This is a genomic window from Aeromonas sp. FDAARGOS 1419 (assembly GCF_019047045.1).
In the GTDB taxonomy this organism is placed as follows: domain Bacteria; phylum Pseudomonadota; class Gammaproteobacteria; order Enterobacterales; family Aeromonadaceae; genus Aeromonas; species Aeromonas veronii.
In genome coordinates this window covers 1778083-1834052 of the sequence record NZ_CP077209.1, presented here as the reverse complement: position 1 = coordinate 1834052, position 55970 = coordinate 1778083, and the positions used below count along the sequence as shown (strand labels likewise).

The following is a 55970-nucleotide window of genomic DNA, read 5'->3' as shown; positions in this document are numbered from 1 at the left end:
GACGGACATCAAGTCCCAGAGCCAGCCAGCTGAGCTGGCCATGGTTGAGCGTGCCACCAACGGCAACTTCTATGGCTATATCGTCGGGGTGAAAGAGGATGGCCGCGAGCTCACCTCTGATCTGCATCCTGCCCTGCAGCGGGTGCTGGCGCGAGCCAATGCCCTCTCCGAACAGGCCAACGATCTGCAAAAAGGGGACATCGGCAGCATCAACTATCAACTGGAGCGGCTGCGCCTGAAAGAGCGCAAGGCCGAGCTGGATGACAAGCTGACCGATCAGCTCAAAGCCGAACTGGCCAGCGAGCGTCAGGCCCTCAACGATCGCTATCAGGTGCTGGAAAAAGAGCTCTTCTCCCTGCGTAGCCAAGCGGACCGCGACGCCATCACCGTCAAGGATATGCGTGGCGAGCTGGTGACCATGCCGATGTCCAAGGTACTGGACGTGGTATGGCCCAACGACATGAGCCTGCTGGCCAAGGTGGGTCACTGGTTCCACCAGATCGGCAAGTTCGTCTCTGACGATCCCCGTGAAGCCAACACCGAGGGCGGGGTGTTCCCGGCTATCTTCGGCACGGTGTTCATGGTGTTCCTGATGGCGATCATCGTGACCCCGCTGGGGGTGGTGGCGGCAGTCTACCTGCACGAATACGCGGGTAAGAACAGTCTGACCAAGATCATTCGCATTGCGGTGATCAACCTGGCGGGCGTGCCCTCCATCGTCTACGGCGTGTTTGGTCTGGGCTTCTTCGTTTACACCCTGGGGGGCAGCATCGACCGCCTCTTCTACCCGGAAGCGCTGCCGAGCCCAACCTTTGGTTCACCCGGCGTGATCTGGTCGGCGCTGACCCTGGCCATCCTGACCCTGCCGGTGGTGATTGTCTCCACCGAAGAGGGGCTGGCGCGGATCCCGAGCACCATCCGTCAGGGCTCGCTGGCACTGGGCGCGACCCAGGCCGAAACCCTCTGGCGCATCGTGCTGCCGATGGCGAGTCCGGCCATCATGACCGGCCTTATTCTGGCGATTGCCCGTGCAGCCGGTGAAGTGGCGCCGCTGATGCTGGTGGGGGTGGTAAAACTGGCACCGACCCTGCCGATGGATGGCAACTTCCCGTATCTGCATGTGGAGCGCAAGTTCATGCACCTGGGCTTCCACATCTATGACGTCGGCTTCCAGAGCCCCAACGTTGAGGCTGCCCGCCCGCTGGTCTACGCCACCTCCTTCCTGCTGGTGACGGTGATCGTGGGTCTGAACCTGACCGCTATCGGTATTCGTAACCACTTGCGCGAGAAATTCCGGTCGCTGGAGCATTAATCCGGCGCCTCTTGAGTGATACAAGAGTGAGATAACAGAGGGGCGGCCGAGCGCGAGCCGCCATCTCTCTGCACCAATACGTGAGGGGCGCCGGCAGCTGTCCGGCCACTCCAGATAGATTTTGAGGTAACAGATGATCAACGTAACGACCACGTCTACCCAGCACACCGCGCTGGACCTGCTCAACCTGACCCCGGAGCAGACCGCGCTGGAGGTGAAGGATCTCAACCTGTACTACGGCAGCAAGCAGGCGTTGTTCAACGTCAACATGAAGATCCCCAAAGGGCAGGTGACCGCCTTTATCGGCCCGTCAGGCTGTGGTAAATCGACCCTGCTGCGCTGCATCAACCGGATGAACGATCTGGTGGAGATCTGCCGCATCGAGGGGGAAATTCAGCTGCACGGCCACAACATCTATGACAAGAGCGTCGATGTTTCTGCCCTGCGCCGTCAGGTGGGCATGGTGTTCCAGCGTCCGAACCCGTTTCCCAAGTCCATCTACGAGAACGTGGTCTATGGTCTGCGCCTGCAGGGGATCAATGATCGCCGTACCCTGGATGAGGCCGCCGAGCGCTCTCTGCGCGGTGCGGCCCTGTGGGACGAGGTGAAGGATCGTCTGCATGACAACGCCTTCGGTCTCTCCGGTGGTCAGCAGCAGCGTCTGGTGATTGCCCGTGCCATCGCCATCGAGCCGGAAGTGTTGCTGCTCGATGAGCCGACCTCGGCACTCGACCCCATCTCCACCCTCACCATCGAGGAGCTGATCAACGAGCTCAAGAGCCAGTTCACCGTGGTGATCGTGACCCACAACATGCAACAGGCCGCGCGTGTGTCGGATCAGACCGCCTTCATGTATATGGGCGAGCTTATCGAGTACTCGGATACCAACACCATTTTCACCACCCCGGCCAAGAAAAAGACCGAAGATTACATTACCGGTCGTTACGGCTAAGGAGAGGAGCGAATGAACCACTACAAACAGATTGGCAGTCGGTTCAACGGCTAAGGCATAATCGGAGCAATCAAGGATTATTTGTATGGACAATATGAACCTCAATAAACACATCTCCGGTCAGTTCAATGCCGAGCTAGAGAGCGTGCGCAACCAGGTGCTGGTTATGGGCGGTCTGGTGGAGCAGCAGCTCACCGACGCCATTGCGGCGATACATGATCAGGATCTCGATGCGGCTCGCAAGATCGTGGCCAACGACCACAAGGTCAACGCGATGGAAGTGGCGATCGACGAGGAGTGCACCCGCATCATCGCCAAGCGTCAGCCGACAGCCTCCGACCTGCGACTGGTGATGGCCATCATCAAGACCATCACTGATCTGGAGCGCATTGGCGACGTGGCCGACAAGATCGCCCGCATGCTGACCGACAACGCCAACAAGCCGCAGCCGCCGCTGGTGTCGCTGGAGAACATGGGCCGTCGTACCATCAAGATGCTGCACGATGTGCTCGACGCTTTCGCCCGCATGGATCTGGATGCGGCGCTGGCGGTCTACAAGGAAGATGACAAGGTAGACCGCGAGTACGAGTCCATCATCCGCGAGCTGATGACCTATATGATGGAAGATCCCCGCACCATCCCCCAGGTGCTCAACGTCCTGTGGGCGGCGCGAGCCATCGAGCGGGTTGGCGATCGCTGCCAGCACATCTGCGAGTACATCGTCTACTACGTGAAAGGCAAGGATGTGCGCCACACCAAGGCGGACGATCTGGGCACCTTGCTGGGCAAGGGCTAACCGGAAGTGAATAAAAAGGCGCGTGAAGCGCCTTTTTTGTTGCATAACTGGTCGGAGTAAGATAAAGCCCCCAACTGGCTGTTTTCTGATAGAATACTCCCCCTGTGTGAGTCCCGGATGGGCTCACGGTCCGGTCTCCCGGGCCCAGTTTGCCGTCTTGTGCTAAGGCGGGTGTAGCAATAGGTTAATCATGAGTTTTGCCGATAGTTTGTTCTTTTTAATGCTGCTGGTTGGCGGCAGTGTGTTCTTCTCCCTCTCCGAGATCTCTCTCGCCGCGTCTCGCAAGATCAAATTGCAGGTGATGGCGGATGAAGGTAATCGCCAGGCCGAAAAGGTGCTGGCCCTGCAGGCCCAGCCGGGCAACTTTTTCACCGTGGTGCAGATTGGCCTCAATACCGTTGCCATTCTGGGCGGTATCCTGGGTGAGTCTGCCCTCAACCCCGCCATCAAGGGGATTGTCTCCCAGTTCTACCAGGGCCCCTGGCTTGGCGAGATCAGCTCCGGTGCCTCCTTCGTGTTCGTCACCGGCATGTTTATCCTGATCGCCGACCTGATGCCCAAGCGTCTGGCCATGACCATGCCCGAGCAGATTGCCGTGGTGGTGGTGCGCCCGATGCTCTTCTTCGTCACTGTGTTGATGCCGCTGGTGTGGGTTTTCAACGGGCTGGCCAACTCCCTGTTCCGTCTGATGCGCGTCTCCACCGTGCGCAACGACGAGATCACCTCCGACGATATCTATGCGGTGATGGATGCCGGTGCCGAGGCGGGGGTTATCCAGCGCGAGGAGCATCAGCTCATCGAGAACGTGTTCGAGTTGCAGTCCCTTGGTGTCACCTCTGCCATGACGGCCCGCGAGAGCCTCATCTACTTCACCCTGCAAGAGAGTGAAGAGAGCATCAAGGCGAAGATCGCCGAACATCCCCACAACAAGTTTCTGGTCTGTGACCACAACCTCGACAGCATCAAGGGCTTTGTCGATGCCAAAGAGCTGCTGATCCGCGTTATCGGCGGCCAGAGCATCGACCTGATCGGTGGCAACCTGGTGCAGAACGTCATCATCATCCCCGATACCCTGAACCTCTATGAGGCGATGGAGTACTTCAAGAATCATCGTGGCGACTTTGCCGTGGTGATGAACGAGTACGCGCTGGTGGTGGGGATTGTCACCATGAACGACCTGATGAGTACCGTCATGGGCGAGTGGGCCACCCACGTGGTGGAAGAGCAGATCGTCCAGCGCGACGAGAACTCCTGGCTGGTGGACGGGGTTACCCCCATCTCCGACGTGATGCGCGCCTTCGATATCGAAGAGTTCCCCGAGAACCAGAACTACGAGACCATCGCTGGCTTTATCATGTATATGCTGCGCAAGATCCCCAAGCGCACTGACTCGGTCAAATACGCCGGTTACAAGTTCGAAGTGGTGGATATCGACAGTTACAAGATTGATCAGCTGCTGGTTACCCGGGTCGAACCGGCTGTGGCCGAGAAGCCAGCTCAGGAATCGTAAAAGGAGCGACATAAGAGTCATGAAGATGCAGTCTCATTCCCGTGCGCTGGCCTGTGTCGCGCTCGCCCTGGCACTAGGTGCCTGTAGCCAGAGTGCGCCGCGCAAAGCCACAGTAGCAGCCAAGCCGGTAGCCCCCAAGCCTGCCGTGGTCGTGCCGCAGCCGGATCCCGATGCGGTGGTACAAAGTGGCATGGCCGAGCCGAGCCCGGTCTTTGACGAGCAGTATCACGGCCCGGATCAGGGGTCGCTGGAGTCGGTGACCGCCCTGTTTGCCCGTGGCTACATCGAGTCCGCCATGCGCGAGACCATGCTGGCGGCGGTGCACAACGACTATCCGCTGCTCGGCATGCGGGATGTGCGGTTGACCGATCCGGTCTCCAAATTCCTCACCTCCGAGCATGCGGCCACCACGGCCCATGACTACCTCTATGCGGGTGTGCAGCGTCGCCTCGGTCGTCCGCTCAGCCCTGCCCAGTGGGAGCAGATCTGGCGCGGCTTGCCGCAGCAGGGGCGGGTCTCCGACTGGGTCAAGCAGATCAAGCGAGTGCTGGCCGGGCGTTAAACTGCCAGCGGATCAAGATTGTGATGAGGCCACCTTCGGGTGGCCTCTTGCATTTCTGCGTTTGCCTCGCCGTTTGCACGCTGATTTCTGCTGATACTGATTGCCGCCCGTGGCACTTTGTTTTATCTTGTTTTGGCCATCTAAACATTCATATGTCTTTATGGCTGTATAATAAAAGGGCTTCCCAGGATGAAGCAGGACGATCTGCAGCGATTCGAGGCGAAACCGCAGATCAACAAAACAAACAGATAAATACGCAAATAAACAACGCACATAACAAAGAGACACGACAGATGGAAACCAGGGAATTGTGGGTGCTGGATGGGGGCATGGGGCGCGAGCTGGCACGGCGAGGAGCACCGTTTCGTCAACCCGAGTGGTCGGCGCTGGCCTTGATGGAGGCGCCAGAGACGGTGCGTGACGTGCATCAGGCCTATGTGGCGAGCGGGGCCAGGGTCATTACTACCAACAGCTATGCACTGGTGCCGTTTCATATCGGCGATGAGCGTTTCTTTGCCGAAGGGGAGGGGTTGGCGGCGCTGGCCGGTCAGCTGGCCCGCGAAGTGGCTGACGAGCAGAAAGGCGCCGTGCAGGTGGCGGGTTCTCTGCCACCGCTGTTTGGCTCCTACCGTGCCGACCTGTTCAAGGCGGACCGGGTGAGCGAGCTGGCGACGCCGCTTATCCGGGCGCTATCCCCTTATGTGGATATCTGGTTGGCCGAGACCATGAGCCTGATTGCCGAGCCACTGGCCCTGAAAGCGCTGCTGCCGAAAGATGGCAAGCCGTTCTGGGTTTCCTTCACGCTGGAAGATGAGGCGCCGGGCAACGAGCCGCGATTGCGCTCCGGCGAGCGAGTCGCCGATGCGGTGACCGCGCTGGTGGCGGCTGGAGTCGGTGCCATCCTGTTCAACTGCTGTCAGCCCGAGGTGATCGAGGGGGCTCTCGAGGTTGCCCGCACCCGATTGCAGGCGCTGGGCCGCGCAGACATTCGCCTCGGTGCCTATGCCAACGCCTTCCCGCCGCAGCCTAAAGAGGCCACCGCCAACGATGGGCTGGACGAGATCCGCGCCGATTTGGGGCCGCTGGATTATCTCGGCTGGGCCGAGCGCTGGCGCGCGGCCGGGGCAAACCTTATCGGCGGTTGCTGCGGTATCGGTCCCGAGCATATTCAGGCGCTGAGCAGCCGGTTGCGCTAAGGAGCTTCCATGAAAGAGAGCAAGATTGGGCTCTGGTCCCTCACCGCGCTGGTGTTCAGTTCCATGGTGGGGGCGGGGATTTTTAGCCTGCCCCAGAACATGGCCGAGGTGGCAGGCGCCCGCGCCGTGCTGATCGGCTGGGGCGTGACGGGGGGGGGTATCCTGGCGCTCGCCATGAGTTTTCTCTATCTGTCGCGGTTAAGGCCGGATCTCGACGGCGGTATCTACAGCTACGCCCGCGCCGGTTTTGGCGATCTGGTGGGATTCTTCTCCGCCTGGGGTTATTGGCTCTGCGCCACCATCGGCGTGGTGGGTTATCTGGTGATCGCCTTTGCGGCGCTGGGCAGCTTCGTCGATACGCCGGAGCAGGTCTGGTTTGGTGAGGGAAACACGCTGGCAGCGTTTGTCGGTGAGTCCTGCATCCTCTGGGCTGTGCACCTGCTGGTGGCTCGTGGCGTGCAGCAGGCGGCGCTATTCAATCTGGTGGCGACCCTGGCCAAGAGCCTGCCGCTGCTGCTGTTTATCCTGTTTGCCTGCTATTGGTTCGATCCGGTCACCTTCGCGGCGGATCTGCAGGGCAGCACTCTGGCGGTGCCGGTCTCCGAGCAGGTGCGCAACACCATGCTGATCACCCTCTGGGTCTTTACCGGCATCGAGGGGGCTGCGGTGCTGTCGGCCCGCGCTCGAAACCGGCAGGATGTGGGCACTGCCACCGTGCTTGGGGTGGTGCTGGCGCTGCTGCTCTATGTGCTTATCTCGGTGCTGGCGCTGGGGATATTGAGTCGGCCCGAGCTGGCGGCGCTACCCAACCCCTCCATGGCAGGGCTGATGGCCCAGATGACCGGCTCCTGGGGCAAGCTGCTCATCAGCGTCGGCCTGATTGTCTCGGTGCTTGCCTCCTACGTGAGCTGGACCCTCTTCTCGGCGGAGGTGCCGTTCAGCGCAGCCCGCCACGGTGCGTTTCCCGCCATCTTCCGGCGCCAGAACCGCAATGGGACGCCTATCGCATCGCTTTGGCTCACCAGCCTGACGGTGCAGACTTGCCTGCTGCTGGTGTGGCTGCTCGGCAAGGGCTACACCAGCCTGCTGCTTATCTCCACCTCGATGATTTTGGTGCCTTACCTGCTGATCGGGCTGTTTCTGCTCAAGCTCTCGTTCAGCAAGAAGGGTGAGGGCGGGCAGGGCCGCGGTCTGATGCGGGCGGTAGCACTGGTGTCGAGCGTTTACGGCTTCTGGCTGCTCTATGCTGCCGGGGTGGAGTATCTAGTGCTGTCGCTTCTGCTCTACGGGCCGGGCTTGCTGCTGTTTCTCTACAGCCGCCGTCAGCTGGGCGCAGATCTTTGCCTGAGTGGTCACGAGCGGCTGTTGGCCGGAGTGACCTTGCTGAGCCTGATCCCCGCCGTCTGGTCGTTTGCCCATCTCTGATATCGAAGATGTGACTGACCATAAAAGAGAGCGCCACAGTGGCGCTCTTTTTGTTATCAGGGACTGGTTATCAGGGGCTTGCTATCCGGGAGTTGCTGTTCGGGGCGAAGGCCTAGCGGCTGGCAGGCCCGGCCGGTTTGCCAAACAGCACCGCGAGTTTTTGTCGCCAGGGCTGGCCACGGGCGTCACGCAGCATGTCGCGCCACTCATGGAAGGTGAGGGTGAGGGGGTTGAAGCTGTGGATCGGCTTGGTGATGCCGAAGCGGCATGGCTCGGCCGGGTCTTCCTCGACAAAGGTGCCAAACAGCCGATCCCAGATGATCAGCACCCCGGCGAAGTTGCGGTCTATGTACTTGGCGTTGCTGGCGTGGTGCACCCTGTGGTGGGAGGGGGTGTTGAAGATCCACTCCAGCCAGCCGAGTTTGCCCACCACCTGGGTGTGGACGAAGAACTGGAAACCGAGGCTCAGCAGCACGGTGGCGACCACCGCCTCGGGCGGGAAGCCGATGACAATCATCGGGATCCAGAACAGCCACATGCCGGAGATTGGATACATCAGGCTCTGGCGAAAGGCGGTAGAGAGATTGAGCCGCTCCGAGCTGTGGTGCACCACGTGGGAGGCCCATAGCCAGCGCACATGGTGGCTGGTGAAGTGGAACAGCCAGTAACAGAGATCCTGTAGCAGGAAGAGCAGCAATACGCTCCAGAAGGTGAGCTCGATATCGAACAGTCGCCAGCCCCAGAGGGTGTCATACAGATAAGCAATGGCGATGGCCGCCAGCGCATCGCCCCCTTGGTGCATCAGGGCCAGGGCGGCGTTGGCGAACAGATCCCGCCACTGGTAAGTGGCGGTGGGAAAGGCCGCGCCATGTTTGCGCAGGTAGAGCATCTCCCAGCCGATAAAGGCCAGAAAAATCGGGGAGAGATAGAGCAGAAGCAGTTGCACATCCATATGCGGCCATCCATTCAGAGCAATTGCTCTCCAGCATAAAGGATGGTTTTAATATTTCATTAACATTTTTCAGCCAACGAAGAGATGGCATGAAATATGGCGCGCCAGCAGAGGAAGGCGCAGTGGATGGCTATGCTTGATGCAGGCTTTTTCAGGAGGTGCTGGCTTATGCGCGTCTGGTGTTGCTTGTTGTTGGGGTTGTGCATGATGGCGCACGCCAAGACCCGGGTCGAGATCCTGGCGGATGCCGCCTATCCCCCCTACTCCTGGCAGGAAGGGGAGGAGGTCAGGGGGATCTATGCTGACATCATCCGCGAGGTGACCTCTGCCATGCCTGACTATGAGGTGGTGCTCAAGCCCATGCCGTGGCGGCGCGGTCTGAGCATGGTGGAACAGGGGGCCGCCTTCGCCATCTTTCCACCCTACTACATGCCCGATACCCGCCCTTATATGTGGCCCTACTCCCAGCCGATGCTGAATGAAGAGCTGGTGGTGATGTGCGGCGCCAGTGTGGCGGCTAATACCCCGCAGGCCAGATTTCCGCTCGACTATCATGGTTTACGCTTTGGCATGAACGCCGGTTTTGCCGTCGGCGGCGATGCCTTTTGGCTGGCGGTAAAAGAGAAGCAGATCGACGTGGAGGAGGTGAAAAGCAATCGGGAGAACCTGCTCAAGATTGTTCGCGGCCGGGTCGATTGCACCATCAATGATCGCCTCTCCCTGCTCTATGAGTTGCTCAACATGATAAAGGCCGATCAGCTGGCGGTGGCCGATATGTCCCTGCTCAAACAGGGGCCGGTGCTCAGCAAGGAGCAGGGGTTTCTCGGCTACAGCCGCAAGGGGGAGTATCCCTACAAACAGGCCTTTATCGACCAGTTTGACAAGGAGCTCTATCAGCTCAAAAAACGTGACGGGGTGAAAGTGATCGTGGAGCGCTATCTGGGAAAGTCCCCGCGCTGAGCCGATGAGAGGGGCACTCGGGTTCAGCTGGGTTAAGCCTGCTCAGCGTGGCGCACAAGAAGAGGGACCTTGCGGTCCCTCTTCGTTTATCCAGCAGAGCGTGTTGGCTACAGCACCTGACTGAGGAACTGGCGCAGGCGTGGGGAGGGGGGATTGTCGAAGAAGTCGGCCGGTTTTTCATCTACCAGCAGTTCGCCACTCTCCATAAAGAGCACCCGATCCGCCACCTCGCGGGCAAAGCCCATCTCGTGGGTCACCACCACCATGGTCATTCCTTCGCGGGCCAGTCCCTTCATCACATCCAGCACTTCCCCCACCATTTCGGGGTCGAGCGCACTGGTGGGCTCGTCAAACAGCATGATGCGTGGCTGCATGGCGAGCGCCCGGGCGATGGCCACCCGCTGTTGCTGACCGCCGGAGAGTTGGGAGGGATAGCTGGCCGCTTTCACCGACAGCCCCACTTTCAGCAGCAGGGCCTTGGCTCTGTCTTCGGCCTCTTTGCGCGACAGGCCGCGCACCTTCTGCGGAGCGAGGCAGATATTATCCAGCACCGTCAGGTGGGGGAAGAGGTTGAAGGACTGGAACACCATGCCCACCTCTTCCCGCAGCTTGTTGACATCGCCGGGCTCGGTCAGGCTGATTCCATCGACCACGATATTGCCGTCGTTGATGGTCTCCAGCTGGTTGAGGGTGCGCAGGAAGGTGGACTTGCCCGAGCCACTGGGGCCGACGATCACCACCACTTCCCCTTCGGCCACCTCGGTGCTGACATTTTTCAGGGCATGCACTTCGCTGCCGTAGAACTTCTCGACACCGGTCGCTTTGATGATTGGATCAGTTGCTGCGCGCATATTTCGCCTCCAGAAAACGAACCGGGAAGGCGAAGGGGGTGCCAGTGATGGCTGCACTTCTCGATGCCTGTAGCACCTTGATGATGGGATCAGTTGCTGCGTGCATATTTCACCTCGAGACGGCGTACCAGGAAAGAGAGGGTGCCGGTCAGCACCAGATAGAGCAGGGCCACGGTAAACCACACTTCGAACGGGCTGAAGGTGGAGCTCACCACCTCGCGCCCCGCCTTGGTCAGATCGGTGATGGAGATGACCGAGACCAGCGAGGAGTCCTTGATCAGGTTGATGAACTGGCCTGCCAGCGGTGGCAGCACCCGCTTGAACGCCTGCGGCAGGATGACATAGCGCATGGTCTGGGCGGAGGTCATTCCCAGGCTGCGGCCCGCCTCCATCTGCCCCTTGTGAATGGAGCTGATGCCGGCGCGGACGATCTCCGCCACATAGGCACCGGTAAAGACCGCCAGCGCGGCGACCCCGGCGGTGAAGCGATCGAGGTTCAGCACGGTGCCGATAAAGAAGTAGACGATGAAGATCTGTACCAGCAGCGGCGTGCCGCGGATGAGCTCAACGTAGGTGACCGCCAGATTGCGCAGGGCGGGATTGGGGGAGAGACGCGCCAGCCCGGCCAGGGTACCGAGCAGGATGGCGAAGATGCCCGCCACCAGCGAGAGCTTGACGGTGACCCAGACGCCCCAGGCGATGGGGCCTGCGGTCCAGCTCAGTTGGGTGTCGAGGGTATCGCCACGAAAAACGGTATCCCCTTCGGCGACTTGTACGCCGGTACTGGCGATGGCTTGCCGCACATTGGGATCGAGATCGTCTTGCAGGAACAGCTTGCCCTTCTCGGCCTCGCTGGTGCCCGCCATCACGGTGCCGTCAAATTCGGCGAGATTCTTCTGCTCCGCCTGATAGGCGATGTATTGGGGAATGCGTTCCCAGCGCCAGGTGTAATCCACTGACTGGACAGCCTTGTAGATGCCGAATACGGCAACCAGCAGCATCAGCAGGAAAACCCCATGCCAGAGTAGCTGATTGGGCTGTTTTTCCATCTGTCTTGTCGGTTTGGGTGTGTGCACAGTCACAACCTCTTCTCGTTATTGTGTGGGGAGCTGCGTGGTGCAGGGGCGGCATGTGCCGCCCCCTGGAGGTTATTTGAGCTGATTCAGCCAGGCGTTGGATTCGAACCACTTCTTGTAGAGACGGTCGTAGCTGCCATCGCCCTTGATCTGGCGCAGGTAGTTGTTGAACCAGTTGAGGGTGTCCTGATCCCCTTTGCGGATGGCCCAGGCCAGCGGCTCGAAGGTGAACGGCTTGTCGAGGTGTACCACGGCGCCCTTGTTCTGGGAGGCGAAAATAGCGTTGTAGGGCAGGTCATAGACGAACGCATCGACCTTGCCGTTGATCACTTCCAGCTTGGCGTCATCCTGAGTTTCAAACTGCAGCAGGGTGGCTTTGGGGATCAGGCGCTTGACTGCCTGCTCGCCGGTGGTGCCGAGCTTGACCGCGATCTTGTATTTCGGGTCGTTGAGGTCGGTGAAGGATTTGATTTCGCCCGCCTTCTCTTTGCGCAGGACGATGGTCTGGCCGACCACGATGTAGGGATCGGCAAAGTTGACCCGCAGGTTGCGCTGGGGAGTGACGGTCATGCCGCCCATGATGACGTCGAACTTGTTGGTCAGCAGCGCCGGAATGATGCCATCCCAGGCGGTGTTGACGAATTCGACCTTCACGCCCATTTCTTTGGCGACCATCTTGGCGAGATCCACATCAAAGCCGATGTATTGGCCCTGCTTGTTGGTCATCTCGAAGGGTTGATAGCCTGCATCGAAGCCGACTCGCAGCACGCCGCGTTCGAGTACGGCATCCAGGGTGGAGGTGGGGGCAGGGGTCGGGGCCGCCGTGGCGATCCCGCAAAACAGCAGGGTAGAAAGAATCAGTTTTTTGATCATAAGTGACGTCTCTGTCGGTGGTGTGTTCGGCCTTGAACCTGATCCCGTGCGACTCCGTGGCACAAGAGACTGCTGCATCCGGCAACAGGCAAGACAGGATGAATGTCTTGAGCGGGACAAAAGCCCCATATGAGATGCTATGAATAGTGGTTGAGTGAAAAATGTACCAAAAACAGATTGTGTCAGAAGACTCAACAGGTTAGAGACATTTATTGCTCATGGCTTCATTCATAAAATCACACGAAAACAACATATCTATCTAATGGGGTGGGTTCAAGCCCAAATTATCCCCAAGACATTTTGTTACATAGAGAGGGGCTCGTATGTGGCTCTATTCTGGTTGGGCTTATCTTTCTTGCATATCTCAAACCTGCTATAGCGGAATGGTGTGAGTTATCTGGTGGTGTGAAAAACAGACGAACAATATGTTTTTATTGTGAAAACAGTCAGGGTCTCTGGGTCTTGGCAAACGGTTCTCATATACTCACTTACCTCCCTCTGCCTGGTTTTGATATGGATGTCTCGTTGTTGCTGAAGCTGGATGTATTTACCCTGATGGTGATGGCATTGGGGGGATATAGCCTCGGGTTTATCACGCTCTCCATTATCTGGTCGACCCACCGGGAGATCCCGGGCATCGGGTTATGGTGGTGGTCCAGTCTCTGTGCGCTGGTGGCCCAGATACTTTTCTCGTTACAGGCATTTTTCCCCAGCTCCTCCGGCATCTGGCTGGCCAATACCCTGATCACGCTCTGCATTGTGTTGATGCCGCCGGCGCTGCAGCGCTTTTTCGGACAGCCCCCGAACTGGCGTGCCGGGGGGCTCTTCATGCTGGTTTATCTGCTGCTTCTGAGCTGGTGCATTGTGGAGGGGGGGATGGCGTCCCGGGTGTTGCTGGCTTGCCTGAGTTACATGATGCTGGGTGCGGTGATCGTCTATCTGGTCTGGCGCCACGGTTACCCCCACTATCTGCCGGCGGTGATGGTCTTTACCCTGGTCAACGTGCTGCTCTACGCCTTCTACCTGATGCGGCTCTGGTTCCTCTGGCAGGACAACGTACAGATGCTGATGGATAAGAGCGGGGTCAATGTGCTGCCCTTCCTCTCCATGTTGATGGGGAGCTATCTTTCCACCTTCGGGGTGCTGCTGCTCTGTACCCAGTATCGTGCGCTGGCGCTGCGCCAGCAGGCTAGCCATGACCCTCTTACCGGTCTGCTCAACCGGCGTGGCTTTATGGAGCAGCTGAAGCAGCAAAAGTGGGGTGACAGTGGCGCGCTGGCGGTGCTCGACATCGATGATTTCAAGCAGATCAATGACCAGCATGGCCATGAGGTGGGTGATCGGGTGCTGGCCGAGCTCGGTGCCTATCTGGGTAGTCAGCCCGATCTGGTGTGCAGTCGTTTCGGTGGCGAGGAGTTTGTGCTGCTCTTCTCGCAGCCCGGCGTGCTGGCCCTGCAGCGCTGCGAGGGATTGCTGGGGGAGGTCGCGAACCGCGACATGGGCGGCCTCTCCATCACGGTCAGTATGGGACTCTCCCACTGGCAAGGGGAGTGGCACTTTGACCCTCTGTTCACTCAGGCCGACCATGCGCTCTATTGCGCCAAGCGGCAGGGCAAGAACCGGGTCTGTCAGGCTGGTCGGGAGGTGTAACTCCCGTTCAGTCCGGTATTACGTTATCTCGGCAGGCTGGGGGCGCGGTGCCTGCGCCTTGAGGAAGGGGAGCAGCAGCAGGGCAGAGACGCCCGCTGCCACCGAGATCACCACGAAGAAGCCGTTCCAGTGCCAGCTCTCCATCACCTTGGCCAGCGGATAGCCTGACAGCGCCGCCCCCATGTAGGCAAACAGGCCGACAAAGCCGGTGGCCGCTCCCGCCGAGTTTTTGTGAGAGCACTCCGCTGCCGCCATGCCGATCAGCATCTGGGGGCCGAATACGAAAAAGCCGATGGTGAAGAAGCAGGCCGCCTGCATCACGTAGCTGAAGAAGGGCATCAGCCAGAGCGATCCCACCGCCAGCAGGATCCCCACCGCAAAGATGAGGTTCATCGGGCCACGGTTGCCGTTGAACAGCTTGTCCGATCCCCAGCCCGCCACCAGGGCGCCGATAAAGCCCCCGACCTCGAACATGGAGATGGCCGAGTTGGCGCTCATCAGATTGAAGCCGCGCTGCTCGGTCATGTAGAGGTTGCCCCAGTCATTGATGGCGGTGCGCACCACATAGACCAGCACGTAACAGCAGGCGAGCAGCCAGATATAGGGGTTGCCGAGCACATATTTGCGCAGGATCTGGCGGTGGGAGAGCCCCGCATCCTGAGTCTGCTGGGCCAGCTCCATGGCATCCTTGCGCCACTCACCCACTGTCGGTAGCCCCATGGCACTCGGGGTATCCCGCAGCCGCCAGCAGAGGAACAATCCCGCGATGATGGCGATAAGGCCGGGCACTATCATGCCGTAGCGCCAGCCATGTTGCAGAGCGATGGTGCTGACGATAAGGGGGATGAGCGCGCCGCCGACGTTGTGGGCGGTGTTCCAGGCCGACCACCAGACCCCGCGCTCGGTACGCGAATACCAGCTGGTGAGCAGCTTGGAGCAGGGGGGCCAACCCCAGCCCTGGAAGAAGGCGTTGGCGACCCAGAGGGCGGCAAACATCCAGAGTGCCGACGAGAGGCCGAACAGGATATTGATAACGCCGGTGGCCATCAGTCCGACACCCATGAAATAGCGCGGGTTGGCGCGGTCACTGATGATGCCGGAGAAGAACTTGGAGCAGCCGTAGGTGATGTAGAACAGGGTCCACAGCATGCCGATGTCGGACTTGTCCAGCATGCCGCTCGCCAGCATGTCAGGCATAGCGAAGTTGAAGCTCTTGCGGGTGAAGTAGAAGACCGCATAGCCCAGATACATGGTCAGCAGCAGGTGCAGCCGCCAGTGGCGATAGGTGGCGTCGATCTCGGCCTGATCCCGGATAAGGGGCCGGGGCGGCGCGCTTCTCATAAAACTCAGCACAGGCAGGCCCTCTGGTGGTGATTAGCCATGACTCTCTTCCCGTCTGCGACTGGGCAGGTTGACCGTCAGCTGGGTGCCGTGGATGCAGGAGAGTTGCAGACTGCCCCCGAGGGCCTGTACTCGCTCGCGAATGCCGAGCAGGCCATAGCCCTGCTGTGGGCGGCTTTCCGGCAGACCGCGGCCATCATCTTCCAGCACCAGTTGCAACTGCTCGCCGCTGGCACGGGCGCGAATGGTGACCGAGTGGGCGTTGGCATGTTTGACTACGTTGTTGAGCCCCTCCTGACAGACCCGAAACAGGGTGACCCGCTGGGCATCGGAGAGATCCCCATCCGCCAGCTGCCACTCCAGCCGGGTGACGATGCCGTGACGCTCCAGCTCCAGCTCTCTGAGCAGTGCCCGTACCGCCTGTTCCAGCGTCATGTCGTCGAGCTGGCGCGGGCGCAGCCGCCCGAGCAGACCGCGCACCGCGTCATAGATCCCGAGCGATAGTGTGTCGATCAGGGCGCTGCTCTGGCCCACCCCGGCATTGTCGGGGGCGAGGCGGCGCACGATCCCGGCCTGGGTACGAATGGCGGTGATGGTCTGGCCGATGTCGTCGTGCAGCTCGCGCGCCACCTCCTTGCGGATGCTCTCCTCAGTCTCCAGCAGCCGTTCGGTGAGCTGGCGATTATGGGCGAGCTGGCGCGTCAGCGCCTGATTGAGTTCGCGCTGGCGCTGGATCCCGGCACCCAGCAGCAGGCCAGTGAGACTCTGGGCCAGCAGGGAGAGCAGCAGATCGAGCGGGTGATCGTGCCAGGCCTGACTGGCCAGCAGGGCGATGGTGTTCATCAGGGTGGCGAGCAGCGCCCCCTGCCAGCCGTAGCGCCACGCCATGGCGATGATGGGGATGGCCAGACAAAACGGGGTAAAGCGCACCAGCGAGTTGGGCAATCCCAGTTGCAGCCAGAGGCTCAATACGAACAGCAGCAGATACCAGACCAGATGGCGAAAGCGCCACTCTACCGGCTGATCCACCAGCGCAGGCCCCAGCGGCACCCAGGTGGCGCGGGTGAGGTAGTGCCAGATCAGCATGCAGGTGGAGGTCAGCGTCAGCCCGCCGGTCAGGCTGAGCAGTAGTGCCGAGAGGCCATCTTCCCCGGCCAGATGCCAGAGCAGGGCTTGCAGCAGCGCCGCTGCCGTGACGGTGGCGAGCAGCAGCAACAGTTGCTGCCAGTCGTTGCGCACCTGTTGGCGGCGGGCAATCAGCAGCGGTAGCAGGGTCAGCAGACTGCCCGCGACCAGCCAAGGCCAGTGGGGCAGCCCCACTTCCAGATTGAGCCAGTAGAGCAGCAGCCCTTCGCACAGCAACAGCGGCGGCCAGTAGTGGCCGGGACTTTGCAGCAGCAAGCCAAGGCGCAGGCCGAAGGGGAACAGCAGCACTGCCAGCGCCGGGCCGCCCGCCAGATGCAGGCTGATGCTCCAGAGGCAAAACCAGCCGGCGGCAAAGATGAAGCAGGCCGCCAGCACGATGGCGACATAGCTGGCAAAACGGGATATCACCAGCTATCCAGCATGCGGTGGGCCAGCTCGACGTTGTTGCTGACCTTGAGCTTGTCCATCAGGTTGGCGCGATGGACGTGGACCGTTTTGGGGGAGAGACCGAGCTGCTCGGCGATGGCCTTCACCTCCAGCCCTTGCGCCAGCAACTGGGCAATCTCCCGCTCCCGATTGGTGAGGGGATCCCGGCTGCTGCTGGCCAGTTTCTGGGCGATGTCCGGCGTCAGATAACACCCCCCCTGGGCGGCGGTGCGCACGGCGGCGATCAGCTCGTCCGGGCTGCAGCGCTTGGAGAGAAATCCCTTGGCGCCGGTTTGCAGTGCCTGCTCGATGAGGGCCGGGCTGTCGTGCACCGAGAGCATCACCACAGCAAGGCCGGAGGGGAGCTGCTTGAGCAGATCCAGCCCCGATTGGTCGGGCATCGAGATGTCGCAGACGCAGACGCGCGCCCCGCTGCCGGGCAGGCCGGCAAGGGCGTCGCTGGCGGAGCCGAATTCGGCGACCACCTGTAGGTCGGGCTCCAGATTGAGCAGTTGGGCAAAACCGGATCGGACGATCTGGTGATCGTCGATGAGGGCAATTTTTATCATGATGTCAGCCTGAAATTCGGTGCGTCATGACCATGACGCGGCCAACAAGATACCTGCCCCCCGAGTCAGGCTCAAGCAGCAGCAGGAAAAGGGGCTAAAAACCGGGGGGCAAGGTGCGCAAAGCTTGATCGGGATCAGCTGGCAAGGGCGAGCAAGCGGGCTGATCAACAGGGGGATGACCAGCCCGGGGGACTCAGCGGTGCAGCTCGCCGGCGCGCTCCGGCTGATAGACCACTTCCAGAATTTCTACCTCGATGGTGCGACCGGCCGGGCCGGGCCAGGCGATGCTGTCGCCCACTTTCAGGCCGAGCAGGGCGCTGCCTACCGGCGCCAGTACCGAGATGTTGCTCTCGTCGCCCTTGGCATCGCGCGGGTAGACCAGGGTGAGGCAGAACTCGTTGCCGCTGCTCTGCATCTTGAAGCGTACCTTGCTGTTCATGGTGACCACGTCCGGCGGCATGTCGGCCGGTTCGCGGATCTCGGCGCGGTCCAGCTCCTCTTGCAGGGCCAGATGCTGCGGATGGTTGCCGAGCAGTTGTTCGATACGGTCCAGATCAAGGCTGGAGATAACCAGATGAGGTTGTTTCATAAGATATTCCTTATCAATAGCGGATAGGCCCATACCGGCGGGTGCAGGTTGGCCATCACACTGGGTGTTACAAAAATGGATTCAACAGGTTCAATCAATTGAAAATGCCATGCCCCCAAGCGACTCGCGGCCGAAGGAGCGAGGCGGGGGCTCAGCAGGGTGTGAGCAAATGCGAGGAAATAGCGAGTATTTTCATGGGGCTACCATAACCATTCTGGCCGGCCTTGGCAACCGTGATTGAGTGACTACTCAGGAGCCTGATAGTTGTACTGACGGATGATCCGCGCCAGCGTGCCATCATGGCGCATCTCGTCTATCACGGCTTGCCAGCGACGTCCCTCGGTGAAGGGGAACTCCTTGCTGGCGGCGACATAAAACTGGGTACGCATCAGAGTCTCCCCGCGTACCAGCCGGTCGGTTGGCAAATCACCAAGGCGCTGGTTGTAGAGGATGGCGTTCCAGGCGGCCACCCAGGCATCGATACGGCCCCGACGCAATTTCTGGGCATTGAGCTTCTCGGTGGCCACGGTATCACTTTCAAGCTTAAGTCGTTGTCTGAGCAGATGCTGACCGAAGGAGTAGCGCAAGGTGCCGATCTGCAGCGGTGGGAGATCTGTCACTTTGAGGGGGGCAGGATGAAAGCGGCGATCGCTGACGATGACAAAATCGTCATCGAGTATCGGTGTTACCCAGTAGTAGAGGTGTTCCCGTTGAGTGCTGCGCACCGGCGGGATCAGCAGCACATCCTTGCGGTGGATAGCCTGAGTGAGGGCTCTGGCCAGTGGCATCAGCTCGATGGTGAGCGGTTCTTTGAGGCGTCGCGCGGCCTCTTCCATGATCTCGATGGCGACACCGCTTGGTTTGCCGTGAGAGGAGCGAATGACATAGGGGGGCAGCTCGGCCGCCACCAGCACAATAGCCTGGGCACCGGTGTTCACCAGCAATAACAGCAGGGCAAAAAAGGGCAGGCAGAGAGCGCGCATCAAGGTCGTGAGCCAGAGTCGAATATGCAGAGTGTAACATTCCTGCCTGCGTTGTCGTTGTGCCCGCTGAGGGGTTGGGATCTCAGTCGAAGAAATCCCGCAGATCGCGCACTTCGTAATCAGCGAGTTGCTGCCAGGGGAGCTGAGCAGGCAGCTTGCGCAGGGTCACCTCCATCCGGTAGCTGCGATAGCCATCGAGACTGGCCGATTCGACCACCAGCGGGATCTGCCACTGACTCGACCAGAGAATACGGGTTCGTTGCTGCCCTTCGCGCTTTTCATACCAGCGGGCCTGCTCGGGGGCGGCCTCATCCAGTGGAGTCATCCCCTCGATCAGCACCGGGTTGACGAGATGGCGGATCCGCAGCCAGTCGGGCTTGAAGGCCACCTGGCCATACTCTTCCACCGGCACTTCAACCAGCTGGTTGTGCCAGCTGTCGGCATAGCGCAACTGAAGTTCACCCTCATCACTGCGGCTGACCCAGCGGGCCGCCATCTGGTGGGTAAAGTGCTTGTGGCCGGGCGTGGCGTCGTGAGTGGCGTGATAGGCACGGGCAAGGGGGAGGGGAATGAGCCGCTGGCTCCACACCTGATTGCCCACCCGCAGCCACTTCTCTTGCCAGACACTCTCTCTGGCGATGCCATCGCTGCCGGTATTCCGGTCGTGATAGCTGATCCGGGCGGCGAGGTCCGGGGGCGTGTCGTCAGCATGCAGGGGGAAGGCGAGGGTGCTGCCAAGCAGCCATAACGAAAGCAAAAGTCGCATCATCATCTGTCGCTCGAAAGAGCCGGGCCCGGGCCGCTGAGTCGATTGCTCAGATGCACCCGGGCCCCTGCTGCTTACAGGCCGAGCGCCTCCCGCAGTTTGCCAAACACCTTGGTGTTATCCAGCGTGCCTTTGAAGCGGTTGCTGCCGGCGCCATCGGCAAACAGCATCACATCGCCGCCACCGTGGGTTTCCGATGTCAGTTTGACGCCGGTCTCCTGCAGGTAGTCATTGGCCATCACCTGATCGCTGGTGAGGACCGGGCGCACGGCCGCACGATTGGGGCCGTTACCGAACACCAAGGTGGTGAAGGGCTTGCCATCCACGTCGTTCTGGGTCGAGCCGTCGCCATTTTTCACCAGATCCAGCACCGGATTGCCCTTGGCGGAGTAGCCGTTAATGGTCATGGTGTGGTCATGGTCGGCGGTGACCACGATCAGGGTATTGTTGAGATCCACTTTACCCAGCGCCGTCTTGACCGCCTCATCCAGAGCCACCGCGTCGGTGAGCGAGCGCTTGGCGTTGGTGCCGTGCAGGGCGTGATCGATACGGCCACCCTCTACCATCAGAAAGTAACCCTGACTGTTCTTGCTCAGCAGGTCGATCGCTTTGGCGGTCATTTCGGAGAGGGACGGCTGGGTATTGGCAGCCCCCTTGGCGACCCGATCCAGCTCGTAGTCGAGGTGGGATTTGCTGCTGAACAGACCGAGCACCTTGCCACTGGTGACCTTGGCCAGTTCACTTTGGGTGGTGACATAGCTGTATCCCTGTGCCTTCATCTCGGCGGTCAGGTCGCGGTTGTCATTGCGACCGCCCTTGTTGCTGGCGCTGTAGGGAGTCCAGTGGTTGGCACCACCGCCCATCAGTACATCGACCCCATCTCCCAGCGCCTGGTTGAAACCTGCGCCTCCCGGAACAGCTTGTGCAGCGATGTCATAAGCGGCATCCCGATGGCAGATGTGGGCGTAGGTAGCCGCCGGGGTGGCGTGGGTCAGCTCGGTAGTGGTGACGGCCCCGACCGCTTTGCCTGCCGCCTTGGCCAGCTCCAGGATGGTGGGCACCGGCTTGCCGTTATCGCTGCTGCAATTGTTGACGGTTTTGTTGCCATTGACGTCTTTGCCGGGGGCGACGGCTTTGGTGTCGCTGCTCATGGCGATCACCTCGTTGTTCATCTTGACCCCGGTGGTGTAGGCCGCCATGGAGGGGGCCGAGTCGGTGGTCTGGGCATCGTTGGAGAAGGTCTTGATGCGGGCACTGCGCGGCAGTTTCATCATCTCCAGATTGCCCTCTTCTCCCACCTTGAACAGGCGGGTGGCGGTGAGCACGGTAGGCCCCATGCCATCACCGATAAAGAGAATGACGTTTTTGGCATCACCGGCCTGTGCCTGGGAGGTTGCGCCCAGCGCACTGAACAGGGCGGCGCAGACCAGCGTGTGCTTGATGGATGTGTTCATCTGTTTGCTCATGAAAGTGCTCCTTACAGCTTGGCCGCAGCCTTGATCTTGCCGAACACGGCGGTGTTATCGAGTGAGCCATGGAAGCTGTCAGCCCCCTTGCCGATGGCGCCGAGGAATACATCTGTGCCGCCGTGGGTCTCGTTGCCGATTTCGCCTACCTTGACCACCACTTCCTGGTGGTAGTCATTGGCGGAGACGGTGGCATCGTCGAGCGGGGCAACGCTGCTGCGCGGGCCATCCACCCGGTTGTAGCCGTTGCCAAAACCTATGATGGTGTAGGGCATGCCCTCGCTATCCTTGCTTGGCTCGCCAGTCTCGTAGTTCTTCACCAGCCCGAGTACGCCTGGGTTGTCGGCGGTGGTCTTGCCGGTGCGTTTGGCATAGCCGTTGAGCACTAGCGTGTGGTCGTGGTCAGCGGTGACCACGATCAGGGTGTTTTTCAGCTCGGGGTCGCTCTTTTTCACCTCGTCGATGGCGGCCTTGATGGCGTTGTCGAAGGCTATGGTGTCCTGCAGCGCCCGCTTGGCGTTGGTGTCGTGCAGGGCGTGGTCGATGCGACCCCCTTCCACCATCAGGAAGTAACCCTTCTCCTTGCCCTTGAGCTGCTTGATGGCGGCCAGGGTCATCTGGGCCAGTGACGGCTCGCTGGCAGGGCGGTCCAGGTCATATTTCATGTGGCTGGAACCAAACAGACCCAGCAGCGGTTTGCCCGCATCGGCCTTGTTCAGCTCATCCAGATTGCTGGCAAACTGGTAGCCCTTGGCCTGCATTTCGCTGATGAGGTTGCGGCCATCCTCCCGCTTGCCCTTGTCGGCTTTGGGCAGGAAGAAACTGCTGCCGCCACCGAGCACCACATCCAGCCCCTCCTTGAGGGCGCTGTTGTAGCCTTTGCCGCCCGGTACCAGCTGGACGGCGATATCTGCCTCCAGATCCCGGTTGCAGATATGGGCATAGGTAGCCGCAGGGGTGGCGTGGGTTACCCGGGTACTGGTCACCACGCCGGTGCCGCGGCCATCGGCTTTGGCCAGCTCCAGCAGAGTGGTCACCGGCTTGCCGGCGCTCTTGCTGCAGTCACTCTCATAGGTGGCGTCGCCGTCCATGCTGATGACGCCGTTGTTGCTCTTGACCCCGGTCATGTAGGCCGCCATGGAGGGGGCCGAGTCAGTGACCTGGGCATCGTGGGAGAAGGTCTTGATAAAGGCCGTCTCTGGCAGGGTATCGATGGTGAGATCACCCTCTTCGCCGACACCGTAGATGCGGGCCGCCGTCAGGGTGTTGAGGCCCATGCCGTCACCGAGGAAGAAGATGACGTTGGTGGGTTGGGCTGCGGGCTTGGTCGCCACCGTGTCATTGTCTGATTTGCAGCCGGCAGCCAGGGCGGCGCCGATCATCACTGCAAGTCCTGCCATTTTTCTCATTGGGGTTCGCTCCTTGTAAAACCTGAGCGCAGCCTAGAGGGGGCAGATGACACTTTTACTGACTATCGGTGACGGTTGTGTGAAAAAGTGATGAAAATGTTACACTATATCAAAGTGTTATCTGTCAATTGAGCCAGTTGGTCCGGTCGCTTCCGGCAAGGTTTATCCGCCTCGGCGGTTTGCTGATTTGATGAAGTGATGGCTAGAATGACCTGTCAAAATGTGCCCGCAGCAGGTAAAATGCGCCCCCTTCGTTCGATGCCCGCGGCAGAGCGCCTGTTGTTCCATGCGCCCGCCCGCAGCCCCCACAGAGAGTAACGGATATGTCCATCAACTGGTTCCCCGGTCACATGCACAAGGCCCGCAAAGAGATTGCCGAGGTCATGCCCCAGGTCGATGTGATCATCGAGATGCTTGATGCCCGCATCCCCTTCTCCAGCGAAAACCCGCTGGTGCCCGAGCTGCGTGGTGATACCCCGGTGATCAAGGTGCTGAACAAGGCGGACCTGGCCGATCCGGCGATCACCGATCTGTGGGTGGCGCACATGGAAAAAGAGAAGGGGATCAAGGCGCTGCCGCTGACGCAACAAGAGCCGGAGAAGATCAAGCAACTGCTGACTCTCTGTCACGAGATGCTGCCGGAGCGCAATTTTGAGCTGCGCGGCGTGCGGGCGATGATCATGGGGATCCCCAACGTGGGCAAGTCCACCCTGATCAATACCCTGGCGGGGCGCATCATCGCCCGCACCGGCAACGAGGCGGGGGTGACCAAGTCCCAGCAGCGGATCAAGCTGGATAACAACGTCATCCTGACCGATACCCCGGGTTTCCTCTGGCCCAAGCTCAACCCGCCCTCCTGCGGTTATCGTCTTGCCATCACCGCGGCCATTAAAGACACTGTGTTCGACTATGCCGATATCGCCATGTTCGCCGCTGACTACTTCATCAAGGCCTATCCGGAGCGGATCAAGGCGCGCTACCAGATTGATGAGTTGCCCGAGACCGAGATCGAGCTGCTGGAGATGATCGCCCGCCAGCGGGCCTTTATGCGCAAAGGGGGGCTGGCCGACCTGCACAAGGCGTCCGAGATCCTGATTAACGAGTTCCGCTCCGGTTTGCTTGGCCGCATCTCGCTGGAGACGCCGGAGATGGTGAGCGTCGAGATTGTCGAAGCCGCCGCAGAAGCCGAGCAAAAAGCCAAAGAGAAGGCCGAGCGGGAAGAGGTGCGTCAGGCCCGCGCCCGTCGCAAGTACGCCCGCAAGCGTCAGAAATAGTTATCCTCAGGCGTCCCGAGCTTGCCTGGCAACGATCGAGCTTGTGTGACCGAGAGAACGAAACACGAAGAGGCGACCCCAGGGTCGCCTCTTCTGTTTTATCTGGTGAAATGCCCGACATATAAAGGCATGTCATCAACCAAAACGGTGACGCGCCGTCTCAAACAGCGACATATGAAGCGGGATCAGCTGCTGCCAGTCGCGGCGATAGCCGCCACCGGGCACCGCCGCAATGGGCAACCCATGCTTGATTGCACAGTCAAATACCATGGCATCGCGCAGACGAACCCCTTCATCGCTCAAGGAGAGATAACCAAGTTCGTCGGCATGATGCACATCGACGCCCGCCTGATAGAGGATGAGAACCGGCGAATAGAGGCGCAGTGCCAGTGAGAGTGCCTGTTGCAGTGTGGTGAGATAGGCATCGTCCGTCATGCCGCTTGGCAGCGGAAAGTCGAGGTGAGAGGTGGCTTTGTGATGGGGAAAGTTGTGCTCCCCATGGAGGGAGAGGGTGATGATGTCGCGCCGCCCGGCGCACAGGGCCGCACTGCCATCTCCCTGATGCACATCGAGATCGATGATCAGCACCTGTTCACAGCGCCCCTCGTCGAGGCAAGCCTGGGCGGCAATCACCAAATCGTTGAACAGACAAAAACCGCTGCCGTGATCCCGATGGGCGTGGTGGTAGCCACCGGAGATCTGCAAGCCGCAGCCCTGCTCAAGAGCATGGCGGCTGGCGGCAACGGTGGCACCCACCGAGCGCAAGGTGCGCTCTATCAGCATGGGTGACCAGGGAAAACCGATCTTGCGGATGGCGCGATCTTCCAGCTGGCCGCTCAGGGCCGCCGCGACATAATCGGCATCGTGAATGCGACAGATTTGCTCACAGGTTGCGGCCGGTGCTTCGCCAAGGGGGTAACCCTGCACCTGCAGGCGTTCAAACAGCCCCTGATACTTGGCCAGCGGAAAGCGATGGCGCTCGGGTAGCGTCAGGGAGGAGTAGAGAGGGTGATAGAAAATGCGCAACGACATGGTGCCATTCTCCCTGGCAAGGTGGCGCTTTCTATATATGAAATCAGCAGATGAATCCATATATGTACTCCCTATATAAAGGGGAAGTGGCAGCGCATAAATCAAGACGCGTCGTGAGTAAGACCGCAAGATATGGAAAAGGGGAGCTTGGCTCCCCTTTCAGTCAATCTCTCAGCCCGGCTTATTGCTGCTGGATAACCCAGATCTGGAAGGCTTTGCGGGTTTCCGCATCTGCCTTGTTGTACCAGTTTTGCAACTGGGTCAGCGCTTCCGGATTGCTTTGAGCCTTGCTGGGGGCAACCTGAACCGGTGCGCTGGCGGCAGCCATCACGGCAGCAGAAGAGACGGCCACTGCTTTGGGCTGGTTGAAGGCTTTACCCATGTTGATCAGCTCTTGCTGATAGTCACGGGTCAGCTGGAAGCCTTCTACTTTCGGCATCACGAACTGTTCGCTGCTTACCTGCTGGCCGCTGACCTTGTCTTTCAGCGTCACTTTCTGATCTTTGACAAACTGCTTGGCTTCGGCTTCGTTGCGGGGCTTTTTGTAGTCCAGCACCAGCTGCTGATTGTCGGCGGCGGTGAAGTTCAGCACCAGCGGCTCGGCGGTGACCAGCTTGATATCGCTGCGGCTGGAGTAGTTGCCTTCAAAAGCGACGACCAACTGGTGTTTGCCGGCAGAGAGGGGGAAGATACTGGTTTTGTCGAGCAGCTTGGGGTTGATGGATTGACCATCGATCAGCTGGACGACATAGGGGTTGGTCACTTCCAGTTGAGCATCAGCAAGGGCGCTACCGGCCCACAACAGACCAGCCAGTGCCGGTACCAGAACAGTCAGTTTCATTTCATCTCCTTGAACAGTCAGGCGATTGCCCACTGAAAACAGGGGCTTATTTTTACAGGTTTAGCCTACTGCGGCAATGGCTCTTTCTGGTGCTCAACGTTCGCTCCGCTGTCAGTTTTTCTATCAATAATAACCGGCTTATTTATTCGATCCGACGTGTAAACGGGGGGAGGGCGTCGAGCAGCCCCTTGCCATAACGTTTGGTCAGCAGGCGGCGGTCGAGAATGGTGACCCGTCCCCGATCAGCCTCTTTGCGGATGAGGCGGCCACAGGCCTGGATAAGCTTGCGCGATGCCTCCGGGACCGTCAGTTGCAGGAAGGGGTTGCCGCCTCGTTGCTCCACCCACTCGGCAGTAGCCTCCTCGACCGGCGAGTTGGGCACCGCAAAGGGGAGCTTGGTGATGACCAGATTGGTAAGGTAGTGACCCGGCAGATCCAGCCCCTCCGAGAAGCTGCCGGTACCAAACAGGATGCTGGCCTGACCGCCATCGCATTTTTGTTTGTGCAGGGTGAGCAGGGCATTGCGGGAGGCTTCCCCCTGCACCAGCAGTGACAGCCCCTTGGCTCGCAAGCCAATGGCCACCTCATTCATCTGGCGGTAGGAGGAGAAGAGCACCAGACTCGCCTCCTTGCCCGCCAAAATGCGTGGCAGTACGCTGATGAGCTCGTTGGTAAAGGCCGGCGAGTTGGGTTCGTGCTCCATTTTGGGCAGATAGAGCTCGGCTTTCTGATAGTCAAAGGGGGAGCGCAGGCGCAGATAGCGGGTGCCGTCGTGCTCCTTGAGCCCCACCTGATGGCGAAAATAACTAAAGGAAGAGAGGGCGGTGAGGGTCGCGGAGACCAGCACGGCCCCCAAACATTTCGACCAGAGCCACTCCTCCAGCAGATAGCCTACCTCAATCGGTGAGGCGTGCAGCCAGATATCGCCGTCATCGCTCTTGGCCATCCAGCGGGCGAGCGGGGTTTTGCCGGTCGGAACATGGCGCCCCAGCATCTCCCACAGGGCGCAGAAACTCTCCAGCCGCTGCAGATGAAAACCGCTCTCTGCCAACAGGGGTTCGGCCTCCTTGCGGCGGATCTCGCCATCTTTCAGCGCTTCACCTATGGCCCCTTGCATCCGATCCAGCGCCCGCAACGCCTTCTTGCTCGACTCCTTGAGATTCTCCGCCAGCATGGGCAGGGGATCCGGCAATACCCCTTCGGCGAAGCGGTAGTGAGGTTCACTGCCAAACAGCCGATCGTTGGCGCTGAGCCACTGCTCGACCGCCTTCAGGTCGGGCTGGATGGAGGCCAGTGCATCCTGCAGTTTGAGTTGGGGGTCGAGCAGGCTCTCCTTATTAAGAGTCCGCGCCAGCTTGCCTGCACTTTGTACCAGCTTCTCCAGCCAGCGACGCGAGCCTTTGACGCTGGACGACGCCGCGCCGTGATCCCGGGCGATGTTGGGCAGGTGATGGGCCTCATCCAGCACATAGATGCACTCATCGGGGGGCGGCAGAATGATGCCTCCGCCCATGGTGAGATCGGAGAGCAGTAGCGCATGGTTGACGACTAGCACATCGGCGCTCTCCATGTCGTTGCGGGCGCGATGAAAGGGGCAGTGCTGGTGATGGCTCAGCGCCTTGTTGCAGGTGTGGCGGTCTGCGGCGATGCGATCCCAGCAAGTGTCGGGAATGGGCTCCGGCCAGTTGTCCCGATCCCCGTCCCACTTGCCATTGGTGTAGGCCTGCCACAGAGCCTGGTAGCGATCTTTGTCGCTGTCAGATGGTTTGGTTTTGCTCAGACTGCCAAAGTCGAGCTCGAAGTTGGCCATCTCGGCGCCACTGGCTGCCTGCTCCAGCAGATGTTCGCAGCAGTAACGCTGACGCCCCTTGACCAGCATAAAACGAAACGGCAGCTCGCTGTGGCGGTGGTAAAAAGGGAGGTCTTTGTGGATCAACTGCTCTTGCAGGGCCACTGTGGCAGTGGAGATCACCAGCTTCTTCTGGGTGAGTCGCGCCACCGGAATGGCACCCTGCGCATAAGAAAGAGATTTGCCGATACCGGTTCCTGCTTCGGCAACCAGAATACGGCGCTGTTTGTCGTACTCGCCGGTCAGGGTTTTGGCTATCTCTGCCACCAGAAAGTTCTGCTCTTTGCGCGGCACAAAACCGGGTAATCCATCCGAAATCTGGCGATAGGTTTGACGAATGGTGGCTTTAAGGCGAGTAGAGAGCATGAAGAGAAGGCCAGTTAGGTGTTAATCGAAGGACAAGGATACCCGCAACCCCTTGGTGAGGTCGAGGCAACTGCCATTATCACGGCTGTTTTACGCTGATCAGACCACTTTGGTTGTTTATCAGGTAGTTAGCGTTATTTGCATGCAAAATAGACTATTTGAGTCCAAATAATCAGCAGGATTCATTGTAAACGTTTTCCTTTTGCCTTGCCGTTAGGTGAGACTTGGCTCACATTTTTGCCTCCATGACTATGGTTTGCGTAAAAAGTTCCAAGTTTTTTCATTGCGGTTCAAAAAATCCGGTGCTAGTCTCGGCGGCATAGTGATGCAAAGAACATCGCTAACACAGGGAATAACAACAACTTAGTGTTTAATTACAGTAGGCATTGGAAACTATGAAAAAGACAATTCTGGCTATTGCTATTCCGGCTCTGTTTGCATCCGCCGCTAACGCCGCAGTGATCTATGACAAAGACGGTACCACTTTCGACGTATACGGCCGTGTACAGGCTAACTACTACGGCGAAGCTAACGACAAATCAGCAGAACTGGTTGGTGCAACCCGTCTGGGCTGGTCTGGTAAAGTAGCTCTGAACAACACTTGGTCTGCCATCGCCAAAACCGAGTGGCAAGTAGCTGCTGAAAACTCTGGTAGCAATACCAGCGACATCGATCCGCGTCACATCTATGCCGGTTTTGATGGTTCCCAGTACGGTAAAATCATCTTCGGTCAGACCGACACTGCTTTCTACGACGTACTCGAGCCGACCGATATTTTCAACGAGTGGGGCGATGCCGGTAACTTCTATGACGGTCGTCAAGAAGGTCAAATCATCTACTCCAACACCTTCGGTGGTTTCAAAGGTAAAGTTTCCTACCAAACCAACGATGACGTAGCGGTCAAAATCACTGACGTTGGTCAGAAGATCAAAGAAGACGCTATTTGGGGTAAAGACGTTAAGCGTAAGAAAGCTTACGGCGTAGCTGCTGGTTATGACTTTGACTTCGGTCTGGGCTTCAATGCCGGTTATGCCTACTCTGACCTGCAAAACAAAGTTAATGGCCACACTGGTAAGAAAGACGAGTGGGCTGTGGGCGCGCACTACGCTATCAATGGTTTCTACTTTGCTGGTGTTTACACTGAAGGCGAAGTGAAGAACAAGAGCCTGGGTATGAAAGATGACGGCCGTGGTTACGAGCTGGCTGCTTCTTACAACGTAGACGCTTGGACCTTCCTGGCTGGCTACAACTTCAAAGAAGGCAAGGCTAACGCTCAAGCTGCCGGTTCTACTTACAAGGATCTGGTTGACGAGACCCTGCTGGGTGTTCAGTATGCCTTCACTCCGAAGCTGAAAGCTTACACCGAGTACAAGATCCAGGGCATCGACAAGCAAGACGACGAGTGGACTGTTGCTCTGCAGTACAACTTCTAATAAGTTGCACATGAGTAATATCCTGGCTTGAGTCTTTGACCAAGTTACGAATGGCCGAGATGATATCTCGGCCATTTTCTTTTTTGGCGACAGCGTATTGGCGCCATGATGAATCGCCGGATTGTAATTTCCAGTGATAGTTGGCAGATTGCCGGTCTCGGTTAATTTGTACAGATCTAGTTATCACCTGACTCCGGCCTCAAACCGGTGTCTTGTTTACGCTACTTTAGTGCGCACTTCCTTCGGTATCAATTTCAGACCCTTCTTGAACATGGTGTAAGGGGTTTGACCCTCCATCATCCTGCCCTGATGTGGCCGCTGGGTGTTGTAGTGTTCCAGGTAGTTATCCAGGTCTGTCTGCATCTGTTCTAACGACTCATACCAGGTCGTCCTCCCCTTGATTCGGAAGTGTTCATCCAGCAGTGTGCGATGCAGTCGCTCGATAAAGCCGTTGCTCTGCGGCCTGCGGACCTTGGTTGTCCGGTGCCCAATCCCCTTCAGTTGCAGGAACAGCTCGTAGGGATGATGGTCAGGGCGCCCACAGAACTCACGCCCGTTATCCGACAGGATGGTATAGACCCGCGCCCAGGCGTGGCGACTGTAGCAGTCCAGCACGGTTTGCAGATACACCTTGCCAACCCCCTTGAGCGCGCCGACAAAGAAGGTGTCGACCGCCACCAGTTCTCCGGTGTAGTAAACCTCAATCTGGCGTTCGCAAAACTCGGGGCTGAAGCGCTCTAACAGGCGAATTTGCTCGTCATTGAGCTCAATGGTTTGCTCACGGTGAGTTTTCTCAAGGCGCAGCAAGCGGTCGTGTTTGGAGAGCAAGTCGTGCCGTTGCCACACGCCACGCACACCGCCCGCACTGACATTGATGCCTTGCAGAGCCAGTTCTTGGGCGACCCGCAGCGGACCATGGGTTGGTCTGGTGAGGGAGTAATCGAGTATGGCCTGTTCAATCTCGGGCGCAACCCGGTTGGGATGAGCCCCTTTAAAGCCCGGCAATTTGTCAAGCAAGCCCTCGGCGCCATAGGTCTGGTAATTACGGCGGATTTCGTAGAACTGCTGACGGCTGTAGCCGATGAGCTTGCAGGCTTTGCTGACGTTATTGAGCTCTTTGGCGAGCTCTAGCAGGCTGAGTTTGCGACGTGCTACTTTCTCGTTGGTGGTCATGCAGAGGCTGATAGTATTTTGCAGGTGCAAAAAAGCCCCTTGGCGGGGCTTGGTGTCTGGCAAGGGCGGTGTCGGGATTATCAATCGAACAGGATGCGGCCGCTGGTGCCGGCATCGCTGTCTTTCCAGCTGGCACCGCTTTTGCGCAGGGTGTAAGTGATGGTCTCCTGCTTGAATTTCAGGTAGTCGCTGCCGCTGTGGCTTGGTTTGACCTGATTGCCGTCGATATAGGTCTCCCCTGTGGTATCGACGTGAATTTCTGCCACGGTGCGGCCATCGTCAGTAACCGCTTTATAGTTGCCAGCCCACGGGCTCTCGTCGCCATACTGCACGGCCCCTTCCTGAGCGTGCGCTTGGGCATGGGTCTTGTGGCCGTGATGCGTTTTGGCCACGGCGCAGCCGGAGATACCGACCGCAAGCAGGCAACCGAGGGCGACATTGAGCAGAGTCTGTTTGGATTTCATCTTCATTTACCTGTATCAAATAATTGCAATGGATAAGTGGTGGAGCCCCCACGGTAGGTGTGGGCCCCGCTGAGCCGTGGCTCGAAATCAGTCCTGATTGATGCCAGAAATATGGCCGCGGGCGTCGGTGAGGCAGTGCCAGAGCCGGTCATGGGGCCCTTTGATATCAATCATCATCCCCGCCTGGGAGTCGGCCACATAGTCGAGGGTCAGTTTGCTGCGGCTGACGCCCGCTTTTCTGGCGACGGCGTTCATGCAGGCGTTCTCGGCAACCTTGGTTTGCGCAGTGCTGCCGTTGTAGGCACTGCTGCTGGCGTTCTCATCATCGCCGTCGTCATCGTTCTCATCGTCATTGAGCTGGCAGGCGCCGCTGTCGCCATTTTTGACAAAATAGGTGATGCCCCAGTCGCCATTTTTCACCATGGAGAGGGTGGTGCGCCCCTTGCTCGCCTCGTAGAAATTTGAATTCACTTTTTTAAGTGGAACTTGCTGGTTATTGATATAAGCCGTGCCATCTTCGACGCGAAGATTAATATGTCCAGGACAGCTGGCGGATAAATCAGGCACCCCTGCATATGCGGTTCCGGTTATGACCAATACAGAGAGAGCAAGCAGCGTTTTTTTCATCAGATAACCTCAAATCAACAAGGATCAGCAAGTGTGATGTCATCAAAATAACGGTTGCTATGCCTGAACGTTATTTCTGTGCTCATTGCACACCTGTTATCGGTAGCCCGCAGTCAAGCGTTTCAGTGCGCCTCGTCCTGCCGGGATGACGCCAAATTTAGCAGTCGGGTGATGTAAGTAAAATAAAACAGGATTAATTGGGTTCATAAAATATGAAAAACTATAAACCTTTTAAAACAATTGGTTATGCACGGCTCAAGCCACTATGCAAAAGATGGGGGGCCTCCGGGTTGGTTCCTTATGGGAATCGATAAAGTTGGCCATTGAGCTGCAATATCTGGATTTGAGTATTTTCTCTGTTGCAAGCGAGTACAGGTTGGCTACATCACAGGGCAAATCAGTTATTGCGCGCCGTAAATATACAAACAAAAACTCCAATATTCGGTGTGCGAGGGGGGGGGATTAGCCTGCCAGCAGGAAGATATTTTTACCTGATATGACTGGGTGGTGAGGCATATGAAAGGGTCAGGATAAATAAACCCTCCGTCAATAGGGCGTGATTATCTGGAGTGTTAATTTGTTTTCCCAGAGGATTTCCCATTCGTGGCAGGAAAATATAACGACTTAGAAACTCATGGCTAACCCGATGGAATAACCGCTGGTGTTGTGGCTGAACATATAGCGGGCAACCAGCCGGGTACGGGTGACTATGATGTCGTATTTGCTGCTGTCCAGCTCCAGACCGGCGCCGATAGAGTTGAGGGAGTCAAAGCCAAGCAACCCCCGCTGTTCCCCCAGATATGCGGTATGGGCCCCCTCCAGTACATAGCGCACCGGTCTGTCGAGCAGTGTCCAGTCAAACAGTGGGGCCCGGCGGCGCAGATAGAGGCCGAGGTTCTCCGCCTCGGCGTGACCACGGACGCTGGTCGAGGTACCGCCAAAGCTTTGCAGGTGTTGGTAGGAGTAGCGCACTTCGATATCGATATCCTGCGCCTTTGAAAAGAGCTCGTAGTCGAGCATCAGCGAGCCCCCCAGTCCGTACATATTGAGCTGCCCACCATCGAGAAAATCCAGTGAGTAGCCCTTGGTGCGCTCCAGCAGCCAGTTGCCGATCCGCAGATCGCTGGCCATGGTACCGAGCGAGACGTTGGCGATAGGGCGCAGCACCCAGTGGCCACCGCGCAGGTCTTCATGGAGGGCGATATCCCAGCCGATCCCGCCCGAAGCTGTCAGGCTGTTCCACTTGGTCGGGAGGGTGCGGCTCTCGGTGCCGTTGCTGACCACAAACTGGGGATCGTAGCGGCTAAAGCCGATCGCCCCTTCCAGATAGATGGGCACGGCTTCGCTCATGGTGGCGCCGCCGCCGATCTGGGTCATGTTGAGGGCGGCAGATTGATTGGTGCCGCTGCCGATATCGAGGTTGCTGGCGGTGATGTCGGGCACCACCGTGAAGGTCATCAGCGAGAGCACCGCATTTGCGCGCTCCTGTGCCCACTCCTGATCCTGTGTTGCGGCCTTGACGGCGCTGCCGGATAGCGCCAGCAGCATTGGCAACAACATCTGCAATAAAGAGAAGCAAGAGCGGTGCATGAGTGTGGTTCCCGATAAGCGGCGTCTGATTGCCCTGGTTTTACTGTAGCGAGCTTCCTGCCGGTTGGCACGGAGCTAAGAGGGGGGAATAAGCGCCGCTTGCGGTCGGTTGCCGCTGAGGGGCAAGCCTTTGCCACACCAACGGCACGCCTTTGCAGTTTGTCGCTAAAGCTTGGCCTCTTGCCGCCGATATCTCTTGTGAGATCGTGTGGAGGACAAGCAATTGAACGCTTGGGTGTTGGGGTTGGTCAGCATATCCGTGAGTATGCAGTTACAGGCTGGGGTCACCGAATTTGGTGCCGGTCTGGATCAATCCGTCTGGCGTTTGACCTCCGATACCCAGATTGAGTGTCGCCTCGAGCATCCTATTCCCAACTGGGGAACGGGGGCTTTTGTCAGTCGTGCCGGTCGCAAGATCAACCTCGACTTTGAGCTCAAGGGCAAGCGGCCGCAGGCCCAGACCCAGACGGTGAGTCTTGGCATCATGCCGCCGGTATGGCGCCCGGGAATAGCCGGGCGAGAAGTGAGTCAACTGCGTTTCTATCAGCAGTTCGATGGGCTGGTGGAGGGGCAAACCGCCTGGACCATGCTCGACGAGCTGGAGGGGGGGCGGATGCCGACCTTCCAGTATCGGGACTGGTATCGCCAGAACCGCGCGGTGCGAGTGTCCCTCTCGTCGGTTAACTTTCGGGTGAAATATCAGGCCTTTATCGACTGTCTGAGTGGGCTCTTGCCCTACAGCTTCAATGACATCGCCTTTAGCGTGCTCACCTACGACAAAAACAGCGATCAGCTCTCCATCCCCTCCAAGCGGCGGCTGGCGATGATCAGCGAGTTTATCAAGGCGGACAAGAGTATCGACGTAGTGGTGATCGATGCTTACAGCGATAGCTATGGCGGCCGCTGGCCGAACCTGAAACTCTCCGAGAAGCGGGCCGATGCCATCAAGAAGGTGTTTGTCGATTTGGGGATCGAGCCCGGCAAGATCTCGGTGGAGGGGCATGGTGAGAAGCAGCACGTTGCCTCCAACGAAACCGAACAGGGACGTGCCAAGAACCGGCGGGTGGTGATCAGCATGGGGCGCAATGGCGAGATCTAGCGCTGTCCCCGGCAAAGAGGCATAAAAAAGAGCGCATCTGCGCTCTTTTTTGATCCTGCCATTCGGCAGCAGAATCGGGCAGCTTAGAAGCTGTCACCGAGGCCAGTACCGGCATCTTTCTTGGCGATCAGTTCAATCTTGTAACCGTCCGGATCTTCGACGAAGGCGATCACGGTAGTGCCGCCTTTAACCGGGCCCGGCTCGCGGGTGATCTTGGCACCGGCGGCGCGCAGGGCGTCGCAAGTGGCATAGATGTCGTCCGCTTCCAGCGCGATGTGGCCGTAAGCAGAGCCCAGTTCGTACTCGCTCACCCCCCAGTTGTAGGTCAGCTCGATCACCGCTTCATCCTTCTCGTCACCGTAGCCGACGAAGGCCAGGGTGTACTTGTACTCGCTGTTCTCGCTCTTGCGCAGCAGCTTCATGCCAAGGACACGGGTGTAGAAGTCGATGGAGCGTTGCAGATCGCCGACACGCAGCATGGTATGCAGAATTCTCATTGCTCAGTTCTCCGGGTTGGTGATGTGTACTGCTTTCAATCTCGGTTGCGAGGCTATCAGCTTTCTGGATAGACCTTCTCTTTGTACTCGCAGAGGTCCTCGATGATACAGGAACCACTGCAGCGGATGTTTGCGAGCGAGACAGGTAGGACGGTTGTAGCGCCCAGTCATTCAGCTCTCTGGATAGACCTTCTCTTTGTACTCGCACAAGTCCTCGATGATACAGGAACCACAACGGGGCTTGCGAGCCAGACAGGTGTAACGCCCGTGCAGGATCAGCCAGTGGTGGACATCCAGCTTGAACTCGGCGGGCACCACTTTAAGCAGCTTCTCCTCCACCTGATCCACGTTCTTGCCTACCGCAAAGCCAGTGCGGTTCGATACCCGGAAGATATGGGTATCGACGGCGATGGTGGGCCAGCCAAAGGCGGTGTTGAGCACCACGTTGGCGGTCTTGCGACCGACGCCCGGCAGGGCTTCCAGCGCTTCGCGGTTCTCCGGCACCTCGCCTCCGTGGCGCTCCAGCAAGATGGCGCAGGTCTTGATGACGTTCTCGGCCTTGGTGTTGAAGAGGCCAATGGTCTTGATGTACTCCTTGAGCCCGTCCACCCCGAGATCCAGCATCGCTTGCGGGGTGTTGGCCACCGGATAGAGCTTGTCGGTCGCCTTGTTGACGCTGACATCGGTCGCCTGCGCCGAGAGCAGCACGGCGATCAGGAGTTCAAACGGCGAGTTGAAGTTGAGCTCTGTGGTGGGGTGGGGGTTGTTTGCCCGCAGCCGCTCGAGGATCTCTCTGCGTTTCTGGTTGTTCATGGCTTGCGTCCGATCATAGCTCGGTCGCCCGGACGCGGGCCGGGGCAACGTTGCAGTGGGCCACTGTGGCTGCTTGTTTGCGGTCCCGCCAGTCGTTGATGGCGTTCTTGGCGGCGATCAGCAGTCCCAGCCCGATAAAGCCGCCCGGCGGTAAAATTGCCAGCAGCAGGCTGGCATCGGCGTGGAACAGCTCGATGCGCAGGGATTTGGCCCACTCGCCCAGCAGCAGCTCGGCGCCATCAAACAGGGTGCCCATGCCGATGATCTCGCGCATGCCGCCCAGTACCAGCAGCACCAGAGTAAAGCCAAGGCCCATCATCAGGCCATCGAGGGCCGCCAGCAGCGGCGGGTTCTTGGAGGCATAGGCCTCGGCGCGGCCGATGATGACGCAGTTGGTGACGATGAGGGCGATAAAGATGCCGAGCGCCTGATAGAGGCCGTAGGTGTAGGCGTTCATCAGCAATTGCACGCTGGTCACCAGCGAGGCGATGATCATCACATAGACCGGGATGCGAATATCCTTCGGCACCCAGTTGCGCACCAGCGAGACGGCGAGGTTGGAGCAGACCAGCACCGCCATGGTGGCAAGGCCCAGCCCCAGCGCATTGGTAAAGGTGGAGGAGACGGCGAGGGTCGGGCAGAGCCCCAGCACCTGCACCAGCGAGGGGTTGTTCTTCCACAGCCCCTGACTCATCAGCTCCTTGAGCTCGCCCTTGCGGCTTTCCAGCTCGGCAATCGGGGTTGCGCCCGTTTCAATCTGTTCCATCTGGTTCATGATGGCTCGACTCCGTTAGTTCGCCGCCGGACAAGCCGGGGCGTTGCTGAGCAGTTCGGGTTGCTCCTGCTGCAGTTTCAGCAGGTTCTTCACCGCCTTGACCACGGCTCGCGGGGTGATGGTGGCGCCGGTAAAGGCATCGAACTCGCCGCCATCCTTCTTCACCGCCCACTGGGGCTCGTTGTCATGGGTCAGGAATTTTCCGGCAAAGCTGTTGATCCAGTCCGATTTCTTCAGCTCGATCTTGTCACCGAGACCCGGGGTCTCGTTGTGAGCGAGCACTCGCACGGCGGTGATTGTGCCCTTGGCATCAAAGCCCGCCACGATGCGGATCGCCCCGCTGTAGCCATCCGGTGCGATCGCCTCCAGCGCATAGCCGGTCACCACGCCATTTTTGCTGGCGGTATAGAGGGCTTGCGGCTGATCGCTGCCGAGATACTTCCTGCTGGTCACCTGCTTGCAGCTGGCCACCAGATCGTTGTCATAGCTCCCCTCCGGCAGCAATACCGAGAGGGTCTGCTGTTTCTCCAGCTGCTGCTGGTGGGCGATTTTATCCTTGGTCAACTCGTTGGTCAGTACCACCAGCGCGGTACAGCCGAGCGCGAACATCGCCAGAATAAGGCCGTTCTTGCGCATGCTCTTTAACATGTCCGGGCTCCGTCAGCTGTGATGGGGAAAGAGGGCAGAAACATCATTGGCGACGGGCTCCATACACTTTCGGGCGAGTCAGGCTGTCAATAAAGGGTACGCAAAGGTTGGCCAGCAGCACGGCGAAGGCGAACGCATCCGGATAGCCGCCAAAGCGGCGAATGATGTAGACCAGCACCCCGATCAGCACGCCATAGACCAGTCGGCCGCGCGGTGTGGTGCAGGCGCTGACCGGATCGGTGGCGATAAAGAAGGCCCCCAGCATGGTGGCGCCGCTAAAGAGATGGAACATGGGCGTGGCAGTCGCATCCGGGCTCACCAGATAGCCGATGGTGGAGGCCGCCAGCAGGGCACCGAGAATCGCGGTCGGAATGCGCCAGTTGATCACCTTCTGCTGCAGCAGGAACAGGCCGCCCAGCAGATAGCCGAGGTTGACCCAGCTCCAGCCGATGCCGCCCCAACCCTCAAACAGCGGGCCGCTCAGGATCTCGCCGGTGGTGAGCCCCTGAGTCAGGCCGGTTTTCAGGGTATCGAGGGGAGTCGCCATGGTGAGACCATCCACCCCCTGCTTGAGCTGGGCCATGCTGTAGCCGTCGAGACTAAAGCCGGTGAAGATGACCGACGCCGCATCACCAAAGCCGAGGCTGTAGGCGCGCACGCTCTCCGGCGGCAGCCAGCTGGTCATCTGCACCGGGAAGGAGACCAGCAGCAGCACATAGGCGACCATGGCCGGGTTGAACAGGTTCTGACCCAGTCCGCCGTAAAGGTGTTTGGCAACAATGATGGCAAAGGCCGTGCCCACCACCAGCATCCACCACGGCAGCAGCGGCGGCAGGGAGAGACCAATCAGCACGGCGGTGAGCGCCGCACTGCCATCCATCAGGGCAGGCTTGATGGCGCGGCCACGGAGCTTGAGCACCAGCGCCTCGCACAGCAGCGCAGTGACCAGCGCCAGCAGGATCTGGATAAAGGAGCCCCAGCCGAAGAACCAGGTCTGGGCCAGCAAGCCCGGCACACAGGCCAGGATCACCAGCAGCATCAGGGTTCGGGTCTGTTTGCGGTTATGGGCAAACGGCGCAGTCGCAATATTGAACATGAGTCTGTCGATTACCTTGTGGTTGTTCGGTCGGCTGACGGGGCATCTTCAGCGGCGGTCCCGGCGGCTCTGGCTGCCTCGGCCGCCAGCTTCTTCGCCTTGGCGCGGGCCACGGCGGCTGCAATGGCCGCTTTTTTCGGATCAACCGGGGCGTCAACCGCTGGAGCACTCGCTTCAGGAGTCTCTGCTACGGCAAGTGGTTGCTCACTGCTGGCCGCATCGCTTTGCATCGGCTCGGCCGGTGCGCGCTCACCCTCAGCTCCGGCTCTATCTACCTGAGTACCGGCACTCTCTACCTCTGCACTGATACGCTCGCTCTGCTGGGCCAGCTTTTTGGCCTTGGCCCGGGCGATGGCTGCGGCGATAGCGGCCTTCTTGGGATCGACCGCTTCACTTGCAGCCGTATCGCTGTGGCTGGTGGTTACTTCGCTCTTGGCTAGCGCCACGTCAAGGGTCTCCGCGCTTGCTGATAGCTCACCTTGCGTACCCTCAGCACCGGCACTTTCGCCCTGCTGGGCCAGCTTTTTGGCCTTGGCACGGGCAATGGCAGCGGCGATAGCTGCCTTCTTGGGATCAACCGCTTCGCTGACAGCAGATGGCGCATCACTTTGGGTTGCAGCGGATTCGCTGGTGCCAGCATTTGCGGTCAGGTTGCCCTCAGCGCTGTCGCCCTGCTGCGCCAGCTTTTTGGCCTTGGCACGAGCGATGGCAGCAGCAATTGCAGCTTTCTTGGGATCTGCGGGTGCATCGCTTTGGGTGTCAGCGTCGGTTGTTGCGCTGTTGGCTGCGCTTACCGGCTCGCCACTGGCCTCGGCCTTTTTGGCTTTGGCACGGGCAATGGCGGCGGCAATTGCTGCCTTTTTCGGATCAACCTCTGCTTTTTGCTGATCAGCATCTACCGCAGGCGCAGCAACGGCTTCGGCAGCCACAGGCTCGGCGCTATCGCCAGCCTGAGCGGCTTTCTTGGCCTTGGCGCGCGCCAGTGCGGCGGCGATGGCTGCTTTCTTTGGATCGCTGGCGGGGTCAACCGCCTCGGCGGGTTGCGCCGCAGCGGCTGTTTCGCTGTTTGCGCTCTCTGCCAGCTTGGCGGCGCGGCGCGCTTCCGCTTCCCGTTTGCGGGCTTCGCGGGCGGCAATCACGGCGCTGTTGTCGGGCAAGCCCTCGGCGGTGGCGGCAATGGCAGTGATGGGGGCATCCTGCTTGGCCTTGATACGGGCCAGTGCGGCGGCTACCGGATCTTCGCCGCCTGCGGTCGTCATGGTTTGACGGCGCTGGGCGGCGGCTTCGGCGTGGCGCGCTTCGCGGGCTGCTTTCTCACGCTCGAAACGGGCCTGCTTGGCCTCGAAACGCTGCTTGGCGCGCTCGGCTTTTTCGGCCTCGGCACGGGCTTCGCGAATGTCGTCTTTGGCGATCTTGTAGTATTGCACCAGCGGGATCTCGCTCGGGCAGACCCAGGCACAGGCGCCGCACTCGATGCAGTCCATCAGGTTGAGCTTTTCGGCCTTGTCATACTCCTTGGCCCGGCTGTACCAGTAGAGCTCTTGCGGCAGCAGGGTGGCCGGGCAGGCATCGGCACAGGCGCTGCAACGGATGCAGGGCTGCTCCGGGCCGGGGGCGGGCAGCTCGGCCTGCGTCGGCGCCAGCAGGCAGTTGGTAGCCTTGACCACAGGCACCATGGCGTGGGGTAGGGTAAAGCCCATCATGGGGCCTCCCATGATCACCCGCTGCTCCGCTTCCGGTTGCAGCTCGAAACGCTGCAACAGCCAGCGCACCGGCGTACCCAGGCGCACCCAGGCGTTGCCGGGTTTCTTGAAGCTGTCGCCGGTGAGGGTGACGATCCGCTCGATCAGCGGCTCGCCGTCGATAATGGCGCGCTTGATGGCAAACACGGTGGCGACGTTGAGCACCATGATGCCGATATCGACCGCGCGGCCTCCCTTGGGCACCTGACGGCCGGTCAGCAGTTCGATGGTCTGCTTGGCACCGCCCGAGGGGTACTTGGTCGGTACCGTCTTGACCAGCACATCCTCATCGGTGGCGTGGCGGGTCAGCTGCTCGATCGCCTCGGGTTTGTTGTCTTCCACCCCGATCAGGGTGAGTTTCGGTTTGAGCAGGTGCTTGAGCACCCGGATCCCATCCATGATCTCGTCGGCGTATTGCTGCATCAGCCGATCATCGGTGGTGATATAGGGTTCGCACTCCAGCCCGTTGACGATCAGGATCTCGGTGAGCTGGCCGCGGCCGTCGAGCTTGCTGTGAGTGGGGAACACGGCGCCGCCAAGGCCCGCTACCCCCGCCTGCTGAATGCGCTCGAGCAGCTCGCCCCGCTCCAGATTCCAGTAATCGGCTTTGCCGTTGCGCTCGCCCCACTCATCTTCGCCATCGGGGGTGAGAATGACACAGAGATCGCCGAGCCCGGAGGGGTGGGCAACCGTGTGGTTGCCAATCTCGGTGATGGTGCCGGAGGTGGAGGCATGGACAGGGACGATCCGCCCCTTGGCATAACGGGTCAGCGGCTGACCCTTCTTGACCTTGTCGCCCACCTGCACCAGCAGATCGCCGGCGGGGCCTGCGTGCTGGCGCAGCGGAATAATGAGGCGCGGCGGCAGACCGGCGTCTACCACCGGGCTCTGGCTTGATTGCAGCTTGTTGTCGGCGGGGTGAATGCCACCGTGAAAGTCCCAGAGCGTGCCGGCTTTGATACGTTCGAGTAAGGAATGCATGGTTGCTCCGCTGTTTATTCCACTATCTTGACCGGAATCTTGCCCGGAACATGCACGTTATTGAGATCCCACTTCCAGTTATCGACCGTGGTGGGCACCGGGATCATCTCGATGCAGTCGGTCGGGCAGGGATCGACACAGAGATCGCAACCGGTGCACTCGTTGGCAATCACGGTATGCATCGCCTTGGTAGCTCCGACGATGGCATCCACCGGGCAGGCCTGAATGCACTTGGTGCAGCCGATGCACTGATCTTCGTGGATAAAGGCGACCTTCTTGACCGGCACGGCGGCCTCGTCACTGCCCCCCAGCGGCTGGGGCTCGACCCCCATCAGATCGGCAATCTTGCGCATGGTGGCCTCGCCACCAGGCACGCACTTGTTGATCTGATCGCCGTTGGCGAGCGCCTCGGCGTAGGGTTTGCAGCCGGGATAGCCGCACTGGCCACACTGGGTCTGGGGCAGCAGGGCATCGAGCTGGTCGACGATGGGGTCTGCTTCCACATGAAACTTGACGGCGGCAAAGCCCAGGATAATCCCGAACGCCAGCGCCAGCAGGGTGAGCACCAGAATGGCAAAGAGAATATGGATCATGGTTATATCTTGATAAGGCCGGTAAAGCCCATAAAGGCCAGCGACATCAGACCGGCGGTGATCATGGCAATCGACACCCCGCGAAACGGCGCGGGTACATCGGCGGCGACCAGACGCTCGCGCATGGCGGCAAACAGGATCAACACCAGCGAGAAGCCGGTGGCGGCGCCAAAGCCGTAGATCACGCTCTGGATAAAGTCGTGTCGCTCATTGATGCTGAGCAGCGCCACCCCGAGCACCGCGCAGTTGGTGGTGATGAGGGGCAGGAAGATCCCCAGCAGGCGATAGAGGGTCGGGCTGCTTTTGCGCACCACCATCTCGGTAAACTGCACCACCACGGCGATCACCAGAATAAAGGCGAGGGTGCGCAGATAGGCGATATCCAGCGGCAGCAGGATATAGTGCTCCACCAGATAGGAGCTGGCACTGGCGAGGGTCATCACGAAGGTGGTTGCCAGCCCCATGCCGATGGCGGTTTCCAGCTTGCCGGAGACCCCCATAAAGGGGCAGAGGCCGAGGAATTTCACCAGCACGAAGTTGTTAACCAGCACGGTGCCGATCAATAAAAGCAGGTACTCAGTCATCAATTACCGTCACTGAAAGTCGGGTTATCGGGGTTTGAAGGCGGGCGGTATTATCTGACGTTAGGGCCAGTTAAACAACCGCAAGGCCGCATGGTTATTATGCAACTGGATAATTTAGCCGGGGTTTTGGGCAAGATTGCGGACGGTTGTTTGGCGGCTTTGCCAGCACTTGGCTGGCAAAGCCGGGATAGCAGTCAGGTGTTCAGGCTGGATGCATGCGCAATAATTCCCCGTAATAATCCGGCAGTGCTGAAAATCCGGTCAATTCACCTTGCAAGTCTGCCAGTCTGGTCAGTCTCATTGCCGCTCTGAAACTTGCCGCATCCAGCTGTGTCAGAGGATGGAGCAATGAAATAGAGAGCCCCAGCTCCAGCAACCAGTAAGGATTCACATTCCCCCCGGCCAGCGGTGTACCGGTCTGCTCTTCGGTCAGTTGTTCCCTTCGCAGCTTCCGGCGTGTCAACACAGGCCATACACGGGTTACCTCACGCGTCAGGCCATCTGCTGCAAGGGTCGCTACGGCCAGATAGTTGATCTCGTTCATCAGCTGATCATCATAACGAGTGGCAATGGTTTCGGCAGGGGTGTGATACCAGCGGGCAGAACCATCACGAAATGTATCGAAGTAGCTCGCCGGGCGGCTGTTTTCCGGTGCGGTCGGAATGATCAGGGTGAGATCATGGTGGCGGACCTGCTGCATCCCCAGGGTGGCAATCCGGCTGGGCTCTTCCAGATAGAAGTGGCCCGAGCGGATGGCTGGATAGCGGAACTCTTCCCCCGATTTACCCAGCTTTTGCTCAAGGAAGGTTTGCAGCCAGCAAGAGCCGCTGTGATCCTCTGCTGGCAACAGGGCAAAGGCACCGATACCAATCCGGTCGATCTCCTCCTGATAGGGATTTTTCGTTCCGGTTTGCTGGCTCATAAAGCCCGGATAGAGCGCAAAAGCGCCAAAGGTGGGGCGGCTTGGTATCGGGTCATCCTGTTGCTGATAGAGCAGGGCATCCCGATAACGGTGCATCTGGTTGATAGCATCATCGGGCACCCTGTCTCTCGGATCATCTTGAGTGCCATTATCGACCCGGTACTTAGCATCAAACAGCCAGATAAAGGTGTCGCCACTGCCAGTGGTGGCTTCGATCAGAATGTCCGGCTTTTGGGGAACCAGCAGGGAGTGAACCGGCTTGTTGGTCTTGTGAAATCTGGGTTCATGGGCCAGCTTGAGCCTTACACCGTCTGCTGCACGAAGGTACTCCCAGCAGTATTTTATCCCCTCGGCCAGCCGGGTATCCCAACCATCGCGGGTGAAGTTAAAGGCTGGTGTTTTCACCTCGGTAAATCCCAGCGTCAGGATAATCCGGCGCACCTCGATCACGCACCAGAGCTCGTAGAGCTGATCCATGCTGCGCACGCCGGCCACGGCATCATTTCCCAACGCATCGAGATAGAGGCGCAGTTGCTGCCAGACCCGGTAAACCGTGCTATAGCCGCTCTTTTGCTGCAGTACCAGAGACTCGCGTTGTAACACCGTCGCCGGACCTATCTCCTGCATCAGGGGGTGAGCCAGCGCCTGATCCAGCGGTTTGCTCCACACCTTCAGACGGTCAAAAAAGGCTCTGGACAAGAGGGTGCGATCGCCCTGTTGTGTCAGCTGTTGCAGCATCCTTCCGGCGCGCTCCAGCACAAACTTGATAAAGCGGTTTTCCGGGGTATCCGTGGTCAGTTGTTTACGTTCCACCCGGTATCTGCGCTCGATACCGTTATCCAGATCCTGGCGGATCTGTTCGGCCTGCTTCGGGCGTGGCGGGCGCTTCATTCTGGCGGCCAGCAGATATTCGGTCTTGCTTTGCAGCCTGCTGTGGGGCGCATTGATGATCTGGCGGATCCCCCGCTCAAGGTCCTTGTGCAGGGCTTCGAAATGGGCAAGCCAGAGCAGGGGGAACGGTTCGGCCTTGCGCTGGCTGCGCCCCCCTTGCTGACTGGTTGCGCTGTTCAGGGTAAAACGCCAGTAGGGGTACTGCTCATCCAGCACCTGATGGATCAGCGGCACATCCCGGCGGATATCCAGCTTGACCGGATAGACCTCGAACCAGAGCGTCAGCTGAATGCGAGCAGCTTTTCCTGCAGCCGATTTCGGTTGATAAGAGAAGGGAAGTGCAAGTGTGCCTACTTCGTTACCGGTATTGAATCCCCCCAGCAGCTCCTGCGATCCATGCCTGCTTTTGAAGCGAAATGACTCGCAGATCCGCTGCAGATGATGCTCCAGCCGCGGCGTATCACTCCCCTCGCTAACGCCGTGAAGAAACTCCCATTCGAATTCGTAAAAGCAGTTTTCATACAACAGAGGGGTTGGCAGTACCAGAGCGGAGAGCGCCTGATCATCAGGCAGTTCTAGCGGGCAGCCATCAGCCTCAGCCAGAGTGATGGAAAGGGGCTGCGAGAAGCGCACAACTGGCGGTTCGTATCTGCCAGCACTCGCTGACAGGCCCGCTTTGCCGATCACCTGTTGATGATGGACGCGGGTAGCTTGTAACTGCCGATAACGATCCCCGACTGTCTTCTCATTGGCATAGATCCGCAAAATCCAGTCACGGCTCTGCAGGGTAAACAGGCACTCCATCACAACCCCCCTTACGGCCAGAAGCTGGTAAAGCACTGCCGTGCCAGCCGCTCTTTCATCCAGGTCAGTTTCTTCTTGCTGCGGCAGGGGACGTGCGGCGGTTCTGCGGGGGCGGAATCTTCACCGGCGGCAGCCACCTTGCGGTTAAACAGGTCAGGGCGTGTGTTATCCCAGTGACTACCAAATTGTTCTGCCAGCACCTTTTCCAGGTCTGTCAGCAGGTCGCCATCAGCCGTCAGATGGCTGCGCAACTTGTCACTATCCCCCTCAATGCGCGGCAATACCTTGCACATCATAAAGTCATCCCAGATGGCGACCAGTTCTGCGGTATTGGCGGGATGATGGGCCAGCAGGGCCAGCATCAGCTCGTTCAGGGCGCGATAGGCCAGTTCGAACGGGCTCTGTTGCAGCACCCCGTTGACTGCCTTCAGGAAGGTGACGCTCTCTTTACTGTATTGCTCCAGTGCCGAGACTTCAGTAATGGCGCGTCCGTCTGACCAGGTCGGATAACCCAGCCGTTTTGGCTGCAATGCCGGTGCAAAGTAGGCATCGAAATCGTTGGGGAAGAACTCGTTAAAGTCGAAGGTGAGGGCCCTGTCGATCACCTTGCGGGAAAAGCCGTGGGTGGTCTCGTCCATATTGACGGTACCGGCCACCATCAGGTTGAAGGGGATAGCGATACCGTGTTGGCAGAAGCTGGCCCAGATCTGCTGATGCAGTGAAACATCGAGGTCCAGTCCCAGTTTTTCCGCCAGTTCGGTACGCGCGCTCTCATCCAGTTGCTGGCTAAGCGTATCTGCTTTGAGCAGGGGATCGCACCGGTAGACATAGCCGTAGTCCACCCCTTCTTTGTCGTTAAATACAGTCAGTTCGGGTGAGGTATACCAGTGGCGGGTCTCCAGTACCGATAGATAGTCGGCGAAATATTGTTCAACCGGCGCCAGGTTCATCTCGTCGAGGCAGAGCCAGAAGGGGGGAATATGGTCCAGTTGTTCCTGGCTCAGACCAATCTTGCCATCGGCTCTCACTTCGCCAATACGCTCGTAAATATGGATCCAGGCTTGGGTAATAAAATGCAGCACCGGCGTTGATACATACTCCTTTTTACCACTGATCCTGGAGATATAGCCCAGTAGATCGGAGGGTTCGTGCCAGTCTGGTCGTACAGGAACCAGGCAGTAATTTTTCTGGCCTGGATAGTCCTTGACCTGCTCACGAATAAAATGGGTTTTACCAGTACCAGAAATGCCAGCGAGGAGGAGAAACGGTTTGTAAAGGCTTGAGGGGTTGAATTTAGCTATATTCTTTATATCTAATATAGGATGTTCTTTGTTAGATAAAAAACTAACGCACTTATCATACAAACTAAGCAGCCACTCAAGATCTTTTATTAGCTCTTCATCTGAAGGTATGTCATCAGCCGGGTAATATTTTGCTGAAATATTTGTTGGTTCATATGATCTCCCCAGATTTGTTGTTGCATGTAGGTTTAGAGAGTCGTTATCCCATGTGGAGAACTCAGTGATATTGTTCAGAAGTTGTAATTTTAACTCAATGGCTTGTCTTTGGGCATTTACCGTACCTAATTCCCGGGTGGGCGCTGTCGTTCCTTGATTTAAAGAGAGGTAAAATCCAGAACCATCGGCGCAGAATAAATAAACAGGATATATTCCAGACTGTGTTGTGGTGGTGATTCTTGTATCAAGGATTGAAATCCAAGGCACATTCGCCCAATTGCCAGCTCCAACGCTAGCCTTGATTTTAAGTTCTTCGTTAGAACGATGGGCTATATTTTCGATGGACTCTTTTAGTTCGGTTCTAAAAATTACTGCTGTTGGGTGATTGGTAAATTGTTCCGTGGTTGCGCGTACCCAATTTGACAGTATTTGTTTAAATAAACTTTGAATCTCGCTCATTTAAAACACCAAAGAGTGATTTTTTGTAAAGGCTGTAATGTTAACATCAGAAGTTGTTGTTACCAATGAAATTTTATGTTGATAGGTTCATTTTTTATTTACATCTCTCTTTGGGAAATAGAGAAGCATGATTTTTTGGTAAGTTTGAACACGGATAACTGATCCAGAGATGGTTACTTAGCGCGATGGTTTTATTGTCATCAGATATTTTTGAATGAGAATTCAAGAGGTATTCGCACGCTCATGTTGAGGAGGGCGCGATTCACCCTTCTCGTTTCAGCTGTGGCAGATCCAGCAGCCGAGCGTTTGTCGTCCCTACGAGCAGGATGTGCGGCGCTTTAGCCAGTGCACGGTCAAGGCGTCCGCCCTGTTTCACAAGCTGTGTGATGACTTGACCCGGCAGGATGACAGCAGTTGGCAACTGCCCAAATTTCGCACCATGTACTGCTCGGCTGCCGTCAGTTATCGGCCGATGATTGCAGAGATTGGGGATGCCAAGCAGAGTCCTGCCAAGCTGGCAGAGCGGGCTTGCAATCAGGCGATTCTGGCGGCAATGGACAGTGACGATGAGACCCTGCAGGCCCAGCGTGACAAAGCGTGCGCTGCGGTGCAGTGAGGCGAGTTTATCTGACCAGATCATTTGCGCTCGCTTTGCGCGTCACGACACACATGGGCTTCCCCTTGCCGGGTATGATGGGGTAGCCCGCCGTGGCGACGACAGTCGGATGCTCGCGGGCATATGTCGGTCACATCAGCCAGATCACCACCAGGAGGTAACCATGATCAGCCATATCGACCATCTGGTATTGACGGTCAGTGATATCGAACGGGCCGTGGCGTTTTACAGTTCGGTGCTCAATATGGAGGCCATCACCTTCGGTGCGGGGCGCCGGGCCGTAGGGTTTGGCAACCAGAAGATCAATCTGCAACTGCTTGGGCAGGAGCCGCGCAATCGGGCGCAGGTGGGGTCGGGGGATGTCTGCCTTATCACCCGCTGGCCGCTGGAGCAGGTGATGGCCCAGCTTGCCTGCCACGGGGTGGAGATTGTCGAGGGGCCGGTGACCAAAAGCGGTGCCTGTGGGCCGATAGAATCCATCTACTTCCTCGACCCTGACCAGAACCTGATAGAAGTGAGCATCTATCCCTGACAGGGTTGGCGCGGCGCCTGACGGTGCAACACCTATCAGAATCACTCTACTTCCTCGACCCGGATCAGAATCTGATAGAAGTGAGCATCTATCCCTGAGCCTACCAAGCCATCACTCCCATCGCCATCATCAATAGAAAGGGGCCGTCAATTGACGACCCCTTTCTCGTATCGCCATCGACCCAGCGCCAGTGGCTCTTTGCCGATACTCCAGAAACGCCCTAGAAAGGCGCGCTGCTCTCGTCGCTCTCCTGTAAAAACTGCTCCACTTCTGCCTGATAGGCCGCATCATATTGATTGCTGCTGGCAGGGGGGGCAGCGGCAGGGCTGGTAACGGGAGGGGCGGTGAGGGTCTCCATCACCCGCTGCTGCAGATAGGGGTAGAAGGGGTTGGAGGAGGTGCGGGTGAGGGCGCCGGGGTTGACGATCAGCACGCCGCGCTCGCCACGCAGGGCCAGACCACCGAGATTGATGCCGTATTGCTCCCGCTGCTGCGGGCGCGCCGCCATGCCATAGAGGGGGTCGTCCATCGGGAAGGGGAGCGCCACATGGGAGAGGGAGTAGATCTCCTTGGGATAATCGATACCCAGCGGGCGGAGCTGCTCAGGCTGATCTGCGCTGGCCAGCGTTCTGGCCTGCGTCGCGGGAGAGGCGGGTTCCACATTGCCCACCACGGTAAGGCGATAGTGCCCGGGGGCGTTTGGCAGCAAGCGGTGCAGCGCCAGCTCGGAGGCCGAGCTCATCAGCGGGCCAAACAGGGTGCTGCGGTTGATATCAAACAGCACCAGCTCGCTGCCGTTGGCCGGCAGGTAGTGGTAGAGATCGGCAATGATGGAGCGGGTGCTGACGGTGTAGTCCATCACCGACTGGAAGGTGAGGGCGGGGGGAAACGCCGCCAGCTCGCCACTGGCGGCCAGCTGGCGTACCTGCTGCTGAATGGCGTGGGTCAGGCGGTAGGACTGGCGCGCGCCGTTGACCGGGAACGAGTTGTACTTGAACGGGTTGAACTCCGGCATGGTGTCGAGCCAGGCGGCGTTGGCAAAGGCGGGCAGCAGGGCAGGCACGGCCTTGAGCCCGGCGAAGCGGGCAAAGCGGGTCACCCCGATCATCGGAGAGATCAGTACCAGCCGATCCGGTTTTGCCAGCGTGCCGCTCGGGTCGGCCAGCGCATCGAGCGTATATTTCACCGCCAGCGCGCCGCCGTTGGAAAAGCCCACCAGATGCAGCGGCCGCTTGCCCGGTGCCAGCAATCTGGCCTCCCGCACCGCCAGTCGGGTGGCGGCCAGCCAGGTTTCCCAATCCACATCCACGAGGCCAGCGGGCACAGTGCCGTGGCCGGGGATCCGCAGCCCCAGCGCGATAAAGCCCTGCTGCTGATAGCGTCTAGCCAGATGGCGCAGACTGTAGGGGGAGTCGGTCAGGCCGTGCAGCAGCACCGCCACCCCTTTGACTTCCCCCTCGGGGCGCAGCAGGTAGGAGCGGTTCCAGTTCTGCTGAAAGCGGGCGGGATTGATGGGGGCGTCCTGATAGTAGCGATTGCTGGCCAGTTGCTGCTCCGGCGGTGTTTTGGCGACTACCTCGGTGGCCACCAGCTCGAACAGCTCTGCTTCGCGGGCCAGATAGGCTTGCCAGTCGCTGCGATCGAGCTCATCGGCACTGAGTTCGGGGGGCACCACTGTGTGCCACAGCTGCAGCGGCGCTGCCTGCCAGGCGAAGTAGGCGATCACCGCCCATGCGGTCAGCAACAGCAGCAACAGGGTCAGCAGAGCACGGCGAACAAGGCGGCGAGTGTGAGCCAGCATGGTGCAATCCTTGGCGATAGGGGTGGGGCCGCCTCTGGGCGGGCGAGTTCGGCGCAGCACCCTAGGCGCTGCCAATCGGCTTAAAGCCTAATAGAAACAAGGTGATATGTATAGTTGATGGCGTTCGGCCACGCTGGCTGTGGGCGCCTGATCACGACGTTGGCATCAGGCTGGCCGTTCAAAGGTTGCATCGCGGGCCATCTGGCGGCGTGAACTTGTTCGCGGATGCCCGCTTGGGCGCTGCGGCCCTGCAACTATCTGCCCCTGAACGGGGGCAATTATGCTACTGTAGCGGCGTTTTTTGATGGATAAGCTGGCATTGGCCTTTTTTGAAGATGGAATGGTATGCAGAACTTTGACGTAGTGAATTGGCTGATGCAGCAAACAGCCTCCCCGGCACAGCCGGAACAGGCGATGGCACAACCGGGCGCGGCCCAGAACCTGTGGCAGGTGATCCATGCTGGCTAACGAATCCATGCGCCTGAACAAATACATCAGCGAGAGCGGCATCTGCTCGCGCCGCGAGGCCGACCGCTTTATCGAGCAGGGCCACGTCTTTATCAACGGCAAGCGGGCCGGGATCGGCGATCAGGTGCAGGTTGGCGATCTGGTCAAGGTGAATGGTCAGGTGATCGAGCCGCGCGAGGCGGACAGTCTGGTGCTGATCGCCCTCAACAAGCCGGTGGGCATCGTCAGTACCACAGAGGCGGGCGAGAAGGACAACATCGTCGATTTCGTCAACCACAGCACCCGGGTCTTCCCCATCGGGCGGCTCGACAAGGATTCGCAGGGGCTGATTTTCCTCACCAACCACGGCGATCTGGTCAACAAGATCCTGCGGGCGGGCAACGATCACGAGAAAGAGTATCTGGTGACCGTCGACAAGCCGGTGACCGAGGAGTTTGTGCGCGGGATGGCGGCCGGGGTGCCGATCCTCGGTACTGTGACCAAGAAGTGCAAGGTGAAGAAAGAGGCGCCGTTCGTCTTTCGCATCACGCTAGTGCAGGGACTGAACCGCCAGATCCGCCGCATGTGCGAGTACTTCGGTTTTGAAGTGACCAAGCTGGAGCGCATCCGCATCATGAATGTCAGCCTCAAGGGGCTGCCGGTAGGCGAGTGGCGCGATCTCACCGACGACGAGCTGATCGATCTGTTCAAGCTGATTGAGGACTCCTCTTCCGAGGTGAAACCGGCCAAAGGCGACAAGCCCAAGGCGGCCAAGGCCCCTGCGGTGCAAAGCGCCAAACCGGGGCAGGGCAAGAAGCCGCGCCGCGATGATGATCACGAGATTGGCGGTCGCCCCAATGTGCCGGGCCCGGAAGCCTTCGAGAAGAAGCTGCCGGTGGGCAAGGGTGGTGCGGGCAAAGGTGCTGCCAACAAGGGCGGCGCTGGCAAAGGGGCTCCCAAGGGTGGCAAACCGGCCGCTGGCAAGCCGCGCACCGCTAACACAGGGCGGCAGAAGAAGGGGCGCTGAGTTGCTCCCCTGAGTGGCGTCAGCCTACCTTGTCATCCCCAACACGGTTATCCCCAACACACCGGCCTCAGGCCGGTGTGTTGTTTTGGGCAGCAGAGCTGGTTGGGAGAGGTGCCGAAAGGGACGGCTCGCTGGCGGTCGGTAACCGCATAACGCGAGGATAGTGGCGCGGGTCGAGGCGCAGCACCAGCAGGCTCATCAGCAGTAATCCCCCCAGTTGCCACTGCCAGGCGGCCGCAAAGTCGCCCATATAGTGATAGAGCCGCGCCGCCACCCAGGGGCCGGTGGCCGCCAGCATAAAGCCGAAGCCCTGCATCAGGGCGCTCAGGGTGCCGGCGCGGCGCGGGTCGGGCAGGTGATCGAGCGCAATCACCATGATCAGCGAAAAGCTGCCGCCAAGACCGGCACCGCACAGCATGCACCAGAGAATGGGGGCACTGGCTGGCGCCAGCCAGAGGCCGGCAAATCCCGCCAGCTGCATGGCGATGGCAAGGCCCATCCACGGCCGCCGATCCTGACTGCGGGCGGCCAGCAGCGGCAGGCCGAGGCCGCTGGCAGTCTGGGCCAGCGCCAGCCAGGCGACCAGTTTCGCCCGCCTGCGCGGCGCTCCACCCCTGCGCCATATAGGCGGGGGCCAGCCAGGCCACGACGATGCCGTAGCCACTGTTGATGATGCCAAAGCAGACGATCAGCAACCAGCTGCGGGGCAGGGTGATTAGCCGCTGCTCGCCGTGGGGAATGGCGACCGCGGTGGCCCGCGGCAGACGCACTTTCCACCCTAGCCAAACGAGGGCCAGCAGCACCGGCAGGCTCCAGAGCGCCAGCGCCCGCGACCAGTCGAGGCTCGTCGCCAGCCTTGGGGTGAGGCTGGACCCCAGCGCTCCGCCCCCCATCATGCAGGCGGAGAAGATCCCCATCACCAGCGGCACCTTGCGGGCGAAGGCCTGCTTGATCAGTGCCGGCAGCACCCCCTGCACCAGTGCCGACCCAAGGCCGCAGAGCGCCGCGCTGGCGATCAGCAGGGCGCCGCTCTGGGCATCGAAGCGCATGGCGCTGCCAATGCCGAGCAGCAACAGGGCCAGCCCCAGCAGTTGGCGCGGGCTGGCGCGCCGGCGCAGGCTGGGAGTGAGCAGCACGCCAATCCCGATGAGCCAGAGTGGCAGCAGGGTGAGCCAGGCGAGGGTGTCCATCCCCAGCGACAGGGTGCGGCCAATCTCGCCGCTCAGCGGGCCGATGGCGGTAAGAAAGGGGCGCAGATTCAGGCCAATCAGGATCACCAGCACCAGCAGGGCAGTCTGGCCTGCGGGTTGATCGGTATTTCGTTGATTCATCGGGTGCAGTTTCCGGTTCTGGGAGAGACAGGGGGCATTCGGGACACGGAGTCATCGGGGCTGAACATGGCAGATCACCGTCAAAGGAGGCAAAAACGCCAGCCTAGCGGGCTCGAAAGTCATTTGGAAATTAAATGATAGAATGGGTTTCAGTGGTTTTGTAAATGGAGTGCCCCATGCTGGATCCCCTGTTACTGCGCAGTTTTGTAGCCATTATCGACACCGGCAGCTTTACCCGCGCCGGTGAACGGGTCCATCTGACCCAATCCACCATTAGCCAGCAGATCCGCCGCCTTGAGCAGCAGCTTGGCTGTCCGCTGTTGGACCGCTCCGGTCGGCAGGTGGTGGCAACGGCGGAGGGAGAAAAATTGCTGGGGCTGGCCCGCCGCATTCTGGCGCTGCTGGCACAGGCCGAGGAGCAGGTGAGCGAGGGGAGCATGGCGCTCAGCCTCGGGGTGCCAGAGGATTTTGCCGCAGGGGCCATCACTCCGGTGCTGGCCGCCTTTGCCCGCGACTACCCCGAGGTACGGTTGGAGGTGCAAAGTGGCCTGAGTCACGAGATCTGGCAGCGCTTCGCGGCGGGAGAGCTGGATCTGGCGCTGGTCAAGCAGACGCGCGGGCAGGGGGCGCCCCTTGCCAGCTGGCGCGAGCCGCTGGTGTGGGTTGACAGTCGCGACTGGCCCGCACGGGAACGGGATCCGCTGCCGCTGGTGGTATTCCCGAGCGAAGGGCTCTATCGGCGGCAGATGACCGAGGCGCTCGATGGCCTCGGTCGGCGTTGGCGTATCGCCTATGTCAGCGCCAGCCTTGCCAGCTTGCAGGGGGCGGTGAGTGCGGGCATTGGCGTGAGCTTGCTGCCCAAACGGTTGATGCCCGCCGATCAGCTGGCCCTGACCCAGTGGCCCAAGGTGGCGTCGGTGGAGCTGGCGCTGCATGCAGGGGGAAGCGGGAGCGAGCCGCTCACCCGCTTGAGCGCGGCCCTGATCGCCCTCTGTGACGAGGTGATGGGGCTGCAGTAATTTGCGGTATGGGGAAAAGTTGAAGTCTGAAAAAACGCAACAAAGTGTGAGGACGGATCAGTGATCCTTCCCCTCCGCCAGCTTGCGCTCGTAATCCTGTTTCACGATGGCCAACGCCGCCAGCACCAGCTCGGGGGCCAGCTGGTTGGTTTCCAGCAGTTCAATCAGATCCACCGCGAGTTTTACCTCGGGCGGGGCAGTTTCCAGTGACATGGGCAGGGTTCCGGTTGCGGGAAGAGGGGGGATTATACAGGGGCGCCGCCGTTGGCCGAAAGCGCCCCGCTCTGTCGGGTTGTGAGGCATGAAGGTCAGAGGTGCTGGCGCATCTCCTTGTCGATCTCCTCGCGCAGGGCGATGAGCTTTTTGGCGTACTGCTGCAACTGCAGATCGCTCTCGCTCACCGGCTGCCACTGGGGCACCGGGGTTGGCTTACCGTGCTCATCCATCGCCACAAAGATGATGATGCAGTGGGTGGTCTTGTGGCGCTCGGTGTCGGTGGGGTGGCGGCTGTAGACATCCACCGCCAGATGCATGCTGGTGGTGCCGGTGTGGATCACCTGGGCGTGAACCTCTACCAGCTGGCCAATCTGGATGGGGCGCAAAAAGCGGATCCCCCCCACATAGACAGTCACCGCATAGCCGCCACACCAGCCAGCAGCGCAGGCATAGCCCGCCTGATCGATCCACTTCATCACCATGCCGCCGTGGACCTTGCCGCCGAAATTGACGTCGGAGGGTTCGGCCAGAAATTGCAGGGTCAGTTCGCGATTGGGCACAGTTACATCCTTATTGCCTGAAGGGTTTCCCTGAGCTTTGCCCCATCGGCCTGCCCGGTCAAGGGTTCATCCCCGATTCAGGGGGGCGGGGTCACTATCTGGCTCTATCGACGGGAACATAGCCGCAGGAGTGACACCATGAAACAGATGCTGGAACAGTTGCTGGGGGCTGGCAAAGGCTGGCTCAACGAAGGCGGAGAGAAGCGCAAGGGGCAGATGCAGGGGGCGCTGGCCGGTGGCGCGCTCGGTCTGTTGCTGGGCAATAAAAAAGTGCGCAAATATGGTGGCAAGGCCGCTGCCGTGGGCGGCGCCGCAGCCCTTGGCGGGCTGGCCTACAAGCTCTATCAGGATTGGCAGGCCCAGCAGGCGGCACCGGCCCAGCCCACCCATCCCATCAGTGGGCTGGAAGGCAATGCGCTGGATGCCCGTGCGGCCCTCTTGGTGCGCGCCATGGTGGCGGCGGCCCGGGCCGATGGCCATATCGACGGTGCCGAGCGCCAGAAAATCCAGGAGTACCTGACCGAACAGGGTCAGAGCGATGTCGCCCGCTGGATTGACGCCGAGCTGGCCCGCCCCCTCGATCCCCACGCGCTGGCGCGGGAAGTGACCGACATGGAGCTGGCCACCGAGGTCTATCTCGCCTCCCTGCTCGCCATCGAAGTGGATCACTTTATGGAGCGCGGTTATCTCGACGAACTGGCGCGCGCCCTCAAGCTCGATGACAACCTCAAGGGCAGCATCGAGCGGCAGGTGGCCCAACTTAACGCCCCCGCCTGATACCCCTCATCGCCATGGATTGCCGATAACGCCCCGCTCAAGGGGCGTTGTTGTTTCTGCTGCCCGCCAAAAGATACGGATGAGCCTATTTGGATTGCGGGGCACAGCCCCTAAGATGGCGCAAAGAGATCACTTTTTTGCAAGGAGCAACCGTTGGAGATTCGCAAGGCAACCGCACTGGATATAGACGCCATTGTCGAGCTGAACCGGCAGATAGGAGAGATCCACCATCAACACTATCCCGAGGTGTTCTGCCCCCCTTCGCCAGAGGAGCGGGCATTTTTGCTGAGCGCCATCGGTGCAGAAGGGCGTCTATTCTGCGTTGCCGAGCAGGATGGCAGGGTGGTGGGCTTTTTGACGGCGCGGATAGACATCAATGAGAGCGTGCCGTTTCTCACCCGTGCGCCGATTTGTCGTATCGGCTCGGTGGTGGTGGATGAGCAGCACCGCTCCCGCGGGATTGGCAAGGCGCTGATCGCCCATTGCGATGAGTGGGCCAAGGCCCGTGATGCTCAGCAAATCCGGCTGGAGGTGATGGCCTTCAACGAGCGCGCCAAAGCCCTCTACGAGGCGCTGGGCTTCAAGGTGCAGTCGCAGATCATGGCCAGATGATCAGTTTTTGATGGCGAGACAAGGCGCGTCCCCCCAACTACACAGGCCCGTTGCGGACCTTTGTTCGTTTCGTCAGCGGCTCTTTGCCACGTTACTTTTCACCGAGTTGTGCGGCAATCAGTGCGGCCAGCCGGGTGAGGGCCTGCTCCAGCTGTTCGCTCCAGGGATGGGAGCTGTTGAGGCGCAGGCAGTGGTTGTGTTGTCCCTGACTG

At 59.4% G+C, this 55970-nt stretch carries 52 protein-coding genes and 2 pseudogenes (2 of these 54 only partly in view); 19 read left to right on the top strand and 35 right to left on the bottom strand.

What is annotated here, in order from left to right:
- The 7 genes from pstA to I6L49_RS08120 all read left to right on the top strand — a co-directional run.
- A protein-coding gene (gene pstA, locus I6L49_RS08150; RefSeq protein ID WP_064336777.1) for a phosphate ABC transporter permease PstA crosses the window boundary here: on the top strand, positions 1–1312 show its 3' portion. Its footprint begins 338 nt before the window's first position; the window shows 1312 of its 1650 coding nt (coding positions 339–1650); its start codon lies off the left edge, out of view; its stop codon occupies positions 1310–1312.
- A gap of 133 nt (positions 1313–1445) precedes the next feature.
- Positions 1446–2264, top strand: coding sequence for a phosphate ABC transporter ATP-binding protein PstB (gene pstB / locus I6L49_RS08145; protein WP_005334102.1), 819 nt, complete (start codon positions 1446–1448; stop codon positions 2262–2264).
- A gap of 85 nt (positions 2265–2349) precedes the next feature.
- Complete coding sequence (gene phoU, locus I6L49_RS08140) at positions 2350–3060, top strand: phosphate signaling complex protein PhoU (RefSeq protein WP_005334097.1); 711 nt, start codon at positions 2350–2352, stop codon at positions 3058–3060.
- Positions 3061–3250: 190 nt separating this feature from the next.
- A complete protein-coding gene (locus tag I6L49_RS08135) occupies positions 3251–4570 on the top strand; it encodes a hemolysin family protein (protein WP_005334094.1) in 1320 nt (439 codons plus the stop codon).
- A gap of 19 nt (positions 4571–4589) precedes the next feature.
- Positions 4590–5132: a hypothetical protein gene (locus tag I6L49_RS08130; protein WP_069555291.1), complete on the top strand. Its 543-nt coding sequence runs from the start codon at positions 4590–4592 to the stop codon at positions 5130–5132.
- Between the two features lie 293 nt (positions 5133–5425).
- Entirely contained in the window at positions 5426–6328 is a 903-nt protein-coding gene (locus I6L49_RS08125; protein WP_216951161.1) for a homocysteine S-methyltransferase family protein, read from the top strand.
- Positions 6329–6337: 9 nt separating this feature from the next.
- Positions 6338–7753: a basic amino acid/polyamine antiporter gene (locus I6L49_RS08120; protein WP_216951159.1), complete on the top strand. Its 1416-nt coding sequence runs from the start codon at positions 6338–6340 to the stop codon at positions 7751–7753.
- 112 nt (positions 7754–7865) lie between these two features.
- On the opposite strand, the gene I6L49_RS08115 is transcribed toward I6L49_RS08120, so the two are convergent.
- The gene (locus tag I6L49_RS08115; RefSeq protein WP_216951157.1) at positions 7866–8705 is read right to left on the bottom strand and encodes a sterol desaturase family protein; all 840 of its coding nucleotides are present in this window, start codon (positions 8703–8705) and stop codon (positions 7866–7868) included.
- Positions 8706–8873: 168 nt separating this feature from the next.
- Between I6L49_RS08115 and I6L49_RS08110 the strand changes: the two genes are divergently transcribed.
- The gene (locus I6L49_RS08110) at positions 8874–9665 is read left to right on the top strand and encodes an ABC transporter substrate-binding protein (protein ID WP_216951155.1); all 792 of its coding nucleotides are present in this window, start codon (positions 8874–8876) and stop codon (positions 9663–9665) included.
- A 107-nt stretch (positions 9666–9772) separates the two neighbouring features.
- Here the strand turns inward: I6L49_RS08110 and I6L49_RS08105 are convergent, their stop codons facing one another.
- The 4 genes from I6L49_RS08105 to I6L49_RS08095 form a co-directional block, all read right to left on the bottom strand.
- The gene (locus tag I6L49_RS08105; protein WP_203116275.1) at positions 9773–10516 is read right to left on the bottom strand and encodes an amino acid ABC transporter ATP-binding protein; all 744 of its coding nucleotides are present in this window, start codon (positions 10514–10516) and stop codon (positions 9773–9775) included.
- Positions 10500–10622: a hypothetical protein gene (locus tag I6L49_RS21100; RefSeq protein ID WP_265177556.1), complete on the bottom strand. Its 123-nt coding sequence runs from the start codon at positions 10620–10622 to the stop codon at positions 10500–10502. The genes I6L49_RS08105 and I6L49_RS21100 overlap by 17 nt, the downstream gene beginning before the upstream one ends.
- Positions 10606–11565: an amino acid ABC transporter permease gene (locus I6L49_RS08100; protein ID WP_019445267.1), complete on the bottom strand. Its 960-nt coding sequence runs from the start codon at positions 11563–11565 to the stop codon at positions 10606–10608. The genes I6L49_RS21100 and I6L49_RS08100 overlap by 17 nt, the downstream gene beginning before the upstream one ends.
- 99 nt (positions 11566–11664) lie before the next feature.
- A complete protein-coding gene (locus I6L49_RS08095) occupies positions 11665–12465 on the bottom strand; it encodes a transporter substrate-binding domain-containing protein (protein WP_201955798.1) in 801 nt (266 codons plus the stop codon).
- A gap of 513 nt (positions 12466–12978) precedes the next feature.
- On the opposite strand from I6L49_RS08095, the gene I6L49_RS08090 reads away from it, so the two are divergent.
- A complete protein-coding gene (locus I6L49_RS08090) occupies positions 12979–14115 on the top strand; it encodes a GGDEF domain-containing protein (RefSeq protein ID WP_216951153.1) in 1137 nt (378 codons plus the stop codon).
- A gap of 18 nt (positions 14116–14133) precedes the next feature.
- Here I6L49_RS08090 and I6L49_RS08085 read toward each other — a convergent pair whose 3' ends face one another.
- The 8 genes from I6L49_RS08085 to I6L49_RS08050 form a co-directional block, all read right to left on the bottom strand.
- Positions 14134–15468 (bottom strand): MFS transporter, encoded by a 1335-nt coding sequence (locus I6L49_RS08085; RefSeq protein WP_167566451.1) that lies wholly within the window; start codon positions 15466–15468, stop codon positions 14134–14136.
- 21 nt (positions 15469–15489) lie between these two features.
- The gene (gene uhpB, locus I6L49_RS08080; RefSeq protein WP_216951151.1) at positions 15490–17010 is read right to left on the bottom strand and encodes a signal transduction histidine-protein kinase/phosphatase UhpB; all 1521 of its coding nucleotides are present in this window, start codon (positions 17008–17010) and stop codon (positions 15490–15492) included.
- Positions 17007–17597, bottom strand: a complete 591-nt coding sequence (gene uhpA / locus I6L49_RS08075) for a transcriptional regulator UhpA (RefSeq protein ID WP_005334071.1) — start codon at positions 17595–17597, stop codon at positions 17007–17009. Before uhpA ends, uhpB begins: the two co-directional genes overlap by 4 nt.
- 193 nt (positions 17598–17790) lie before the next feature.
- On the bottom strand, positions 17791–18186 hold the full coding sequence (rnk, locus tag I6L49_RS08070; RefSeq protein ID WP_005334070.1) for a nucleoside diphosphate kinase regulator: 396 nt from the start codon (positions 18184–18186) through the stop codon (positions 17791–17793).
- 245 nt (positions 18187–18431) lie between these two features.
- Positions 18432–19169 (bottom strand): ABC transporter substrate-binding protein, encoded by a 738-nt coding sequence (locus I6L49_RS08065; protein WP_216951149.1) that lies wholly within the window; start codon positions 19167–19169, stop codon positions 18432–18434.
- An 82-nt stretch (positions 19170–19251) separates the two neighbouring features.
- Positions 19252–19938 carry a hypothetical protein gene (locus tag I6L49_RS08060; RefSeq protein ID WP_005359576.1) on the bottom strand — a complete coding sequence of 229 codons (687 nt, stop codon included), beginning with the start codon at positions 19936–19938 and terminating at the stop codon, positions 19252–19254.
- A 71-nt stretch (positions 19939–20009) separates the two neighbouring features.
- The gene (locus I6L49_RS08055; RefSeq protein ID WP_216951147.1) at positions 20010–21401 is read right to left on the bottom strand and encodes an alkaline phosphatase; all 1392 of its coding nucleotides are present in this window, start codon (positions 21399–21401) and stop codon (positions 20010–20012) included.
- 11 nt (positions 21402–21412) lie between these two features.
- The gene (locus I6L49_RS08050) at positions 21413–22810 is read right to left on the bottom strand and encodes an alkaline phosphatase (RefSeq protein WP_005334065.1); all 1398 of its coding nucleotides are present in this window, start codon (positions 22808–22810) and stop codon (positions 21413–21415) included.
- 323 nt (positions 22811–23133) lie between these two features.
- On the opposite strand from I6L49_RS08050, the gene ylqF reads away from it, so the two are divergent.
- Positions 23134–24084, top strand: a complete 951-nt coding sequence (ylqF, locus tag I6L49_RS08045; RefSeq protein ID WP_216951145.1) for a ribosome biogenesis GTPase YlqF — start codon at positions 23134–23136, stop codon at positions 24082–24084.
- Between the two features lie 135 nt (positions 24085–24219).
- Here the strand turns inward: ylqF and I6L49_RS08040 are convergent, their stop codons facing one another.
- The 3 genes from I6L49_RS08040 to dinG form a co-directional block, all read right to left on the bottom strand.
- On the bottom strand, positions 24220–25116 hold the full coding sequence (locus I6L49_RS08040) for a histone deacetylase (protein ID WP_216951143.1): 897 nt from the start codon (positions 25114–25116) through the stop codon (positions 24220–24222).
- 181 nt (positions 25117–25297) lie between these two features.
- The gene (locus I6L49_RS08035; RefSeq protein WP_216951141.1) at positions 25298–25957 is read right to left on the bottom strand and encodes a DUF2057 domain-containing protein; all 660 of its coding nucleotides are present in this window, start codon (positions 25955–25957) and stop codon (positions 25298–25300) included.
- A 142-nt stretch (positions 25958–26099) separates the two neighbouring features.
- Positions 26100–28172, bottom strand: coding sequence for an ATP-dependent DNA helicase DinG (dinG, locus tag I6L49_RS08030; RefSeq protein ID WP_216951139.1), 2073 nt, complete (start codon positions 28170–28172; stop codon positions 26100–26102).
- Positions 28173–28567: 395 nt separating this feature from the next.
- On the opposite strand from dinG, the gene I6L49_RS08025 reads away from it, so the two are divergent.
- On the top strand, positions 28568–29605 hold the full coding sequence (locus tag I6L49_RS08025; RefSeq protein ID WP_021231018.1) for a porin: 1038 nt from the start codon (positions 28568–28570) through the stop codon (positions 29603–29605).
- Positions 29606–29821: 216 nt separating this feature from the next.
- Here I6L49_RS08025 and I6L49_RS08020 read toward each other — a convergent pair whose 3' ends face one another.
- From I6L49_RS08020 to I6L49_RS08005, 4 genes are all read right to left on the bottom strand, one after another.
- Positions 29822–30778 (bottom strand): integrase core domain-containing protein, encoded by a 957-nt coding sequence (locus I6L49_RS08020; RefSeq protein ID WP_216951621.1) that lies wholly within the window; start codon positions 30776–30778, stop codon positions 29822–29824.
- 80 nt (positions 30779–30858) lie between these two features.
- Positions 30859–31242, bottom strand: a complete 384-nt coding sequence (locus I6L49_RS08015; protein WP_042056543.1) for a hypothetical protein — start codon at positions 31240–31242, stop codon at positions 30859–30861.
- An 87-nt stretch (positions 31243–31329) separates the two neighbouring features.
- A complete protein-coding gene (locus tag I6L49_RS08010) occupies positions 31330–31869 on the bottom strand; it encodes a hypothetical protein (RefSeq protein WP_139442564.1) in 540 nt (179 codons plus the stop codon).
- 624 nt (positions 31870–32493) lie between these two features.
- A complete protein-coding gene (locus I6L49_RS08005) occupies positions 32494–33417 on the bottom strand; it encodes an autotransporter domain-containing protein (RefSeq protein ID WP_254127603.1) in 924 nt (307 codons plus the stop codon).
- A 265-nt stretch (positions 33418–33682) separates the two neighbouring features.
- Here I6L49_RS08005 and I6L49_RS08000 point away from each other — a divergent pair, with 265 nt between their 5' ends.
- Complete coding sequence (locus tag I6L49_RS08000; RefSeq protein WP_216951135.1) at positions 33683–34558, top strand: OmpA family protein; 876 nt, start codon at positions 33683–33685, stop codon at positions 34556–34558.
- An 83-nt stretch (positions 34559–34641) separates the two neighbouring features.
- On the opposite strand, the gene gloA is transcribed toward I6L49_RS08000, so the two are convergent.
- The 10 genes from gloA to I6L49_RS07950 form a co-directional block, all read right to left on the bottom strand.
- Positions 34642–35055: a lactoylglutathione lyase gene (gloA, locus tag I6L49_RS07995; protein WP_005347113.1), complete on the bottom strand. Its 414-nt coding sequence runs from the start codon at positions 35053–35055 to the stop codon at positions 34642–34644.
- A 171-nt stretch (positions 35056–35226) separates the two neighbouring features.
- Positions 35227–35868: an endonuclease III gene (gene nth / locus I6L49_RS07990; RefSeq protein ID WP_005350790.1), complete on the bottom strand. Its 642-nt coding sequence runs from the start codon at positions 35866–35868 to the stop codon at positions 35227–35229.
- A 13-nt stretch (positions 35869–35881) separates the two neighbouring features.
- The gene (locus tag I6L49_RS07985) at positions 35882–36634 is read right to left on the bottom strand and encodes an electron transport complex subunit E (protein ID WP_040067956.1); all 753 of its coding nucleotides are present in this window, start codon (positions 36632–36634) and stop codon (positions 35882–35884) included.
- A gap of 24 nt (positions 36635–36658) precedes the next feature.
- Positions 36659–37291, bottom strand: a complete 633-nt coding sequence (gene rsxG / locus I6L49_RS07980; protein ID WP_005359614.1) for an electron transport complex subunit RsxG — start codon at positions 37289–37291, stop codon at positions 36659–36661.
- A gap of 43 nt (positions 37292–37334) precedes the next feature.
- On the bottom strand, positions 37335–38387 hold the full coding sequence (gene rsxD / locus I6L49_RS07975) for an electron transport complex subunit RsxD (protein WP_005337606.1): 1053 nt from the start codon (positions 38385–38387) through the stop codon (positions 37335–37337).
- Between the two features lie 11 nt (positions 38388–38398).
- Entirely contained in the window at positions 38399–41110 is a 2712-nt protein-coding gene (gene rsxC, locus I6L49_RS07970; RefSeq protein ID WP_216951134.1) for an electron transport complex subunit RsxC, read from the bottom strand.
- 14 nt (positions 41111–41124) lie between these two features.
- Entirely contained in the window at positions 41125–41703 is a 579-nt protein-coding gene (gene rsxB / locus I6L49_RS07965) for an electron transport complex subunit RsxB (protein WP_005350799.1), read from the bottom strand.
- Between the two features lie 2 nt (positions 41704–41705).
- Positions 41706–42287 (bottom strand): electron transport complex subunit RsxA, encoded by a 582-nt coding sequence (gene rsxA, locus I6L49_RS07960; protein ID WP_005337600.1) that lies wholly within the window; start codon positions 42285–42287, stop codon positions 41706–41708.
- Between the two features lie 202 nt (positions 42288–42489).
- Positions 42490–44904 (bottom strand): DUF2357 domain-containing protein, encoded by a 2415-nt coding sequence (locus tag I6L49_RS07955; RefSeq protein WP_216951133.1) that lies wholly within the window; start codon positions 44902–44904, stop codon positions 42490–42492.
- Positions 44905–44915: 11 nt separating this feature from the next.
- Complete coding sequence (locus I6L49_RS07950; RefSeq protein ID WP_216951132.1) at positions 44916–46820, bottom strand: DUF3578 domain-containing protein; 1905 nt, start codon at positions 46818–46820, stop codon at positions 44916–44918.
- A gap of 265 nt (positions 46821–47085) precedes the next feature.
- Between I6L49_RS07950 and I6L49_RS07945 the strand changes: the two are divergent.
- Together I6L49_RS07945 and I6L49_RS07940 are read left to right on the top strand one after the other, a co-directional pair.
- Positions 47086–47436, top strand: a pseudogene (locus tag I6L49_RS07945) (hypothetical protein); the annotation flags it as partial.
- A gap of 163 nt (positions 47437–47599) precedes the next feature.
- Positions 47600–47968, top strand: coding sequence for a VOC family protein (locus I6L49_RS07940; RefSeq protein WP_005337594.1), 369 nt, complete (start codon positions 47600–47602; stop codon positions 47966–47968).
- Between the two features lie 220 nt (positions 47969–48188).
- On the opposite strand, the gene I6L49_RS07935 is transcribed toward I6L49_RS07940, so the two are convergent.
- Positions 48189–49769, bottom strand: coding sequence for a carboxylesterase (locus I6L49_RS07935; protein WP_216951131.1), 1581 nt, complete (start codon positions 49767–49769; stop codon positions 48189–48191).
- Between the two features lie 345 nt (positions 49770–50114).
- Here I6L49_RS07935 and I6L49_RS21095 point away from each other — a divergent pair, with 345 nt between their 5' ends.
- Positions 50115–50237: a hypothetical protein gene (locus I6L49_RS21095; RefSeq protein ID WP_005359634.1), complete on the top strand. Its 123-nt coding sequence runs from the start codon at positions 50115–50117 to the stop codon at positions 50235–50237.
- Complete coding sequence (gene rluF / locus I6L49_RS07930) at positions 50227–51243, top strand: 23S rRNA pseudouridine(2604) synthase RluF (protein ID WP_216951130.1); 1017 nt, start codon at positions 50227–50229, stop codon at positions 51241–51243. The genes I6L49_RS21095 and rluF overlap by 11 nt, the downstream gene beginning before the upstream one ends.
- 67 nt (positions 51244–51310) lie before the next feature.
- Here the strand turns inward: rluF and I6L49_RS07925 are convergent.
- Positions 51311–52574 (bottom strand): annotated as a pseudogene (locus I6L49_RS07925) (cyanate transporter).
- Between the two features lie 176 nt (positions 52575–52750).
- On the opposite strand from I6L49_RS07925, the gene I6L49_RS07920 reads away from it, so the two are divergent.
- Entirely contained in the window at positions 52751–53593 is an 843-nt protein-coding gene (locus tag I6L49_RS07920) for a LysR family transcriptional regulator (protein WP_216951129.1), read from the top strand.
- Positions 53594–53650: 57 nt separating this feature from the next.
- Here the strand turns inward: I6L49_RS07920 and rsmS are convergent, their stop codons facing one another.
- Positions 53651–53806 carry a pleiotropic regulatory protein RsmS gene (rsmS, locus tag I6L49_RS07915; RefSeq protein WP_074042636.1) on the bottom strand — a complete coding sequence of 52 codons (156 nt, stop codon included), beginning with the start codon at positions 53804–53806 and terminating at the stop codon, positions 53651–53653.
- 95 nt (positions 53807–53901) lie between these two features.
- Entirely contained in the window at positions 53902–54369 is a 468-nt protein-coding gene (locus tag I6L49_RS07910) for an acyl-CoA thioesterase (RefSeq protein WP_139439853.1), read from the bottom strand.
- A 138-nt stretch (positions 54370–54507) separates the two neighbouring features.
- Between I6L49_RS07910 and I6L49_RS07905 the strand changes: the two genes are divergently transcribed.
- On the top strand, positions 54508–55146 hold the full coding sequence (locus I6L49_RS07905; RefSeq protein WP_139428430.1) for a tellurite resistance TerB family protein: 639 nt from the start codon (positions 54508–54510) through the stop codon (positions 55144–55146).
- 153 nt (positions 55147–55299) lie between these two features.
- Complete coding sequence (locus tag I6L49_RS07900) at positions 55300–55758, top strand: GNAT family N-acetyltransferase (RefSeq protein ID WP_216951128.1); 459 nt, start codon at positions 55300–55302, stop codon at positions 55756–55758.
- 91 nt (positions 55759–55849) lie between these two features.
- Here I6L49_RS07900 and I6L49_RS07895 read toward each other — a convergent pair whose 3' ends face one another.
- Positions 55850–55970, bottom strand: partial view of a PLP-dependent aminotransferase family protein gene (locus tag I6L49_RS07895; protein ID WP_216951127.1) — the 3' end only. 1295 nt of this gene lie beyond the right edge of the window; only the last 121 of its 1416 coding nucleotides appear in the window; its start codon lies beyond the right edge, outside the window; the stop codon is at positions 55850–55852.

Bases quoted from the DNA above. Each gene is read 5' to 3' on its own strand.
- pstB (WP_005334102.1), top strand. From the start codon at position 1,446: ATGATCAACGTAACGACCACGTCTACCCAGCACACCGCGCTGGACCTG.
- phoU (WP_005334097.1), top strand. From the start codon at position 2,350: ATGGACAATATGAACCTCAATAAACACATCTCCGGTCAGTTCAATGCC.
- I6L49_RS08135 (WP_005334094.1), top strand. From the start codon at position 3,251: ATGAGTTTTGCCGATAGTTTGTTCTTTTTAATGCTGCTGGTTGGCGGC.
- I6L49_RS08130 (WP_069555291.1), top strand. From the start codon at position 4,590: ATGAAGATGCAGTCTCATTCCCGTGCGCTGGCCTGTGTCGCGCTCGCC.
- I6L49_RS08125 (WP_216951161.1), top strand. From the start codon at position 5,426: ATGGAAACCAGGGAATTGTGGGTGCTGGATGGGGGCATGGGGCGCGAG.
- I6L49_RS08120 (WP_216951159.1), top strand. From the start codon at position 6,338: ATGAAAGAGAGCAAGATTGGGCTCTGGTCCCTCACCGCGCTGGTGTTC.
- I6L49_RS08115 (WP_216951157.1), bottom strand. From the start codon at position 8,705: ATGGATGTGCAACTGCTTCTGCTCTATCTCTCCCCGATTTTTCTGGCC.
- I6L49_RS08110 (WP_216951155.1), top strand. From the start codon at position 8,874: ATGCGCGTCTGGTGTTGCTTGTTGTTGGGGTTGTGCATGATGGCGCAC.
- I6L49_RS08105 (WP_203116275.1), bottom strand. From the start codon at position 10,516: ATGCGCGCAGCAACTGATCCAATCATCAAAGCGACCGGTGTCGAGAAG.
- I6L49_RS21100 (WP_265177556.1), bottom strand. From the start codon at position 10,622: ATGCACGCAGCAACTGATCCCATCATCAAGGTGCTACAGGCATCGAGA.
- I6L49_RS08100 (WP_019445267.1), bottom strand. From the start codon at position 11,565: ATGGAAAAACAGCCCAATCAGCTACTCTGGCATGGGGTTTTCCTGCTG.
- I6L49_RS08095 (WP_201955798.1), bottom strand. From the start codon at position 12,465: ATGATCAAAAAACTGATTCTTTCTACCCTGCTGTTTTGCGGGATCGCC.
- I6L49_RS08090 (WP_216951153.1), top strand. From the start codon at position 12,979: ATGGATGTCTCGTTGTTGCTGAAGCTGGATGTATTTACCCTGATGGTG.
- uhpA (WP_005334071.1), bottom strand. From the start codon at position 17,597: ATGATAAAAATTGCCCTCATCGACGATCACCAGATCGTCCGATCCGGT.
- rnk (WP_005334070.1), bottom strand. From the start codon at position 18,186: ATGAAACAACCTCATCTGGTTATCTCCAGCCTTGATCTGGACCGTATC.
- I6L49_RS08065 (WP_216951149.1), bottom strand. From the start codon at position 19,169: ATGCGCGCTCTCTGCCTGCCCTTTTTTGCCCTGCTGTTATTGCTGGTG.
- I6L49_RS08060 (WP_005359576.1), bottom strand. From the start codon at position 19,938: ATGATGCGACTTTTGCTTTCGTTATGGCTGCTTGGCAGCACCCTCGCC.
- I6L49_RS08055 (WP_216951147.1), bottom strand. From the start codon at position 21,401: ATGAGCAAACAGATGAACACATCCATCAAGCACACGCTGGTCTGCGCC.
- I6L49_RS08050 (WP_005334065.1), bottom strand. From the start codon at position 22,810: ATGAGAAAAATGGCAGGACTTGCAGTGATGATCGGCGCCGCCCTGGCT.
- ylqF (WP_216951145.1), top strand. From the start codon at position 23,134: ATGTCCATCAACTGGTTCCCCGGTCACATGCACAAGGCCCGCAAAGAG.
- I6L49_RS08040 (WP_216951143.1), bottom strand. From the start codon at position 25,116: ATGTCGTTGCGCATTTTCTATCACCCTCTCTACTCCTCCCTGACGCTA.
- I6L49_RS08035 (WP_216951141.1), bottom strand. From the start codon at position 25,957: ATGAAACTGACTGTTCTGGTACCGGCACTGGCTGGTCTGTTGTGGGCC.
- dinG (WP_216951139.1), bottom strand. From the start codon at position 28,172: ATGCTCTCTACTCGCCTTAAAGCCACCATTCGTCAAACCTATCGCCAG.
- I6L49_RS08025 (WP_021231018.1), top strand. From the start codon at position 28,568: ATGAAAAAGACAATTCTGGCTATTGCTATTCCGGCTCTGTTTGCATCC.
- I6L49_RS08020 (WP_216951621.1), bottom strand. From the start codon at position 30,778: ATGACCACCAACGAGAAAGTAGCACGTCGCAAACTCAGCCTGCTAGAG.
- I6L49_RS08015 (WP_042056543.1), bottom strand. From the start codon at position 31,242: ATGAAATCCAAACAGACTCTGCTCAATGTCGCCCTCGGTTGCCTGCTT.
- I6L49_RS08010 (WP_139442564.1), bottom strand. From the start codon at position 31,869: ATGAAAAAAACGCTGCTTGCTCTCTCTGTATTGGTCATAACCGGAACC.
- I6L49_RS08005 (WP_254127603.1), bottom strand. From the start codon at position 33,417: ATGCTGCTGGCGCTATCCGGCAGCGCCGTCAAGGCCGCAACACAGGAT.
- gloA (WP_005347113.1), bottom strand. From the start codon at position 35,055: ATGAGAATTCTGCATACCATGCTGCGTGTCGGCGATCTGCAACGCTCC.
- nth (WP_005350790.1), bottom strand. From the start codon at position 35,868: ATGAACAACCAGAAACGCAGAGAGATCCTCGAGCGGCTGCGGGCAAAC.
- I6L49_RS07985 (WP_040067956.1), bottom strand. From the start codon at position 36,634: ATGGAACAGATTGAAACGGGCGCAACCCCGATTGCCGAGCTGGAAAGC.
- rsxG (WP_005359614.1), bottom strand. From the start codon at position 37,291: ATGTTAAAGAGCATGCGCAAGAACGGCCTTATTCTGGCGATGTTCGCG.
- rsxD (WP_005337606.1), bottom strand. From the start codon at position 38,387: ATGTTCAATATTGCGACTGCGCCGTTTGCCCATAACCGCAAACAGACC.
- rsxC (WP_216951134.1), bottom strand. From the start codon at position 41,110: ATGCATTCCTTACTCGAACGTATCAAAGCCGGCACGCTCTGGGACTTT.
- rsxB (WP_005350799.1), bottom strand. From the start codon at position 41,703: ATGATCCATATTCTCTTTGCCATTCTGGTGCTCACCCTGCTGGCGCTG.
- rsxA (WP_005337600.1), bottom strand. From the start codon at position 42,287: ATGACTGAGTACCTGCTTTTATTGATCGGCACCGTGCTGGTTAACAAC.
- I6L49_RS07955 (WP_216951133.1), bottom strand. From the start codon at position 44,904: ATGGAGTGCCTGTTTACCCTGCAGAGCCGTGACTGGATTTTGCGGATC.
- I6L49_RS07950 (WP_216951132.1), bottom strand. From the start codon at position 46,820: ATGAGCGAGATTCAAAGTTTATTTAAACAAATACTGTCAAATTGGGTA.
- I6L49_RS07940 (WP_005337594.1), top strand. From the start codon at position 47,600: ATGATCAGCCATATCGACCATCTGGTATTGACGGTCAGTGATATCGAA.
- I6L49_RS07935 (WP_216951131.1), bottom strand. From the start codon at position 49,769: ATGCTGGCTCACACTCGCCGCCTTGTTCGCCGTGCTCTGCTGACCCTG.
- I6L49_RS21095 (WP_005359634.1), top strand. From the start codon at position 50,115: ATGCAGAACTTTGACGTAGTGAATTGGCTGATGCAGCAAACAGCCTCC.
- rluF (WP_216951130.1), top strand. From the start codon at position 50,227: ATGCTGGCTAACGAATCCATGCGCCTGAACAAATACATCAGCGAGAGC.
- I6L49_RS07920 (WP_216951129.1), top strand. From the start codon at position 52,751: ATGCTGGATCCCCTGTTACTGCGCAGTTTTGTAGCCATTATCGACACC.
- rsmS (WP_074042636.1), bottom strand. From the start codon at position 53,806: ATGTCACTGGAAACTGCCCCGCCCGAGGTAAAACTCGCGGTGGATCTG.
- I6L49_RS07905 (WP_139428430.1), top strand. From the start codon at position 54,508: ATGAAACAGATGCTGGAACAGTTGCTGGGGGCTGGCAAAGGCTGGCTC.